Source organism: Methylotuvimicrobium sp. (genome assembly GCF_050611805.1).
Taxonomy (GTDB): domain Bacteria; phylum Pseudomonadota; class Gammaproteobacteria; order Methylococcales; family Methylomonadaceae; genus Methylotuvimicrobium.
Map to the genome: position 1 here is coordinate 1 of NZ_JBNGHF010000032.1, position 52912 is coordinate 52912.

Below are 52912 nucleotides of genomic sequence, written 5' to 3' on the forward strand. Positions count from 1 at the left end.
TACGATGACCTCTGTTTAGCAAGTTTACCGATACTTGTGTATAACGGCGAGAGCTGGAGCTTGGGAAAGAGCGGGATGCAGGTTGGTTGTTTTTAACTTGACGCGTATGGGTTACAAACCTCGTCCTGCGAGGCTTGGGGTATAACAGAATTCTTAGAGCGCTGCCTTGGCAGAATGCGAAGTTGTTTTGGGCGCCGGTTTTTTATAAATCATAACGGGGCGACCGTTTTTTTCTTCGAGCGCTTTTCTAAGCGCGGCGCCTTCGATGACAGGAAGTTGGTTGTTATTCGCGCGAATAATCAATTCCAGCGCCTGCTCCAGCCGGTCTTCATAGCTGATTTCGGTTTTTTCCAAATTCGGATAGACCTGGATATAGAGCGAGTCATCGAGCCAGCCGACTTTTGTCGGTTGGTTGACGATGTGGACATCGGTGCCGACCGGGACGTTTGGAAATAATTGCTCGATATTTTCCGGCAACATCCGAATACAGCCATGGGTTACGCTCATACCGACTCCAAAAGGTTTGTTGGTGCTATGAATTAGATAACCCGGTATGGCGAGTCGCATTGCATAGAGACCTAGCGGATTGTCAGGGCCGGCCGGGACGACATTCGGTAAAATATCGCCTCGCGCGGCGTGCTCTCTTTTGATGGATTCCGGCGGAGTCCAGGTCGGATTTCTTGTTTTGGCGGAAATTCTGGTTTTACCGAGCGGCGTTTTCCAGTCAATTCTGCCGATGCTGATCGGATACGTGACGACGCGGCTCTTGTTTGGCGGGTAGTAATACATTCGGTATTCAGGCAAGTTAATCACGATTCCTTTTCGAGGCGCATTGGGTAACAGGCGACTATTAGGTATCTTAACTTGGGTCCCCTCCTTGGGTAGCCAGCGGTCGACGGCGGGGTTGGCCAATAAAATTTCATTTTGACCGATGTAGAAGCGCCTGGCTATGTCTAACAGCGTGTCTTCCTCGGCAGCGACGGTATAAAAGTGCGGTTGGGGATGTTTATCGGTCCCTTCCAGGCGATCGCCGATTAGGCTGTCGCCAGGAGTTATTGGTAGGTCGAATTCGGCGGCGTGTATACCGCTACTTGAAGCGAAGATTAGCGCAATAACCGCAAGTTTTGCTTTTTGAATAATCATGATTTATGCTCGCCGCCAAATAATTCTATAAGACGCGGTAGGAAGGTCGAGAGTTCCAGCGACATAATCGAAAAATCGGCATCGAATTGTTCGGCTTCGTCTTGGATTTCGATATCGGCTACCTGGTCTTGAACCAAATCTAAAAACTTCAAGCGTTTTATACTCAAGTTTTCGTCCACGATGCAAGCAATTCTATCCGCCCAGTTGATGGCTAGTTTAATGACTTGCTTGCCGGTATCGAGATGGTTTTTGATCTCGGGCAGACTTAAATCGTGGCGTTTGCAACGTACAATGCCGCCTTCATCGCCGGGCGAGCGTAATTCGCATTCGTCTTCGATCGTAATATCGCCCGGCGTGTCTTGCGTCATCAGCCAGCGCGTCATGACTGCGACAGGTTTCTCCTGAGTTATCGGCGGCACAACCGGTAGCGAGCCCAGGCATTTTCGTAGATTGCTGATTAAATCTTCGGCTTTTTTAGCCGATGGCGAGTCGACGATCAGCCAGCCGTTTTTGGGGTCGATATAAGCATACGTCTTACGCGAAAACGTAAAGGCTCGCGGTAGCAGTTCGAAACAGATTTCTTCCTTGATCGCGGTGCGTTCTTTTTTACTAAGCTTTCGGTTTTCGCGGTCCTCGGCTTCTTGAATCTTTTCCAGGACCATTTCATTAATCACGGCGGCGGGCAACACTTTTTCTTCAACTTTTGCGCATATCATCATGAAGCCGTTGGTGGAGTGAACCCGTTGCTCAGAGTTTCTGCCGAGCGGAGCAGTCCAGCCGAAGCTCATTTCTTGTTGAGCCGCGCAAGGGCGAAATGGCATTTGTTCGAGTTTTTCTTCGAATTCGGCCGGCGTTAAAGTAAAGTCTTCTGTAAAACGGTAAACGGATAGATTTTTAAACCACATGGGCGCTGGATCTCGTATAAAATCGATCATTATCGCAGATTAGCGGGAATCCCGAAAATGACGGTTTGTTTTTTACGACTGACAAGGTTTGCATGATAGTTGACGGTTTTCCACCGATAGCCGAGAAATCGGCGGAAGTGTTGATTTTAGGGTCAATGCCTAGTGTCGCATCGTTGTCGAAAGGCGAATATTACGGACATCCTCGGAATGCGTTTTGGCCAATCATGAGACAATTGTTCGGCGCCGGGCCGGAATTGGATTATCGAAAGCGCAGCCGCATTTTAATCGAACATCATCTTGCAGTGTGGGATGTCTTGCAGACCTGTTATCGGCCCGGCAGTGCGGATGCAAACATCGATGTCGGTTCGATAAAAATAAACGACTTTAATCGTTTTTTTGAGCAACATCGGGATATAAAGCGAGTATTGTTTAACGGTGGCGCGGCGGAGAGCTTATATCGTAAGCATGTGTTGCCGATATTGAATAGCCGTTTCAATTATCTTGAATATCAGCGCGTACCTTCAACAAGTCCAGCCTATGCGGCGATGTCGTTGGAGCGGAAAACCATGATTTGGAAGACGGCACTTGGAATTGTAGTTAACGGTCGGCAATGATTAGTAAATAGTGAATAGTGAGCAGTAACAATAAATGAGATCTACTTACCGCTGACTGTTAACTGCTATCAAAAAATAAAAAGAGGTCAATATGGAAAACTTGTCGACGACAGAAAGCTTGATACTGGGAGCATTAGTGCTGCTGGTGCTATTTTGGATGGGGCCAGGTGTCAAAGCATCCCTAGAACGCAGTAAAAATGCCGAAACGGATTGGAAAGCGGTATTGTTACCGCTGGGATTCGTTGTACTATTTGTATTATTTTTAATAGCCATGGTTTGAAATGATTGAAGAATATCAGGAATACGAAGAGTTCGACGATGAAGTCGAATACTATGCGGTGAGGCCTAACAAATCCCAGATCAAACGCGATATTGCCGTGTTGTTTGACCTGGGGGAAGAATTAGTCGGGTTATCGACGGCGCAATTGAGCGCTTTGGAATTGCCGGAGGAATTGCACAAGGCCGTTATCGGCACGGTTGGGATGCCGCCGAAAGGTGCCAGAAAAAGGCAGTTGAAATTTATTTGCGGGTTGCTTAGAAAGCTGGATGTCGAGCCGATTTTAGAAAAATTAGCTCGGATTAAAAACCAGAGTGCACATGCGGCGAGGGAGCATCATAAAGTCGAGCGTTGGCGCGATCGATTGATTTCAGAAGGTCAAGATGCCTTGACCGAATTGATCGACGAATATCCGCAAACCGACCGGCAATTGTTAAGGCAATTAATGCGCAGTGCTCAGAAAGAAGCGGCAGAAGCGCGGCCGCCAAAATCCTCGCGGGAGCTGTACCGTTATTTGAAAGAGTTGTTCGAAGCCGAATCCGAATGAACGGCTTAATGAGCCGAGTAGGTCGGGTTAGGCGGAGCCGTAACCCGACAAAACGATGGACAAAATGTCGGGTTACGCTAGAGCTAACCCGACCTACGCTACTAAAATAGGGGAGTTATTTACGACCAAATCCTTAATGAGCTGTGGGGTGCGTATCGTTAAAATTTTAAATTAGTGAAATTGTTCGAACAAATCGATTTGTCGGTTGCAGTTGGGCGAGGCGAGCGATGACAAGGCGACACCCAGTAGGCGGACCTTACGTCGGTCGGTTGGTGTTGTTTTCAATAAGTCCTCCAACAGCGGTAGAGCATTTAAGTTTTCGGTGATCGCTTTCGAAAGCGTTCGGCTACGCGTGATTTGCACAAAATCGCTATATTTTATTTTTATCGTTAGGGTATACGCCGCCAGTTTTTTCTCTTTCGCCTTGCCGAGCGCTTTGTTCAGCAGACTTTGCAACTGTATCAATAGAGTCTCCCGGTTATCGAGATCTTCTTGAAAAGTGACTTCAACACCGATCGATTTAGTGATTCGTTGGTGATTGACCGGGCGATTATCGATGCCTCGGCAAATATGGTAATAATGCAAGCCGGCTTTACCGAAATAATCTTGCAAAGAGGTGAGGGGTATCGTTTTTAAATCGGCGCCGGTAAAAATGCCTAGCTCATGCATTTTTTTCTCGGTGGCCTTGCCGATGCCGTGAAATTTTCCAATAGGCAGGGTTTCGATAAACCCTGGGCCGTTGTCGGGCGTGATTAAATACAAGCCGTCCGGTTTATCGAGATCGGAGGCTATTTTTGCCAGAAATTTGTTATAGGAAACGCCGGCGGAAGCGGTCAGTCCGGTCTGTTGTTTGATTTTTGCCTTGATGTCTTTCGCAATGAGTGTCGCAGAGCCTTTGCAGCGATTGCATTGGCTAACGTCAAGATAGGCTTCGTCGAGCGATAAGGGTTCGAACAAGTCGGTATAGTCGGCAAAGATTTTGCGGATGCTGTTTGACGCTTCTCGGTATGCTTCGAAACGGGGTTTGACGAAGATTGCATGAGGACAGAGACGATGTGCCGTTGACGATGGCATCGCCGAATGGATGCCGAATTGACGGGCTTCATAACTGCAGGTTGAAACCACTCCTCGAGACCCCGGCGGACCGCCGACGATCAAAGGTTTATTGCGGTATTGCGGAAAATCGCGTTGCTCGACCGCGGCAAAAAATGCATCCATATCGATGTGGATGATTTTACGAGCGGCTTCCATGGTCGTTGATGCGAGTCAGTCTTGGTCTTCTCGGTGAGACGGTAAATCCAAGGTTTCGGTCTCATTCCAGTCGGCGAAAGGGAAGGGCATTCGATCGGTGTTGAAGGTCAAGAACAGTACGATATGATACAGATAGGCTGCCAGCTTTTTCCCAAGATCGAGAATGTTCTTATTGGCCAAGCCGGTCAGCAGCGTGGATGCGATTTGCAGCAATATCACCGCCCACAACAATACCCTGACTAATCCCGCAATGACTGCGAATACCAACATAAAGGCGATTCTTTTCCAGGTGTTCGGTTTTTTGAGGTTTTCGTTGAGTTGTTCCTTCATGTTTTTTACCCGCGGTTCATGATGTCTCGTAAATCCAATGCGGCGGCATTGGCCCGAGCGATATAATTAGCCATCGTCAATGAATAATTCGCAAACAGACCGAAACCACTGCCGTTGAGAATCATCGGGCTCATAATTGGTTGTAGTGAGTTTTCCAATGCTCGGATCATAATGTCAACGGTATTCATTGCTCGTTTGTCGATCAGAATGGCTCTAAAATCGTGTTCGATCGCTTTAAGAATATGCAAAAGAGCCCAGGACGCACCGCGTGCTTCCCAAAAGATATCGTCGACCTCTAGCCAACTTGTTCGGGTTAATGGTTCGGTTGTGGCATGTTCCCTTTTGAGTCTTGATACTTTCGAATCTTCGGTGATCTGTACGGTCATTTCGCGAATATAAGTATGCTCACTGCTGGCGGATAGGCGTGTCGATAGACCTCCTAGACGCTTAATTACGATCTCGACATACTGCCAAAGATTGTCGGCTCGGGAATAAAATCTTGCTCGCTTTTCGCCGGTCGGTTTTTGAAGACGGATCATATAGTTGTGCAAAGCATCGATGCCTTTTTGATATTCCGCTTCGGTCGAAGGAAGCGCCCAGGAATTACGCTCGTAGTAAAAATAGGGCTCAGCAATCGCGAGGTCGGGGTCTTCGGCTGATTGCGACTGATCACGCGCGAAATGATTGCGTAATGCGGTCGTGGCGTCGCGCAAGATGACCAAGGCCCCCAATTCCCAGCTAGGCATGTTATCCATGAATATGCCCGGAGGCGCAGCGTCGTTAGTGATATAGCCACCGGGTTTATGTAGCAAAACTTCGGCGATATGCGCCAAGGTGTTGGCGTAAACATAGCCGACGGGAATATCGGACGTGTCATCTACCTTGGAGCGTTCTATCGCTTCGTCATAAACATTGAACGGATCGGGTTCCTGACTCCACCAGGTTGAGAGAATTAGCATTAAAACTAAAATCGCGGATCCGATGACACCAAGCGTCCAGAGGATCCCTTTATATGGTGTGTTCTGTGGTAAATCGTTTTCAGACATTTCCGGTATCCTTAGTGATCAGCATTTTTTAAAAATTGCTCTAATAATAACAGGTTTTATAGCCGTTGGCTCGCTAACAAAATCCGGATCAAGGCGTTCTTTTTTTAGCGCGAGGATGTGCCTGATCGTAAACTTCGGCAAGATGTTGGAAATTAAGATGGGTATAAATTTGCGTTGTGCCGATCGTGCTGTGGCCGAGTAATTCCTGAACGGCTCTAAGGTCGCCGCTGGATTCGAGTAAATGACTGGCAAAGGAGTGTCTCAGCATATGCGGATGAATATGTTCGGCGATCCCTTTCTTTCGACACCAGTTTTCGAATCTTTGTTGTACGCTACGTTGTGCGAGTCGGCTGCCTCTGGCCGATAAAAACAGCGCAGGCTCATCGCCGCGATTAAAATCGGTGCGTAATGGCAACCAGTTTTTCAATGCCTCGACGGCTTTACTGCCAATCGGTAATAGTCTGGATTTTCCGCCTTTTCCCGATTGCACGATTAAACTGCAATCGGCTAAATCGATATCGACTAGATTGAGCGAGGTTAATTCGCTAAGACGCAGGCCGCAGGAATAAAATAATTCGAAAATCGCTTGATCTCTGATTTCCAGCCAAGAATCGGTATCGGCTTCAAGGAAACCTGTGACTTGATCGACATCGAGTACGCTGGGGAGTTTTCTATCCTGCTTGGGCGCTTTGACCGCCTGGGCCGGGTTTAGCGTGGCAAGGTTTTTTTTTAGCAAATATCTGAACAAACTGCGTATCGCGGATAATTCGCGTTGTAGGCTTTTGCTACCGAGTCCTCGCCGGTGCCTCGAGGCGATATGGGTGCGAATATCGCTAGTGTGAATTGCCGACCATTCTTCAATGTCGTGTTCGACACAAAAATCGCGCAGTCTTTCCAAGTCGTGTCGGTAGCCTTCGACGGTATGGTCGGACAAGCGTTTCTCCGCTTGCAAGTAGCTTAAAAAGCTAGTTAACTGAGTCAGCGCGTCTTCAGTCATGTTCCGATTGGTGAAGCAACGAAATCAACCGTGTGGCAATAATTTCGCTCATTTGGGTCAAAAATAAATTACCCATGCTGTAATGGAAGCGGTTGTCTTCGCGGCTGCCGATCGCAACAATGCCTTCGAGTTGGGTGAACGACATGGGAATGATCGCGCAGGACTTAACCTCCGATGCCTCATCGCCGAACAAGACTCTGGCTTGTGCGAGAGTGGGGCGTCCGCATTTCGGCTGGCTGCTGCTCAGAATAGGTGCGAAGTGCTGAAGGTTGGGGTCGTTAGGCGCGATAAATAAATTGGCAATCGGCGTTTGCTCATATTCGGAAATAATACGCACGGCCACGAAATCGGTCATGAAAAAGTCGACGAACACATGTTCGAGATTCGCGACGGCTTCGTCGAGCGTCGCGGCGTCGAGCAATGCCAAGGTCAGTTTATGCATGCGATTAAACGACGTGTCATTGTCGCGGGCGATTTCAATCAGCGCGGTTAATTGACTTTCCAATTCCTGATGCTTGACTCTGAAAATTTCCAGTTGTTTGGATATCAACGAAATCGCATCGCCGCTCGGATGCGGTATCGTCATGCTTTCCAGAAGATTAAGGTGATCGTTGAAGAACTCGGGGTTAGCCTGCAAATAGGCTTCAACTTGTTTGTCTGTCAGTGTGTTGAATGCTTGTTTTTTCATCATAAGATACGTCCCTCGAAAACCGAAACGGCGGGTCCCGTCATCAATACCGGTTGTCCTCTCCCCGGCCAATTTATTGTTAATGATCCGCCGGGCAATTCGACGATGACTTTATGGTCGAGTAAATTTTGTTCGATGCCGATGATCGCGGCGGCGCAAGCGCCGCTGCCGCAGGCGAGTGTTTCCGCAGCTCCTCGCTCATAAACGCGAAGCTTAATATGGCCGCGGTCGATGACTTGCATAAAACCGATATTGGCGCGTTCGGGAAAATCGGGATGGCTTTCCAGTAAAGGTCCTAACTCATTGACCGGCGCATGCTTGATGTCGTGAACCTGAAGCACGGCATGCGGGTTGCCTAGCGAAACCGCGCCAAAACCTCTTTCGATATTATTGGCGATGACGCTGTAAAACTTCGCTTCATGCTGTGTCTTTAGCGGGATTTCTTCAGGCTTGTGTTTAGGGATGCCCATGTTGACCGTGATCATGCCGTCCGCGTTAAGCTTCAGCAATAATTGTCCGGCATTGGTATCGACACGGATTTCGTCTTTATGGGTCAATTGTTTTTCGAGGACGAATTTCGCAAAGCAGCGCGCCCCGTTGCCGCATTGTGCAACCTCGCTGCCGTCAGCGTTGAAGATACGGTATTTGAAATCAGCATCCGGACTAACCGGGTTTTCGACCAATAATAATTGATCGAAGCCGATGCCGAAATGCCGGTCCGACCAGGTGCGGATTTGTTCGGCCTGTAATGAAATGCTTTGATTGATGGCATCGATCACGACAAAGTCGTTACCGAGTCCATGCATTTTGGTGAATTCGATCATGGGTGTTATTTTCCGGTTAAGGCAGTAATTGTTCGCCAGTCCATAAATGCGTAAGGGGTTCCCGCTCGCGAATCAGGTGGCAATCGCCGCCATCGACCATGACTTCGGCGGCGCGCGGTCTTGAATTATAGTTGGAACTCATCGTAAAGCCATAGGCGCCGGAAGATCGCACCGCCAGCAAGTCGCCGGGCGAGAGTCTCAATTTGCGGTCTTTGCCGAGAAAATCCCCGGTTTCGCAGACCGGGCCGACGATATCCCAATGATTTTCATCCGCCGAACTTTGGCTTTGAATCGGAATGATTTCCTGCCAAGCGCTGTAGAGCGAAGGGCGGATTAAATCGTTCATCGCCGCGTCGACAATGGCAAAATTTTTGTCGACCGTGGTTTTAAGATATTCGACTTGCGTGACTAGAATGCCAGCATTACCGGCGATGGCCCGGCCAGGTTCAAGCAGGATTTCAATATCATTAGTCAGCTCAGATTGATTTAAGCGATCGAGTAAGGCTTCAACATAATCGGCCGGTTCCGGCGGTTGTTCGTCGCGATAACGGATGCCGAGACCGCCGCCGAGATCCAGATGGTGCAGGGTAATTCCCATTTTTTTTAGGTCGACGACAAGATCAAGTATCCGGCTCAATGCGTCCAGAAAGGGCGTCGTGTCGGTCAATTGCGAACCGATATGGCAGTCGATGCCGATGACATCGATATTCGGCATAGCCGCAGCCCGTTGATACTCAAGCAAGGCTTGTTCAATCGCAATGCCGAATTTGTTTTCTTTCAAGCCGGTTGAGATGTAAGGATGGGTTTTCGCATCGACGTCCGGGTTGACACGGAACGAAACCGGGGCTTTAACGCCGAGTCGGCCTGCCAGTTCATTGATTCTATCCAGCTCTCCGCCGACCTCGATATTGAAACAACGGATACCGGTCTTCAGCGCACTTAGGATTTCATCGCTGCGTTTACCAACGCCTGAAAACACAGTTTTTTTCGGATCGCCCCCTGCGGCTAAGACGCGTTCGAGTTCGCCGGCCGAAACGATATCGAAACCCGATCCTAATCGAGCCAAAATATTCAGCACCGCCAGATTGGAATTGGCCTTGACGGCATAACAGATCAAATGCGGCTTGTCGCCGAAGGGACGGTCGAAAGCATGCCAATGTCGTTCCAACGTGGCGCGTGAATAAATGTAGCACGGGGTTCCATGAGTAGCGGCGATTTCCCGTACCGGACAGTCTTCAGCGAACAATTCGCCGCTTTTATAATTAAAAAAATCCATGTTGTCAGTCTTCTTCAGTTTCAATATCGGTCGGTTGCTCTTTCGGGACATGGATAGGCGCCGGCCCGTCCGGCAAATAAAGCGGTCCGGTTTGTCCGCAGGCAGTGATCAATAATGCGATAAAGGGAGCGATTAAAAGTTTGGAATAATTCATAGTGCATTGTTGTAAATCTGAGTAGGAAGCCAAGTGGCCAGCTGCGGCCAATAAGCCAAAACGGCCAACATGATAAGCTGAATTGCGATAAAAGGCATCACGCCTTTATAGATTTGACCGGTCGAAACCTCGGACGGAGCCACTCCGCGCAGATAAAATAACGCGAAACCGAATGGCGGCGTCAAAAACGACGTTTGCAGATTTAGCGCGATCATGATGCCGAGCCACACCGGGTCGATATCCATCGCCAACAGTATCGGGCCGACGATCGGCACCACGACGAAGGTGATTTCGATAAAATCCAATACGAAGCCAAGAAAAAACATCACCAGCATCACGCTGAATACGGCGCCGAATTGGCCGCCCGGTAAGTCCGAGAGCAGGTTAACGATCAGTTCATCGCCTTCAAACCCTCGAAATACCAACGAAAACAAGGCCGCGCCGATCAGGATTAGAAATACCATGCTCGTGGTTTGCGTAGTGCTGCGCATGACTTCCTGCAATGTGGCTAAATTCAATTCGCTTTTTGCGATAGCCAGAATAATGGCCCCGAAAGCGCCGACCGATGCCGCTTCGGTTGGCGTAGCCAAACCGCCTATGATTGAACCGAGTACCGAGAGAATCAATACTAACGGCGGCGCCAGGCTAAACAACAGGCTCCGATAAAAGCCCGACTCGAGCCGGGCGTTTTGTTCCGCGGCCGGCATCAAATTCGGACGCAGCCAGGCCAGCAAGGCAATATAGATTAAATATAGTGCGACTAGGCCGAGTCCCGGCAGTAACGCGCCGGCAAATAAGTCGCCGACCGAAATCGATTCCGGAGCAAATACCCCCATGTCGAGTTGAGCTTGCTGATAGGCGGTGGAAATGATATCGCCGAGCAAAACCAGTACGATAGACGGCGGAATAATTTGACCCAATGTGCCGGAAGCGCAAATCGTGCCGCAGGCCACGGCCGGATCGTAATTCTTGCGCAGCATGGTCGGTAGCGACAACAGGCCCATCGTGACTACAGTAGCGCCCACGATGCCGGTGCTTGCCGCCATCAACATGCCGACCAAAGTTACCGCGATGCCAAGGCCGCCGCGCAGGGTGCCGAACAAATTAGTCATTGCTTCTAAAAGGCTTTCGGCAATGCGCGACCGTTCGAGCATGACGCCCATGAACACGAAAAGCGGTACCGCGATCAGCGTTTCATTACCGATGATGCCGTACAGACGGTTCGGCAATGCGTTTAAAAATGCCATGTCGAAATTGCCCAGCAACAAACCCAGTCCCGCGAATGCCAGCGCGGTGCCGCTCAATGCAAAGGCGACCGGAAAACCGCTTAATAGCACGACAAAAACCGCGGCAAACATCCATAGAGCCATCATATTATCCATTTTCATGGGCCTCTATTGAGCCGGGCTCATTCGAGAGATCGAGACCCAAGACAATCATTAAGTTAGCGAGGAACATGGAAATACCTTGCAGGATTAATAGGCAAGCGGTCAATGGAATAGTGCTTTTGATCAAGAATACGCCGGGAAGGCCGCCGGAATTACTCGAGCTTTCGAAGATTTTCCAAGATTCGGCGACATAATCCCAGCTACTGTAAAGAATAAATCCTGAAACCGGCAGTAATAACAATACAACGCCGCAGCAATCGATCCAGGCACGGGCCGATTTGCCAAGGCGTTGATAAAAAATATCGACCCGGACATGGGCGCCGGTTTTCAAGGTGTAGGCCGCACCCAACATAAACACCAGCGCATGCATATAGGAAACCGACTCCTGCATGGCGATCGAATTGTAATTAAACGCATAACGAAGCATGACGATCGTAAACGTTACCACGACCATGAACAACGTTAGCCAGGATACAGTCGTTCCGATCCATTCGTTAAGCAGGTCGATTTTATCGGCAAGGCGGCGGCAGAATTGCACAATCGAAGACATAGATGCTGAGGCTCGGGTGTAAAAAATGAGAAAGCAGGTTATTATACCGAATACTTCGTTCGGGGTGAGTGATTCAACCCGTCCAAGGCGATTCGAGAGCTTCGACATACCCTTTATTGTCATTTAACACTCTCGAGTCTCCCTCACCTAACGCTAGGTGATCCGCGTAGGGTACGCTGTGCGTACCATGGTAGCCCCGCGATGTTCATGTGCTAACCGAACCGCCAGGGCACGGCTTTGGTACGCGCAGCGTACCGTACAATTTATGTGTAACGATGAGGGCGTGAGTATTCAGTCCGACGGCCATTCTCGTTCCCATGCTGGAGCGCTCATCGTTATACATAAGTCAAAAATTACTGTTTTGCAATCTTAGCTAATGAGGCTTCGATACCATTTTTTGTCGCCCAACGTTCCCGACTTCGAAATCGCGATCTGGCGATCGCTCCCACAGAGCATCCGCCCCCCTTGTGGGAGCGACGCCTTCGTCGTCCCTCACCTAACGCTAGGTTTGGGAAAGCCACTGATGTTCAATATCCGCAGATTTATCAAACAGCACCGTTTCCAGGTATACGACGAACTCTGTTTAGCAAGTTTACCGATACTTGTGTATAACGGCGAGCGCTGGAGCGTGGGAACGATAGGGAGTGTGAATAATTACATGAGCGCAGGGCGAGGAAACCATTTGGGGAGATTATTTTGTGCGTATTTTTGGGTTCGAAGTTCGGCAATTATTGCCGGCATGATTATTGATTCGGTAAGGATATAAGGATTTCCTACGATACCGCTGCGACATTCTGTGTTGAGGCGTAAGTAATTGAAATAAATATATAAAGTGTCGTGGCGAAAGAGCGGGCTAGCATCGCTATATTTTGATTCCGATTCTCGAAAAAATAAATAGCTAAGATTGCCATTAAAAGAGTAGAAATTTAAATTTCCGCCTACTATCCTTAAATAAAGCTTAACGCTTTTGTTACGGTTCCTTGAATGATTCCTGAAGAATCTTTGTAACTATTCAGTCCCCCGGCAATTATCATTCCCACGCTCTGCGTGAGAAGGATAGGGGGATTTGAATAATTACGAATCTTTTGTCTTTTAAAAAATAGTTTTTGGTGATTGGTTATGCAACGACAAACTCTTGTCATTTCATTATTATCCGCGGCAATGGTATTGCTGCCGGCTTGCAGCAGTTCTCCTTCACGGCATGTTGAAATTAAACCGGCGACTACGCCAAGAGTTTCTATCGGCTCTCAGTGGACCTATAAACCGGCTATAGCCGCAAAGTTCGCGCAAAAGGAACAGGGCGTATTTCCTAGACCGCCATCATTGGAGCCAGCGGTCGATTTTTGGCGTAAGACTTATGGCGTATGGCATCGTTCGGAAGTCGCGTTTCATGATGATCGTTTTATGGGCGTTATATATGAAGTGATGAGGTTACCGGGCAATGTCGGCGAAGGCTTGACTAACCAACAAAAAACGATGATCGAACAGCGCAAAGCATTTTGGAAAAATCGCTTGAGTGATTTAGACAAGAAATTGCGAGCTAAAGCTCCGCTAAACCAAGTCGATAAACAAATCGTCGCCAGAATCCAAAGCCAAGGCAATTTGCATGAGATTTTGCCTGAGGCCAGTCAAAGATTACGTTCGCAACGCGGCATTAAAGAACGCTTTAAACGCGGCATGGAGATCAGCGGTCGTTATGATGCGCAATTTAGAAGAATTTTCCGCGAATATAATTTGCCGGAGGATTTCGCCTATTTGCCGCATGTCGAGTCGTCATTTCAAGCTTCCGCAAAATCTCACGCCGGCGCGGTCGGCATGTGGCAGTTTACGAAAGGAGCCGCCGAAACATTTATGCCGGGTAAAAACAGACCCGATCGGCGGCACGATCCGATCGCCTCGGCTCATGGCGCGGCTCGTTATCTAAAGTATGCTTACAACAAACTCAACGATTGGCCGACTGCGGTGACTTCTTATAATCACGGAATCGGCGGAATGTCGCGTGCACAAAATCAAGTTGGCCACGATTTCGAACAAATCGTCGAACGATACAACAGTCCGATTTTCGGATTCGCGTCGCGTAATTATTATGCACAGTTTTTGGCTGCGAGAGACATCGCAGCGAACCCTTTGGCTTTTTTTCGCGAAGGTATAAACTATGAAGGCCCGATGGGGTCGGCTCATTACCTCGCCTCGGAGTAACGGCTTTTCATCAGACGATGTAGCCTCTCCAGTCTCCCTATAAAGTTACAAGGGGGGGCTGGAGCTGAGGTATCCCCACGAAATAGCCAAATAAAACAATTTACTATGGCTGAAAATTGATAGATATATTGATTTTTTTCATCGTTCCTACGCTCTGCGTGGGAATGCATCCCGGGACGCTCTGCGTCCCCAGAGGTCGATAATCCCGACAAGAGCAACGATACATTCTCTAAGTTTCTTAATCCGATTGCCCGCTGCAGTCGACGCAGAGCGTCTAAAGCGGCATTCCCACGCAGAGCACTCGCCGTTATACACAAGTATCGGTAAACTTGCTAAACAGAGTTCGTCGTATACCTGGAAACGGTGCTGTTTGATAAATCTGCGGATATTGAACATCAGTGGCTTTCCCTCACCTAACGCTAGGTGAGGGAAAGTCGGGAACGTTGGGCGACAAAAAATGGTATCGAAGCCTCATTAGCTAAGATTGCAAAACAGTAATTTTTGACTTATGTATAACGATGAGCGCAGAGCATGGGAACGAGCGTTTTGTGGGGATACATCAGGGACTGGAGACTTTTTCGAATCGATATTCCCTCAAGCATCATTATCGTCAGTCTGTTAAAATCCTTCCATTTACGGGCGGCGATTCATGCGTAAATGGATATTTTACGCGTTTTGCCGATATTTTTCGGATACGGCAACCAAGCGATTGCATTTAGGTTTTAATAATAAACTTCGTGTTGCCGATTAAATGGCGGACTGATCATGTGTTTTAGTGCGAATATGTCTTTGGGTCTGGGCGTGTTAGGCCTGGCTGCTTCTAGCGTGACTTTTTTAGATAAGAGCGAAACTCTGCCGGTGAGATTGGCCAGAGCCTACGCAATATTGCATTTTTCACTGATGGAATTCATTCAATATTTTGCCTACCCGGTTGCCGATCAATGCGGTTACGGCACAAATCTTTTCCTCAGCGAATTATCGACTTATCACATCAGCCTGCAGGCATTTGCGATTATGCCGGCATTGGCAAGTTATTCCTCCGATAAAGAAGCACTCAAAAAAGCGTTCTACTTTAGCGCGACCTTGAGTTCGTTATTCCTCATCTTTAATTTCCTGCCTAAGGAGTGGCAATTATTCGGAATCGAGCCGAACTTTATCGGTAACAAAGTGGCTTGTCTTTATAGCGGGATTTATCACATAGGTTATGCAATACCGAGTGCTTTCGGTTTGCTCGTAACCCATGGATCATTGTTCGCCTTGGCGTTGAGCGGGTATATTTGGCCCGACAATTGGAAGATGGCTTCCTACCACTGCGTCATGGCCTTGATGACCTTGCTGATGCCGCAATGGCTATTCGGCGTGTCGACTGGCGAGGCGGCGGCGATTTATTGCTTGTTCTCGATACCGATAACAATCAGCTTCATGCCGCATTTCAAACAATTTTTTACGGTGATTCCGGAGCGTTTGCAACGGGCTTAAGGATATGCGCAAAATAACTTCTACAAGTAGTAGGCTTTGCGGCTGTCCTCGATAGACATTTCCAGGGAGTGATTATAAAAATTGCTTGGAGAAATTGGCAATCGCAAGGGCGATGAGTGCAATCATCATCCATTTGAGAAGATTCAGATCGACTTTGATGGGCGCAAGCTTAACCTGTTAATCTTTTTAGTTACCAGTTCGGATTCGTCAATTGCCGCGCGTATTGCTTCGGTCAATCCCTCTGCTTGCTTTTGATCAAAGCCCGCCTCTTGCAATTTGCGAACAAACTTATGCTTATCAAATATAATCATTGCCATTAGCAAGCCCCTATGCAAATTAAAGCTGTAGGCAATATACCAATTTATTAAAAAAGCAAAGCTTAGGATAGGGCTAAAACTAAGAAGACAGACAAGAAACCTGTCCGCTCTGACAGTTCCGCCTTGATAGGCACGATAAAGCGATGCGGCAACGCCGGATTGCTCAAAGTATTCTCGTGCTCGACAAAAGCGACTTCCACTTGTACCAGGTCGCCGTAATCATTACGGATGACGTAGGTCGGGCGCCTTGTCGGTATAGTGCCAAATGCCTTTTTCGTCTTTGTCAATGGCCAACAGAATTGAGCCAGTTTTGGCCATTAAAATTGAGCCACTTTTCCAGGGTTACGATGCTTGATTTAGCTTTGATTTGAGTCGATAACTTTCCCCTCCGAGCATAAAAATATGTGAATGGTGGATGATGCGGTCGACGATGGGCACGGCGACGTTGTCATCGATAAAAAACTCGCCCTAGTGGTAAATTCCTTGTTGGTGGTCAGGATCACCGAGCGGTATTCGTATAGCGCGTTGATGAACTGAAACAGGTTGTGCATGCCTTGTTTGTTCATCGGCAGGTAGCCCAACTCGTCGATGATGAGCACATCGAATTTGAGCAGTTGGTTGATTTTCTTTTTTAACTCGCCTTTGAGTTCGACCAGTTCCAAGGTCTCCATAAAGCCCAGTGCAGTATACTGCGTGAACATGTTCAAACTGGAAATTTCAGTCATTCACCCAAGAAGTTGTTTTACCAAAGCGTTATGGCTAGTATATCCGCTATTACTTACTGTTTTTTATGGAGCCATTAAGATGGCACTCGCCCAAGAAGATTTAATACAAATACAAAAACTCATCGATCAAAGTATTGCGGCGCGTCCGGAAGTGGTTAATGCGAATGTACGTTATGAGCTTGAGCTTCGTGAGCGTATCGTTCGTGTCGAGGAGGAGCTTAAACATCAGCGAGAGTTGATGATGCAAGGCTTTGAGATGACTCAAAAGCGTTTCGAGCAAGTCGATAAACGTTTTGAAGAAATGCGTTCCGATATGAATAATCGTTTTGAACAAGTCGATAAGCGTTTTGAGCAAATTGATAAACGTTTTGAGCAAGTCGATAAGCGTTTTGAGGAAGTCGATAAGCGTTTTGAACAAATGGACAAGCATTTAACCGCTATTACCCGACGCATGGATCGGTTTATGTTTTGGTCGTTAGGTTTAACCGTGTCCGCCGTTATTGCTATCGTAAAATTGACTTAGGATTTCGTGATAAATAACGTCCTGGAGCTATGGGCTTTGTTGAGGGTTCGGTAACTCGCTTGGCAGGATGTCGTGAACCCAGCACCTAAATTATCAAAGGTAGTTAACCATAGCCAATGAGCTATGGAATTTAGGTGCTGGGTGAATACATCCTTGTAGGCTTGACGGCGGAATCTGATTGCCATGGATGGCATGAATGCAGATTTTGCATTACGCCATGGATGGCGTGTATTAGGGCAATGCAGGAGCAATTGCCGAGGAGCAAAAATCTGCCCTGCCGCCGACACCTGCCAATCGAGCAACCGACCCTTCCCTAAAATAGGGAAGTTATTTGCGACCAAATCCTAAAGATAGATAATGTAGCAAGCCACAGAAGTAAATCCGTGAGATATTCGCTTGGAGTCTATGCGGCTGATGAATCGGATGGCTCTGTGCGAGGGGCTTTCTGCAGTTTTCTCATTTGGCTAGGCGTCTCTCCGTTAATAATAATTAGTACCGGAACGAATAAAAGCCTTTGTTTATCATTCCCGCTAGCCAAAAACAGCCGAGGCTTCCCCAGACCATGCGCATTGGTCCGGGTAGTTTGATTTCGGGCATGCTACCCTCCGAGTTTATATCATCAATTCAACCAGTATGTTGTGATAGATATCGGTCAGAGTGTCCAAATCTTTAAGGTCGACGTTTTCGTTGATTTTGTGAATCGTGGCGTTGATCGGTCCGAGTTCGACGACTTGTGCGCCGGTGGGGGCGACGAAACGTCCGTCCGAGGTTCCACCGCCGGTATCGTCGACCGGTTCGAAACCGGTGACCGAATAGATCCCGGCGTGTACCGCATTGATCAATTCGCCTTTGTCGGTCAAAAAAGGTTTTCCCGACAATCGCCATTCCAAATCATATTTTAAATCGTATTTATCCAGAATGGCTTGCGTGCGCCTTTTGATACTAACTTCGTTTGATTCGGTGCTGAATCTCAGGTTGAACTGAACCTCGATACTGCCTGGAATGATGTTTTCGGCGCCGGTGCCGGCGTTGAAGTTCGAGACTTGTAAGCTGGTCGGTGGAAAGAATGCATTGCCTCTATCCCAGATTTCCTCGGTTAGTTCTTTGAGTGCCGGGGCGAAACGATGAATCGGGTTCTCGGCGATTTCTGGGTAGGCGACATGGCCTTGTATGCCGTGTACGGTCAGTTTCGCGCACAGCGAGCCGCGCCGACCGACTCGAATGAGGTCGCCAAGCTTTTTGTCGCTCGATGGTTCGCCGACCAGGCACCAGTCGATTTTCTCGTTGCGTTGTTCCAGGGTTTCAATGACCTTGACGACGCCGTTTGTCGCGGGGCCTTCTTCGTCGCTGGTTAGCATGATCGCGATTGAGCCTCGGTGATCCGGGTGTTTTTCGATGAAGCGTTCGACTGCAGTGACGAAACAGGCGATGCCGCTTTTCATGTCTGCCGCGCCCCTTCCGTAGAGTTTGCCGTCCTTTATCGTCGGCTCGAACGGCGGCGAATGCCAGCGTTCGATCGGGCCGGTTGGCACGACGTCGGTGTGACCAAGAAAAATGAACAGCGGTTTGTCTTCGCCGCGTTTCAGAAAAATATTCCGGGTATCTTCGAAATCGAGATATTCGGCGCGGAAGCCCGTTTTCTCGAGGCGTTCGGCAAGCAGTTCCATGCATCCGGCGTCGTCGGGCGTGACCGATGGGCGGCTGATCAAGTTTTTAAGTAATTCCAATGGATCGTTCATGATTTATGTACGGCAGGTTTTGTAGCGTATTTCGTTGTTATTGAGCGGGGCGTTTTCTTTCCAAGTTCTTTGCTTTGGGAATGCAATGCGAGTAGCTCAAGGTTATCGAAGTTGGCAAGCTTGTGCTTGCGAATTTGATTCCTATGTAGGACCTATGCAGGAAGGGGTTAACAAGCCATAAGCATCAAGCTAAAAATGGTCAACCCGCATCACGCTCTTACCCAAGATCGCTTTCAACCTAACGTTCATGAAGGCCTAGCCATCACCCCGGTAAATGAAAGTCCTTTGGTGGGGAAGGTGCGGTCACTCGCCCGACAGGACGTCGTGAATACGTCCGTGTAGGCTCGACGGCGGCTTTCCCTGCCGCCGACGCCTGCCGGTCGAGCAGCCGCACCCTCTCCGGAACCGGTATTGTGTTGAATATTAGATAAAGAACCCAAATCTACAAACTTTCACAGTAAAAATTCAGCTTGGTACTGTTCAGCCTTGAAACCGACAAGCAGCTTTTCGTCTTTTTCGAGCACCGGGCGTTTGATCAGTGTCGGCGTTTCGAGCATCAATTTTAAAGCCTTGTCTTCGTCCAGGTCGGATTTTTGTGCCGCATCAAGTTGCCGCCAACTGGTGCTGCGCTGGTTGAGCAATGTTTGCCAGTCGCTTCGAGCCAAAAAGTTTTTCAGCAATTCGGTCGTCAGGCCGTCTTCCCGGTAATCGTGAAAGCGGTAGTTGATACCGTTTTTGTCGAGCCACTTTCGGGCTTTCTTGATCGTATCGCAGTTTTTGATTCCGTAAAGTGTAGGCATAGGTCGGGTTTATAATTCGCTATATAACAGCTCATCTAGGCTAGGCAGGGTTTTATCCGCTTTAAGGCGGTTTTTATACAGCTCGATGAACTCCATCAAGGCTTGCTCGAGATCGGCGAGCGTTTCTTCTTCGTATTCTTTTTCGTCTACCGGCAGTTCCGGCGAATCGAGATAATCTTTTTGTATGGCAATTTCGCTGTTGATCGAAAGCATTGCGTAGATAACGGCATCGTTGGATAAATTTTCTGTCATGGTCGAGGTGTGGTTGGTTAAGAGTTAAAATTTTGTAGGGTACGCATCGCGTACCTTGTTCAAGGTGCGGTAAGAATCAACGATCAGCAAAATGTTTGATTATGTCGGCATTGTCGACTTGGTAATATACTCATCGGAGATCAAAATTCGGCCGAACACCCCGGCGCCTCTTTAGGCACTTCCGAAATTTGAAGTGCTAAAGGTATATACGCTTCTTAGCGGGACGGGGTTTGTAACCCCGTCCTAAACGTTACCTGCATGGATGTAGGTAAGGGGCGTGAGCAGGAGCGGAAGCTTTTCGAATTTGACCGAAGTCAGTCGAAATGTTTAGGGCAAACCGAAACGTTTGGGACGGGTTAAATAACCCGTCCCGCAGAAGATGTATTCAAAAAAATCTCCTTTAGCCCCTCGGCAACTGCTTCTGCGTTGCCCTACCTCCTGCACCCATGCGGTCGTCTTTTTCGAAGAGGGGGCTGAATATTGCCCCTTCATGTCCTTCATGGTGTCTTGCATCCGCCAATACTTTCGCAGCCTTTGGGGCGTGGGAACGGGGTAATGCGTATCAGGCAAAATGCGAATCAATCGCGCAGCAATTCGTTGATACCGGTTTTGCTACGAGTTTTTTCGTCGACTTGCTTGATGATCACCGCGCAGTATAGGCTGTATTTGCCGTCCGAGGAAGGTAAGTTGCCTGGTACGACGACCGATCCTGCAGGTACGCGGCCGTAGGTGATTTCGCCGGTAATACGGTTGTAGATCTTGGTGCTTTGGCCGATGTAAACGCCCATCGAAATGACCGAGCCTTCTTCGACGACGACGCCTTCAACGATTTCCGATCGTGCGCCGATGAAACAGTTGTCTTCGATGATGGTCGGTCCCGCTTGCAAAGGTTCAAGCACGCCGCCGATGCCGACGCCGCCTGATAAATGTACGTTTTTACCGATTTGCGCGCACGATCCGACCGTGACCCAGGTATCGACCATCGTGCCGCTGTCGACATAAGCGCCGATGTTGACGTAAGAGGGCATTAATACCGCTCCGGGCGCGATGTAGGAGCCGTGGCGAGCATTCGCGTTCGGTACGACGCGTACGCCGGCTTTGGCGAAATCGTCCGGCGTATAAGACGCGAATTTGGTTTCGACCTTGTCGTAATAACGGTTGACGCCGCCGTCCATGACGCGGTTCTCATTGACGCGAAACGACAATAACACCGCCTTTTTGAGCCATTGGTTAACGACCCATTCGCCGTCGATTTTTTCAGCGACGCGGGCTTCGCCGCTGTCGAGTAGATTGATCGCTTCTTTTATCGTCTCGCGCAATTCGGGATAAACGTTGACCGGTGTGATGTCGGCACGGTTTTCAAAGGCGGTATTAATAATATTTTCTAGTTCTGACATGATTTTCCGTTGTTTATAGCGTGTGAATGAAATTTTTAATGCGCTCTGCGGCATTGATGCATTCTTCGATCGGCGCCACTAGGGCTATCCTGACGTGATTCCGTCCGGGATCGGATTCGTTGAACGGTCTGGATAAATAACTGCCCGGTAAGACTGTTACATTTTCGGATGCAAACAGCTGTTGTGCAAATTGAATTTCCGATACCGGAGTTTTTAGCCATATATAGAAACTTGCCGGAGGGATGGTAACGGCAGTAGCTTCGGATAATATGTCTTTGAATGCACTAAATTTTTCCCGGTATAACTGACGGTTGTCGACGACATGCGCTTCATCGCGCCAGGCTGCTATGCTGGCATGTTGCGTCGGTACCGGCATCGCACAGCCATGGTAGGTGCGGTATTGAAAATAACGCTGCAGAATTTCCGCGTCTCCGGCAACGAAGCCTGATCGCAAACCCGGCGCATTCGAGCGCTTCGATAGACTATGAAAGATCACGCAACGCTTAAACTTTGTGTTGCCGGTCGCAACAGCCGCCTCCAAAAGTCCGGTTGGCGGGTTATTTTCGTCGGCATAAATTTCGCTGTAGCATTCATCCGACGCAATCACGAAATCGTAGCGCTCGGCCAATTCGATCAAATGTTCCAGCTGTGTTTGAGGGATGACCGCACCGGTCGGATTGCCCGGCGAGCAAATATACAACAACTGGCAACGATGCCAAACCGATTCGGGAACAGTGTTGAAGTCGGGTAGGTAAGCGTTTTCCTCGGTCGTATTCAGGAAATAGGGCTGTGCTCCGGCTAGTAAAGCCGCGCCTTCGTAAATTTGGTAAAACGGATTCGGCATCAAGATCAACGGTTTTTCGCTCGGTTTGACGAGGCATTGCGCGAACGAAAACAAGGCTTCGCGGGTTCCGTTGACCGGTAGTACTTGTGTTTCGGGATCGAGTAAATCGACCGGTATTTTAAAACGCATCGCGATCCATTCGGCCATCGCTTGCCGGAGTTCCGGCAATCCGCGCGTCGATGGATAAGCCGATAGACCATGCATGTGCGTGATGAGCGCTTCTTGAATGATGTGCGGCGTAATGTGTTTGGGTTCGCCTATCGACAGCGCGATGTGGGCTTTATCGGCAGGCGGAACGATGCCTTGCTTGAGCCGAGCTAGCTTTTCGAACGGGTAAGGCTGTAGATGCTTTAAATTTGGATTCATTATTTACTGCAGCGAGGTTGTTTGCCTTGAGCGACTGCTTGTTTTTGAATTTCCAATGCTCTTGGCATGGCATTTTGCAATTCTTGAATTCGAGTGGCATGTGCGGGGTGTGTAGACATAAATTCCGGCGGTTGTTGACCGTCGCCGGCTCGCGCCATCTTTTGCCACAGTATAACGCTTTGGCGGGGGTCGAAACCGGCCTTGGCCATCAAGTCGAGGCCGATTTTATCGGCTTCGTTTTCATGCAGTCGGCTGTAGGGCAATAGCACGCCGTACTGGGCGCCGACACCGAGCAGTCCGAGAGCCGTTTGACCCATTGCGGTTTGCGGTGCGCTGACGGCTTGGATCAAGGCCATACCGGAGCTGACCGCCATTTGCTGCGAGACGCGTTCATTGCTGTGCCTTGCCAAAACATGACCGATTTCATGACCGATGATAGATGCCAATTGGTCTTGATTGTCGACGAAGTTGACCATGCCTGAATGCACACCAATTTTATTACCGGGCAAGGCGAAGGCGTTCAAGCTGTTGTCTTCGAATACGACGACTTCCCAATTGCCTCCGACTTCCCGGATGACCGCATTGGATACGCATGTAACAAATTGAGTGTGCCTCTGATTGCTGCTAATCGGGGTTTCTTTTTTTAAGCTGTCGAAAGCCTGAAGCCCCATTTGATTGAGTTGGGTATCGGGCATGAATGCGAATTGCGTTCTGCCTGTCGGGCTGGTGGCGCAAGCGTTCAATAATAGGGTGACGCTAAGTGCCAGTGAGATTTTATTAAACATAATGCGGTACCCTTTGCCGAATTGAAGACGTTAGGTTGATCAGGAATACTTATGCGATGATCTACCCATCGCAGATCAAAATTCGGCACCGGGGGCCCGTCAAAGGACGCCGTGAATACGTCCATGTAGGCTCTGTGCCAGCAACCATGCTGGCAAAGCCTTTGCCAGGCACCCCTGTGCCTCCTTAGACACTGCCGAAAATTGAAGGACGGTGGGTTTATACTGTGAGACCGCCGTAATCTGCAATGAGTATTCGTAATTTCGATCGATATTTTAACGTAACTCGATAATGAAGGTTCGAAAAAGTATTCAAGAAGATTTTAACCAGATAATGGTGAGGTTATGTCGTGCTTTCTAAAGTTGATTGATTTGTCGGGCTCTGGATCTAATGGCTGTCTATACAGGATGAATGAAAAATTCTAAGCGGGAAATGCCGGGTGAAACGGGACAGTGCGGTTATTTCGGGTTAAAATGCTTGCTATTACTGTAGTGTCGTATCGCGTTAATCGTTTAATCGGCATGGCTAAATCTAAATCAATTAAAGATATAAAGAGGAAAAGCGCGTGACTGAAATTACCGAAGTGCCCAGTCCTTTTTGCGGTATTGGAACCGATGATCTGACAATTAGTGTCGACGGTTTGTCGTTGAAGGTTCTAAGCAACGGCTGCGCGGTCAATACCCCTGCATTTGAACAAGTCATTACCGACTTTAAGCCCAGAGTCGCCGGGAAGCAAGTCGCTCTTGAGCATGCTGTGGCTAAAGCCGTTGAAATATTACAAGATTCCAGTCAGCCGATCATCGGAGGTTGTGCGACCGATGTCAACGGTATGCGCGCGTTGCTGGCGTTGGCCGACCGCTGCGGCGCCGTGGTCGATCAGATGAACTTCAATGCGGCAAGACGTAATTATCTGGCAATGCAAGATTCCGGCTGGATGACGACAACGCTGGCCGAGGTTAAGAATCGGTGCGATTTACTGTTGGTGTTCGGTAAGGATTTGGAAAGTTTCGTGCCGCGTTTTTTCGAGCGTTATCTTTGGAATCAGGAGTCGATGTTTCTGGAGGATACCGCTAACCGAGAGGTGATTTATTTGGGCAAGGCGCCCTCCGGCACTGCTCAGGTTTCGCCAAATGGTAAGCAAGCGCAAGTATTGACTTGTGCCGATGCCGATTTACCCGACGTCGTAGCGGTATTGAGGGCCCTAGTCAAGGGACATAAGATCGATGCCGATTCGGTAGGAGGTATTAAAGTTTCCGATTTGCAGACCGTGGCCGAGCGTTTGCAAGCTGCGAAATACGGCGTCGTGACTTGGGCAGCGTCAGCGTTGGCTTTCGATCAAGCAGAACTTACTGTCCAATCGGTTTGCGAGCTGATCAAGGATATCAACGATCAGGGAAGCCGTTGTTCCGGATTGCCGTTGAGCGGCAAGGAAGGCGATCTGACAGCCAGTCAGGTTGCGGGATGGATTTCCGGTTATCCGGCACGGATTAACTATGCTAAAGGCTACCCCGAATACGATCCTTATTTGTACGATAGTAGAGCAATGCTCGAGAACGGTGAGGGCGATGCTTTGCTGTGGGTGCAAGCATTCAATAGCAAAGCAATACCGCCTGTTACCGATGTGCCGACCATTGTCTTAGGCCGTTCGGGCATGGTATTCGATAAAGAACCGGATGTTTACATTCCATTGGGTACGCCGGGTATCGATCATGCCGGCCACGCTTATCGTGCCGATAGTGTTGTGGCGATACGTCTGAAAAAATTGCGCGATTCGGGCTTACCTGCTGCCGCTGACGTATTATCGGCGATCGAGCGGGCGCTATAGATTTAATTATCTCGCGCAGAGGCGCGGAGAAAGTAAGAATACGAGATGTTGGTAGGGTTGCGTCAGACATTTTGTTTTACGGTCTTCATCTCATATGGAACGATCTTTTTGTTTTTAACCATCAACTCTCTGCGCCTCAGCGCATCTGCGCGATAATGATACAATTCAACAAATAATCCGATGTCTATGTGCTTCGATGTACTGCTCATCTCTAATCATTTGGAAAAGCTATGCTGATTAAATTAACAGGTGGAACGGTTTATGACCCCGCCGGCGGAATCGACGGCCAAAAACGGGATATTTATATTCAAGACGGTCGCATCGTCGATAGACCTACGGCCGATCTCAAAATCGATCAAGAATATGATTTAACCGGTAAAGTCGTGATGTCCGGTGCGATCGACATGCATACGCATATCGGCGGCGGTAAGGGGAATATCGCGAGAATCTTGTTACCGGAAGACCACCGCTCAGATCCGGTTATCCGCACCGATTTGACGCGTTCCGGAAGCGGTCATGCGATACCGAGCACTTATGTTACCGGCTATCGTTATGCCGAGATGGGCTATACAGCGGCGTTCGAGCCGGCAGTGTTGCCGGTTAACGCCCGACAGGCGCATATGGAAATGGGCGATATTCCGATTTTGGATAAAGGGGGCTACGCGATGCTTGGCAGCGATGACTACTTGCTGCGCATGTTGACTGCAAAAAAAGATCAGAAAGCGGTTAACGATTATGTCGCATGGACGCTTCAAGCGTCCAAATGTATAGGCATTAAAGTCGTTAATGCCGGCGGCATCAGCGCGTTCAAGTTTAATCAACGCAAGCTCGATCTTGACGAAAAAAATGCGTATTACGACGTGACGCCCAGGCAAATTCTGCAAACCTTGGCGACTGCGGTCAAAGAATTAGGCGTTCCGCATCCTTTGCATGTGCATGGTTGTAATCTGGGCGTGCCGGGCAATGTCGACACGACGCTCGATACGATTCAAGGCGTGGGCGGCTTACCGATGCATTTGACGCACATTCAGTTTCATAGCTATGGCACCGAAGGCGACTTCAAATTCTCATCGGGCGCCGCGCAAATCGCTGAAGCGGTCAACAAGCATAAGAACATTACGATTGATGTCGGACAAATTTTGTTCGGCCAGACCGTCACGGCATCCGGCGATACGATGCGCCAACATGCGAACCACAAACACGGGCATCCGAACAAGTGGGTATGCATGGACATCGAATGCGATGCCGGCTGCGGCGTTGTGCCGTTCAAATACAGGGACCAGAATTTCGTCAATGCTCTGCAATGGGCGATCGGACTCGAAATCTTCCTGCTGGTCGACGACCCGTGGCGCGTGTTTTTGACCACCGACCATCCGAACGGCGCGCCGTTCACGACCTATCCGCATCTGATTCGTTTGCTGATGGATAAAAGCTTCCGCAACGATATGCTCGCGACGATTCATCCGGAAGCGCAAAAAATGACGACGCTGGCATCGATCGACCGCGAATACACGCTGAACGAAATCGCGATCATGACGCGCGCGGGCGCGGCCAAATTGATCGGCCTGAAAGATCGCGGCGGCCTGACCGCTGGGAATTGGGGCGACATCACCGTGTACACCGAAAACGCCGACCGGCAAAAAATGTTCGAAAAACCGGATTACGTGTTCAAAGACGGCGAGATGGTCGTAAAAGATGGCCAGATCGTCCATGTAAAATGGGGAACGACACATATTGTCAAGCCTGATTATGACGCGGCCGTCGAAAAAGACCTCAAGTCTTATTTCGACCGCTATCTGACGATGAAAATGGGTAACTTTAAAATCAGCGACGACGAGTTTACCGAGGACGGGCGGGGAAGTTTGACGGTGCATTCTCTAAAAGAGGTGGTTTAGTGAAAACACTGGATGAGTTGGAAAAACTTAGATTCCGGTCAGAAAGAGTATATTTAATTTCATGGATAATAATATAGATTCTGCTTGGGCAGCAATCACATCAATATTAAAGGAATTTGATTTCTACGAAATCAAAGAGATTATTCGAATCAGTGGTGGAATTGATTTACCGTAATTATTCACATCCCTCCTATCGTTCCCACGCTCCAGCGTGGGAATGCAGCCCGAGACGCTCTAGCGTCTCGTACCGCTGGAGCGGTACTCAGGCGTTCCTACGCAGAGCGTGGGAACGAGAATGGCCGGGGGACTGAATACTTACACTTTTTAAGTATGAATAACCTTGAAAAGCATAAGTTCTTAAATTATGTAATTGAGGGAATATTCGAACGTATCAATAATCTTCGGTATCTCGATTATGATCCGGAAGAGAGGCTAAAGAATTATTTGAGTCGGTTTGGATGGCAGTGTATAGATAACAAAATCATACCCATTGAGATTTTAGACTCAGTTGATTTGACTGAACTTGATCCACTAGCGCGAGAAGATCTGGTCAAGGCATCAACTAAATTCCGTGACGGCGATTTGAGCGGAGCTATATCGTCGGCATGTGCTGCGATTGATAGCGTAACAGCAAATGTGTATCAAAAAAAAGAAGGTCTCGGGTCTGTAAGTGATTCATCTTTTCAGGAAAGGTGCAATAAATCACTTGAGGCTGTAGGTATTTTTGAAGCCATTCAAAATCAACTCGAAGAAATTCAATGGAAAAATTCAAACGTTAATTTTTTAAAGAAAAACTTGAAACAATCAATTAATCAAGCTGCTTTTGTGATGCAGACGCTCTGAAGTGAAATGTCAGATGTGCATGGAACGAAACCCGTAATAAAACCTCTGGTCTTTGACAGTATCAAGTGGGCGCAAATAATCGTTAGATTATTAAGCGAAAAGTATGATGATTAACTCGAATGGAAACAAAATATACCTAAGGTCTTAAATTAAACGATGCCCGTTATTTCCTATTTTTTCGGCATTTACATCAGGATGTATCACGATGATCACAATCCGCCGCATTTTCACGCCGAGTACCAAGGTCATCAGGCATTAATTGCGATCGAAAGTGGAGAAGTACTGGAAGGCCGTTTGCCGAGTAAAGCATTGAAACTGGTCAGGGACTGGGCGAAAGAGCATCAGGAAGAATTAATGGCGGATTGGCAGTTAGCCATTCAACTAAAACCGTTGCAGCGTATAGCCGGAGCCGATAATGATTAAAATCATCAAAGCTGAATATATCGAACATAAAATCATACGCTTGTGGTTTTCCGATCAAACCGTCGGCGACTACGATTTACAGCCTTTGCTGGAGAAACAGACCGAGTTGGTCGCCCCGCTACAAGATGAAGATTATTTTAAACGATTCTTTCTAGAGCTCGGGGCATTATGCTGGAAAAATGGCCTGGAGCTTAGTCCTGGAAATATTCATAACAAACTTGAGCAACAAGGTTTGTTGCAGTGTGATTTGAAGGCTGCTTGAGGTTATTAATTAAACAATCTGTAAATCGGGAAATCAGCGATTTCTCGGCATTAACAACCAAAATACATAGATAACAGATGAAGAAACAATAAACTAAAAAAAATCCGGAGATACCTATGGCTATAGATTATCGCAGCATCATTACCATCGAACCCGGAAAGCGAGGTGGTAAGCCTTGTATTCGCGGGTTGCGGATTACGGTTTACGATGTTTTGGGATGGCTTGCGGAGGGTATGAGCGAAGTGGAAATTTTGGACGATTATCCTGAACTGGAGTCAAACGATATAAGGGCTTGTTTGGCTTTTGCAGCCGAACGTGAGCATAGCTTAGCGGCAATTATTTAATGAAGCTGCTTTGGATGAAAACTTGTCGCGCCGTGCAGTGGCCTTTTTAGTTGAAGCATATCCTGAATCCACACAAGTTGCGATATTAGGTTTGGAACGCGCCAGTGACTGGGAAATTTGGGAATATGCCAAAACCAACGACTTTGTTATCGTCACGAAGGACGCTGATTTTTTTGAAATGTCGAATCTTTACGGTCAACCGCCTAAAATTGTTTGGCTGAAAATAGGCAATCAGTCCAAAGCGGCGATTATCAATTCTTTGTTGACTAAAAAGGACGCGATAGAAATGGCATTGATCGACGAAAACAAGGCCTGCATCGAGATATACCGATAACGTCAACACTTTACTTACTTTCAAATATTTAACCATGTGTACCCATGATGATTATTAACGGCGTAACGATAGACAAAACCTTTGCCGAGGCATTTCCGATGAAGGCGACGCGCGCGATTATCACCGCGCAAAACGAAAAATGGGCGATGATCTCGGCGCAAGCGATGACCGGTTTCGCGACTTCGGTGATCGCTTGCGGCTGCGAGGCCGGCATCGAGCGCGTGCTCGATCCTTCCGAAACACCCGACGGACGCCCTGGCGTTTCTGTGATGATCTTCGCGATGGGCGGCAAAGGCCTTGCGAAACAATTGGAAACGCGCGCTGGGCAATGTGTGCTGACTTCGCCGACTTCGGCGTTGTTCGCCGGCATTGAGAGCGACAAACCGATTCCATTGGGCAAGAATTTGCGCTATTTCGGCGACGGTTTCCAGATTTCCAAAGTGATCGGTGGCAAACGTTATTGGCGCGTGCCGGTCATGGACGGCGAGTTTCTGACCGAGGCGACGACAGGGCAGGTCGAAGCGGTCGGTGGAGGTAATTTCTTGGTATTGGCCGAATCGCAGCCGCAAGCGCTGGCGGCCTGCGAGGCCGCGATCGAGGAAATGCGCAAGATTCCGAATGTGATCATGCCGTTTCCGGGCGGCGTCGTTCGCTCCGGTTCGAAAGTCGGTTCGAAATATAAGGCGCTTGGCGCATCGACCAACGATGCTTTTTGCCCAACACTGAAAGGCATCACCAAAACCGATTTGTCGCCTGAAATCGAATCGGTGATGGAAATCGTGATCGACGGCCTGACCAAGGAAGATATCGACAAAGCGATGCGAGTCGGTATTCAAGCGGTCTGCGATTTGGGTGCCGAAAACGGCGTCAAACGCATCAGTGCCGGCAATTACGGCGGTAAACTCGGCCCCTTCCATTTTCATTTACAGGAGATCATGGCATGACTGCGTTAACCTTCACGCTGAAACAGCGACCGGCTCAGCGCGTCGATTTGTCGCCTCTGGTTTGTCAAAAACTGGCGGGGTTATCGCCGACCGATATTGCAGCGCTCGAACTCGATAGCGGCAAGCGCAAAATTCGCGTCGACGAACTATTCACGATTGCCGGTTACGATACACAACAGATTGTCATCAAGAATAGTTACTCCAAGCTCGATTTTATCGGTAAAGAATTAACCGAAGGACAGATCCGCGTCGAAGGCGATGTTGGCGCTTATCTGGGCCTGGGCATGAAGTCCGGCACGATTACCGTCAACGGCAACGCCGGACTATTCGCGGCCTGCGAAATGAAAAAAGGTTTCGTTCAGATCAACGGCAATACCGGCGATTTTCTCGGGGCGGCCTTGCCCGGTAACAAGATGGGCATGAAAGGCGGCACCGTTTTGGTTAAAGGCAACGCCGGCGAGCGGGTCGGCGATCACATGCGCCGCGGCGTCATTTTGATCGAAGGCAATGCCGGCGATTATTGCGGGTCGAGAATGACGGCCGGCACGATCGCGGTGATGGGCAACACCGGACGCTATACCGGTTTTGCAATGCGCCGAGGCACCTTATTGCTTTGGAACAAGCCCGAATTGCCGGCGACCTTCAATGATTGCGGCTCGCATACCTTGGCGTTTTTGCCGATGTTGTTCGCGTCGTTCAAAGGATTCGATTCGAAATTCGCAGACACTGCGGCGGTCTTCAATCGTGTCCGGCGTTACGGCGGTGACATGGCTGAAATGGGGCGCGGCGAAGTGTTGGTCAGGCTATGACGATGTAAAACGATGAACTGAAGAGGCCGGCAGACATGAACGAGAACATTTCGGACAAGGAGGCGGTCAAGGATGACGACGATGCGGATTACGCAGCCCGCGTCTTGTTGATCGACCTCGAAAATTGCCCGAAACAAGTCTATCAGTTGATGGAAGATTTAGCCGCCTATACCCACGTCGTGATTTGCTATGCGCAGTGCGGCGCGCGCGTTCCGCTCGATTGGATCGTGCCGCTGACCGCAACGGTCAATCAAAATCGTCTGAAAATCATCAAAATGCCGAACGGCGGCAAGAACTCCGCCGATTTCGGCATCACCTTTTGGGCTGGCGCAATGATGGCCCAGCTCCCCGAAAATACCCATTTCGATGTCGTTTCCGACGACAACGACCTCGATCATGCGGTTAGTCTATTAATCAGCCAGAACCGGAGCGCGCAACGTATCGGTGTCAAGCTCGAAAATATGCCGGGCTTCGCACCGAAAAGCCCTGCAGTCTTGGTGCAAGAGTTTTGCGCGCATTTGATCAAGCACAGTCGAAGCCGGCCGGTCAAAAAAGAAACCCTGCTCAACAGTATTCGCAGTAAATTTAAGAATAATGTGGTTAATGAGGAGGATTTATTCGATGAGTTGATTCGACAGCAGGCTATAGAGATTAAGGATAATAAAGTCACTTACAATCAAACTAAAATCGAAGTGTTAGCGACTGAATAGTCGCTCTTTACCTTTGCCGGAAGGGGTTTGTATACTCATCGTAGATGAAAATTCGGCCTCGGGGTGCCCGTCAAAGGACGCCGTGAACCCAGCACCTAAATCCACCAGCACCTAAATTTCATAGGTCTTTGGCAATGATTCAAAATCATGGCTTATTTAGGTGCTGGATGAATTATCCAAGACAAATAACCATGGCCAATGGGCTATGGAATTTAGGTGCTGGGTAAATACGTCCATGTAGGCTCTATGCCAGCTCCATGCTGGCAAAGCCTTTACCGAGCACCCCGAGGCCTCCTCCGGCACTGCCGAAATTTGAAGTGCGAAAGGTATAACCCCGTCCGGAACGTTTCGACTATGCTCAAAGCAAACAAAAAACGTTTGGGGCGGGTTGAATAACCCGTCCCGCGCCAGCATTAGTGCGCGGTGCGTACTCAACCTGGTTTTTTAGTGGGATTGAGACAGGCGCTTTAAATCTTTGTCGATCGCTTTAGCCAGGGTTTTGACAGTCTTATTGGTTTGGAATTGATTAGGGCCTTTTGCTTCGAAAGTGTAATCGGCAATCAGTTTGCCGTCGTCGACTCGAATTAAATGCCCCATGATATAAGCAAACAAGAAGCTCGGTTTATGCAGTCTACCGACCAGGATGTAATCGGCGTCGAACTGCTTGCCGAGTTTCGCGGCCACATCATGGTGATCGAATAGATAACCGGTCCCGGCATTGGCCTTTTGTTGAGATGCGAAGTCGGTTTCGACAATGTCATTCCCTAATGTGGTTAATTCGGCTTCGAGTTGAGGCTTAATCGAAGCGGTGCGCTCCAGTTCTTGAGGAATGCCTGGAGCCAATGTGAGATCTTTTAACTCGAAAACCAAAACGGCAATTCGAGATTCCGCTAAGACGCTCGTTCCGAATATCATCAGGAAAAAAGCGGCAATGAGGCGAGCATCAACAGGGTTTTTCATCGGCTTTCTCGTTCGTGATTGATAAGAGAAAGACAGTCTACCCGTAAATCGAAACGATAGAAAGCGTGATCGTTACTTCAATAAATCCGCCATAGAAATGACGTTTTTAGCCATTTCGCCGATCGAAATATTCCGGTCCATCGCCAGTTTTCGCAGCGCATGATAAGCCTGAGCTTCGTCGAAGCCTTGCGATTTCATTAGAATCCCTTTTGCTCGGTCGACCGATTTTCTTTCTTCAAGTTGCGATTTGGTTTTTTTCAATTCTTCCTTGATGGCGTTTTGCTCTTTGAATCGAGCCACCGCGATATCGATGATGGTTTTGATGCGTTTGGGGTCGAGTCCGTCGACGATATAAGCGCTGACGCCGGCCTTGATGACTTTATCGATCGTGTCGCTATCGTGATCTTCGGCAAACAGGATCACCGGCGCCGAATGGCTTTGATTGATCGTCAATATGGCATCAAGTATCTTCGGTGTCGGGGTATAAACATTCAACACCACGATATCCGGCAATAAATTTAAAACCAACGAATTTAAATCGATAGTATCGAACGGGAGGCAAGCGGTTTCGAAACCATGCTTTTTTAGGGTTTTCTCGAGCAGTTTTTCACCTTGAATTTCATCGGCGATTAAGACTTTCAGCGCTTGCATGTCAATCCAGTTCGATTTTCACTACAGTGCCGTCAGGCATGATTTCGGTAATGAACTCTTTAGGCTCTTCGAGGTAGCGCGCCAAGATTGCCGATGCTAATGCGCAAACTGCCAGAATGATGAAAAACGTAGACGGTGCGACATGACCCATCAGCGCTAAAAAAAAGATTGCGCCGGCATTGCCGTAAGCGCCGACGATGCCGGCTATCTGGCCGGTTATGGGTCTTTTGATCAATGGTGCGATGGCAAATACCGCACCTTCAGCGGCCTGAAGAAATATCGAACACAACACCGTCATTGAAATAGTCATCAAAATGGGCCAATCGCCGGCAATAAAGGACATCAAGTAATAACCGAGCGAAGTGCCGGCTAGGAAAATCGTCAGCGAAAACTTGCGGCCGATTTTGTCGCTGAGCCAGCCGCCGGCCGGGCGGGCGATCAGGTTCATGACAATGAAGCCCGAGGCCATTAGGCCAGCATCGATCATCGAGATTGATTGGTTTTCGCGGTAAATCGTAAAGAAAAACATCGGCAGCATCGATACCACGGCTAATTTGGAGCCGAACGTCATCAGATAGGCGACGCTAAGGATGCTAATTTGTTTGAATGGATAATGGTGAATGTTATCGATCGGACGACTGAGCCGTTCCGCATTGATGTCGACGATTTGATAAGCTTGAGAAAAGAAAAGAGCCCAGATAATGATGTTAATCGCAATGACCCAGGGTGTGCTAAGTAAATCGGCTTCCGGTGTCGATAGTTGCCAAGTGAGCAGAGACATTGCGGCATAAAGCGGTACGGTCGTGCAGATGTAAAGGAATAGGTCTTTTATCGAAGTAACCTCCATTGCGCCCGAACGTCTAGGTTTCAAATAGGGCACGTCGGGTGGCGTATCCTCGACATTCCGGTAGTAGATGAACGCATATGCTAGCGACAAAATACCGGTTGCGGCAATCGCATAACGCCAGCCGTTTTCGGCGCCGAAATATAATGCCAGTCCCGGTAGCAGGATAGTTGCGGCAGCCGAACCGAAATTGCCCCAGCCCCCGTAGATGCCTTCGGCAACACCGACTTGCCGAGCCGGAAACCAATCGCCGATGATGCGAATGCCGATCACAAAGCCCGCGCCGATAAATCCCAAACAGAAGCGCGCCCAGGCTAATTGTTCAAACGATTCGGCCATCGCAAAGGCGAAGCAAGGTAGGCTACTCAGTGCCAGTAGCGTGCTGTAACTGATTCTTGCGCCGAAGCGGTCTACGACCATGCCGATGATGATGCGAGCCGGAATGGGTAGCGCAAAGTTTAATAACAGCAGGATGTTGACTTCGGATTCGGTGAGATTCACAGAATCCATGATCATCAGCATCAGAGGGGCGTGATTGAACCAGACGACAAAGCTGATGAAAAAAGCCGTCCAGGTCAAATGCAGAATTTTGATTTTACCGGAAAAGCCGAGTAACTTGAGTTGTAGTATGGACATTAGCTGGTTTTACTGTGAAAGTTCGCAGATTTGGACTCTTTACTAAATACGGCGTTCGACAAAGCAAATGCCGCATCCTCCGTCGCCGCGAGCTTTCATTTGCCGGGGCGATGGACGGGCCTTCATGAGCGTTACGGTGACCGAGAAGTGAATAGTGCTCAATTTAATAAATAAAGCAAATAATATGCCGGTCTGTGTTTGGGGGGCGCGCGCTTGTTCATTCGGTTGCGGATAAATGTATTGCTTTATATTGGTGCGGAAAGTTAACGCTATTCACCGAATGTGTGCGGTGAAAGCGGTAATTTAATGATTATTGAATTCGAATTGACTAATTAATGGTTTGTTAAAACCAGTTAGATCAAGGCTTCGCTAAAGTTTCTCTTAAATTGGCATCCATATTGCTGTATCACTAACAAGACTCCTAACGGAGTACCGATTTTGTTGGGGCATTGGCGTCCTGTTCGAGTGATTCGTCACATCGACTGGACGCCTTTTTTTTGCCTAAAATTTAGATACAGAAAACCGAGGTTGCCGATGAGCAAGAAACAAACATTAGTCGTGATTGGTAACGGTATGGTCGGCCAAAACTTTTTGGCCGGACTGGTGAGCAGTGGCGCGAAGGAACATTTTGAGATCGTCGTGTTTTGCGAGGAGCCCAGACCGGCCTACGACCGGGTCCATTTGTCGGCGTTTTTTTCCGGCAAGAGCGCGCAGGATCTATCAATGGTCGAGGTCGGTTTTTTCGAACAACACGGCATCACCGTACATCTGGGAGACAGAGCAAAATCGATAGACCGTAGCGCTAAAACAGTGCTGTCGGAAAAAGGCGTCCACATCGCTTACGACAAAATCGTGCTGGCGACCGGGTCTTATCCGTTCGTGCCGCCGGTACCGGGGCATGAACGCGATCGTTGCTTGGTTTACCGAACCATCGAAGATTTGGAGGCGATTCAAACAGCGGCCGAACAATCCCAGGTCGGCGTCGTGGTCGGCGGCGGTCTGCTCGGCCTGGAAGCTGCCAATGCCTTGAAAGACTTAGGCTTGACCACGCATGTAGTCGAATTCGCGCCGCGCCTGATGGCGGTGCAATTGGACGACGGCGGCGGCGCGTTGTTGAAGCGCAAGATCGAAGCGATCGGCGTGACCGTGCATTTAAATAAGAACACCACCCTGATCGACGACGGCGAAAGTTGCTTGCATAAAATGAATTTCGCCGGCGGCGATGCGCTCGAAACCGACTTGATCTTGTTTTCGGCCGGTATTCGTCCGCGCGACGATATCGCCAGGGCCTGCGAATTGGAGGTCGGCCCGCGCGGCGGCATCGTGATCGACAATCAATGCCGGACCTCCGATCCCGATATTTTCGCGATCGGCGAATGCGCTTTGTGGAATAACCGGATATTCGGCCTGGTCGCGCCGGGATACGCGATGGCGCGCACCGTCGTCTCGGTGCTCGAAGGCGGCGACAATTATTTTACCGGCGCCGACATGAGCACCAAGCTGAAGCTGATGGGCGTTGATGTCGCGAGTATCGGCGACGCGCATGCGCAGACGCCGGGCGCATTGGTTTACACTTATCAAAACGGCGATAGCGAAGTCTACAAGCGACTCGTGGTCAGTGCCGATAAAAAAAGGCTGTTGGGCGCAGTGCTCGTCGGCGATGCTTCGGGTTACGGAACCTTGCTGCAATATTGCCTGAACGGCATCGAACTGCCGGAAAATCCCGATTCGCTGATTTTGCCGCACCGTTCCGACGAGTCGGTCGGCCTTGGGCCGGATGCACTGCCGATGTCGGCACAAATTTGTTCCTGTCATGATGTCAACAAGGCAACGTTGTGTTCGGCGATCGAAGCCGGTTGCAATACGGTGTCCGCGCTCAAGTCGGAAACCAAGGCAGGAACCGGTTGCGGCGGTTGCGTGCCGCTGATGAAATCGGTCATGGAATGCGAATTGGCCAAACTCGGCATCGAAGTCAGTACCGATATTTGCGAGCATTTTCCGCATACCCGGCAGGAGTTGTATCATTTGATCATGGTCGAGGAAATCAAGACCTTCGACGAATTGATCGAAAAACATGGGCGCGGCCGCGGCTGTGAAGTTTGTAAACAAGCGGTCGGCTCGATTCTGGCCTCATACTGGAATGACTATATTCTCAAAAAAGAGCATATCGGTTTGCAGGATACCAACGATATTTTTCTCGCGAACATGCAAAAAGACGGCACCTATTCGGTTGTCCCGCGCGTGACCGGCGGCGAAATACAGCCCGAGAAATTGATCGTGCTGGGGCAGGTCGCCAAAAAATATGGTTTGTATACGAAAATTACCGGAGGTCAGCGGGTCGATCTGTTCGGCGCCCGAGTCGAACAATTGCCGTCGATCTGGCGGGAATTGATCGACGCCGGCTTCGAAAGCGGACATGCCTACGGCAAGTCGCTCAGGACCGTCAAATCCTGTGTCGGCAGTACTTGGTGCCGTTTCGGTGTCGATGATAGCGTCGGTCTCGCGATCGAGCTGGAAAACCGTTATAAAGGACTTCGGGCGCCGCACAAGATCAAATTCGCCGTGTCCGGCTGCACACGCGAATGCGCCGAGGCGCAGAGCAAAGATATCGGCGTGATCGCGACCGAAGGCGGATGGAATCTTTATGTCTGCGGCAATGGCGGGATGAAGCCCCGGCACGGCGATTTGTTCGCGACCCAACTCGACAAGGAAACGCTGATCAAATATATCGATCGCGTGCTGATTTTTTATGTGCGTACGGCCGACCGGATGCAGCGAACGTCGGTGTGGATGGAAAACATGGAAGGCGGCTTGGATTATTTGCGTTCGGTCGTGATCGAGGATAGTCTCGGCATAGGCGAGGCACTGGAACAACAAATGCGCCATGTGATCGATACCTATCAATGCGAATGGAAAACCACGATCGAGGACGAGAGTAAATTGAAACGTTTCCGGCATTTCGTCAACAGCGACCGGCCCGACGATAATATCGTGTTCGTCGAGGAGCGCGGCCAAATTCGCCCTGCCGATGAACGAGAACGGGAGGAATTGAAGGCCCGTAAGCACTTCAAGATATTGGAGGAGGCATGAGCATGAGCGAATGGATCGATGTCTGCTCGGTCGACGATCTGCAGCCGGATTCCGGTGTTTGCGTCTGGGCGGATGGCAGGCAAATTGCTTTGTTTTATATGCCGAAGGAACAGGCGGTTTACGCGGTCGATAATTTCGACCCGTTCGGCAAAGTCAATGTATTATCGCGCGGCATGATCGGCGATATCGGCGGTCAACCGATGGTCGCCTCGCCGCTTTATAAACAGCATTTCAATTTGGAGACGGGCGTTTGCTTCGAGGACGAGACTGTGAAAATCGAAACCTATGGTGTTCGTATCGAAAACCGGCGGGTTGCCGTTAACGTTTAGGGAGATTTATGAAATATCACTATTATATTGCCGACGTTTTCACGAATCGGGTTTTCAATGGCGCGCAAATTGCCGTTTTTCCGAAAGCGGACGGACTCAATGCCGAAAAAATGGCCTTGATAGCCAAGGAACTGAATTTGTCCGAAACCGTCTTCATTTTTCATAAGCTCAATGACGGCAATGTGCGAAGAATGCGCATATTTTCGCCGCTGGCGGAGATTCATTTAGGCGGTCATCCGGTCATTGCCGCGGCTTTTGTCTTGGCCAGTTGCGGCGATATTGAATTAAACGAGCCGATTACCCGGGTCGTGTTCGAACAAAATGCGGGGCCTGTCGAGGCGAACATTACGAGTGTCGGCGGTAAGCCCGGTTTTGTGCAATTTACCCGAAAAGTCAGCGCCATTGTCGACCGGTTTGCACCGGGCGATGAAGAATTAGCCGCTTTTCTAGGGTTGGAGCAATCGGAACTCGATCACAAAAAGTATTCGCCAAGATTGGTTTCCTGTGGTTATCCCTATTTGATCGTGCCGGTTTGGAAATACGAGTCGGTAAGAAAAGCGCTTTTCAATTACCCCGCCTGGAGCCAATCCGCCGCGCCGCAAACCGCGGCGCAAGAGATTTTGTTGTTTGCGCCGAAAACGCCGTTCCCCGATGCCGATTTCAATTTGCGCCTTCTTGGGCCTCGCCTTGCTTTAACCGATGATCCGCCGGTCGGCAATGCGGTACCGGCTTTTTGTTCGTATTTGTGTTCGTTCGAGCAAACACGCAAGGGCACGCACAGTTTCGCCGTGGAACGTGGCGATGAACGTTCGCGACGCAGTGTCATTCGCATTGAAATGGATAACAAAGGCGAGGAGTTATTGCCCCTGCGCGTCGGCGGCGAGGCGGTGATGTTCGCCGAGGGGGTAATCGATTTGCCGAAATGAAGGGTTACCTTTAGCTGTGTAGCCCGGATGGAGCGTAGCCCAATCCGGGACGTTCGAAGCCATGTCATTCCCGTATTCCACTATGCTGCATACGGGTTATACTCATCGGAGATCAAAATTCGGCGCCGGGATGCCCGTCAAAGGACGTTGTGAACCCAGCACCTAAATCCACCAGCACCTAAATTTCATAGGTCTTTGGCAATGATTCAAAATCATGGCTTATTTAGGTGCTGGATGAATTATCCAAGACAATTAACCATGGCCAATGGGCTATGGAATTTAGGTGCTGGGTAAATACGTCCATGTAAGCTCTATGCCAGCTCCATGCTGGTCCCTCACCTAGCAGGGGCCGAGCACCCCGGCGCCTCCTAAGGCACTGCCGAAATTTGAAGTGCGAAAGGTATACATGTTGCAACATTACGGTTTGAATAGAGTTGGGTTATAGAGCAAATCTACCCTGGCTTACCAGGACTTATAAGGCAAAAACTTGCCGTTCATCGTGATAATAACGCGATCGCCCGCCGGGTTTTCTTCCTTGCCTACTGTCATGCTGAAATCGATCGCGCTCATGATGCCGTCGCCGAATTTTTCGTGAATGATTTCTTTCAAGGTTTCGCCGTAAACGCCGACGACTTCATAAAGCCGGTAAATGAGCGGATCTTGAGGTACGTCGAAAGCCCATTGTTTGTAAGGGAACATTGCCAAGGCGACTTGCACTTCGTTGGGTAGCTCCAGAACGGTGCATAGCTTTTCGGCCAGTTCCGGTTTCATGCTGTTCATGCCAAGGCAAGCCGAGGTCAGCCAAACTTCATCGACGCCGATTTGTTCGGCAATGGCCGTCCAGGTGAGTTGCTTTTGTACTTTTGCCGTGATGATCCGATCGGTCATTTGCTCTTTGGTGAGCAAGGAATCGGCTTTGCAAGATGATGGAGTCGTTTTCATATTAAATACCTCTTTTGCTTAGTTGGATTAATAACGTGACGACGATAATCGTCAAGATGAGAGAAATGCTTTTCCAGAAGGTTACTGGGTCGCGCTCTATGAGCGGCGGATGCGTTTTATTCAAAAAAGTTTGGTTCGGATAACGCAGGTCGTGAACAAATTCGGATAATGCTTCATATCGCTTGTAGGGATTCGGGTGGACGGCTTTCTTGATGGCATCATCGATCCAGACCGGAATCGCTCGCTCATTATTCAGGATGGAGTGATAGTTCAATCGATTTTGAGCCGCTTTCGTCTTGCATTTGGCGACTTGAGTGCCATAAGGCAGATTGTCGGTCAGCATTTGATAGGTTATGACGCCTAACGAAAATAAGTCGGAGCGAGCCGTTCCGTTTTCGCCTAAAAAATATTCGGGGGCGCTATACGGAGCGGTGCCGAGTAATGGGTGTCGTTCGATCGGGTTGTTCATTTCCGTAAGCCCTGCAACTCGAGTCGAGCCGAAGTCGATGATCTTTACCGTACCGGAGTTATCGATCATGATATTTTCCGGTCTCAAGTCCTGGTGAACCATTTCCAGCCGGTGAAACGCGCGTAGGCCTTTGGCAATTTGGTCAATGATGCCGCGAACGGTTTCCAGATCCGGGTTCGGGTTATCGATCATCCATTGTTTCAATGTTCGGCCATCGATAAACTCGGTGACAATATAGAGATAATTGCGTTTTCGGGTTTGTTCGCAGGGTTTTAAGACATGAGGGCTATCGATGCGGCGCGCTATCCAGTCTTCCATGAGAAAACTTTCAAGGTAAGCGGGATCGTTTCGAAGATCGATTGAAGGTGTTTTAATGACGACCGATTTATTGGTTTCGGTATCCATTGCCAAATAGACATGACTCCGGCTGCTATTATGCAGCTCTCTCATGATTTGATAACCGTCGAAAATCATCCTGGCGGTCAATGTCGGCGGAAATGGAAGCTCTGTTATTTGCCGATAAATCTCATTCGCATTTTGATTCGGTAAGTCCTCGACATCGACAATCTGCATCGTCAAGTTATCCGAACTCCCTTGCCGGTAGGCTTCGTTGACGATCATTGTTGCGGCAGTCGCTAAATCGTCGCCATGCTTTTTGATCGCATTAATGATGAAAACATTATTAACAAATTCATAAACGCCATCGGTCATCAATAAGAAGCGATCGCCTTTTTCAATCGGTAGAGCTTGATAATCGATTTCTAGGTGATGATCGATACCCAATGCACGACTCAGATAGCTTTTGTCTTGCGAAACCCAAAGCCGATGATCGTTGGTTAATTGCTCCAGATGATTGTTATGTAATCGATAGATCCGTGTATCGCCGACATGAAAAATATGCACGGTATTAGACTTGAAAATCAGGGCGCTAAAGGTACAAACATAGCCTCTGTCTTTATCGTAACGATATTGACTCTGTTGGGTTTGGGCATGCAGCCAGGAGTTGGTTGCAATCAAGACCCGTTGCGCCGATTTTTTTACCGACCAAGCTTCCGAGGTACAAAAATAATCTTGTAGGAATCCGGTGACCGCGGCTTCGCTGGCAATATGGCTGACAGCACTGCTGCTGATTCCGTCGGCCATCGCAATGGCAACACCTTTTGAACTCAATTGCGGTTCTTTCGGCATATAGACGCCATGAAAATCCTGGTTGATTTCCTTTCGGCCTTTATCGGAATAGTGCCCTACGGATATTTTAAGAGTGCCAGACATGGGGTATCGTTTCATGAAGAGCCTCGACCCTAAACTTGGCTCGAGACTCTATTAAAAGGGGCGAGTTACAGAGCGCGTTTCGGTGCGGTTTTTACATGAGTGCTATATAGCGTCAAGCCGGTAAACGAAAGCCCGCCGACTAGGTTGCCGAGTACCGTGGGTATTTCGTTCCAGATGAAATAATCCATGATCGAAAAATTGCCGCCCATGATCAAGCCTGCCGGAAACAGAAACATGTTGACCACGGAATGTTCGAAGGCCATGGCGAAGAACAGTGTGATCGGCATCCACATCGCGATCACTTTGCCGCTGACCGTAGTCGATATCATTGCTCCGACCACGCCGGTAGACACCATCCAATTGCATAGCATGCCTCTGATAAAAATCGTAAACCAGCCCGCGACGCCGTATTGGGCATATCCCAGTGTACGTGCTTCGCCGACGCCGGCGAGTTTTTTACCAACGGCATTCGGCTCGACCGAAAATCCGTAGGTGAAAACCAACGACATCATCACCGCCACGGTTAAAGCACCGAGGAAATTGCCGACAAAGACCAATCCCCAGTTTCTGAAAATACCGCCTACTGTCACTCCCGGGCGTTTATCGATCCATGCCAACGGCACCAGAACAAAAACACCGGTCAATAGATCGAAACCCAGTAAGTACAACATGCAAAAACCGACGGGAAACAGAATCGCGCCGAAGATCGGAGAACCGGTTTCGACAGTGATACTGACTGCAAATACGGCAGCTAACGCAAGAATCGCACCGGCCATATAGGCTCTGATCAACGTATCTCGTGTTGACATATAGACTTTAGATTCACCGGCATCGACCATTTTGGTGACAAATTCCGAAGGGACTAAATAAGACATGGCATTCCTCTGATCAATTAAAAAAACACAAGGCAAAAAAAAGGCGCTTTAATCCCTAGTGGGGTTAAAGCGCCTTTGCTTTAAGAAACTCAATTGAAGATAAGCGGAAATCGTGCCAAGTGCTGTTAAAAGTATAAGTAATTGAAATTATTAATAATGAATATCAGATCTTGTTAGATAAGGATTGTTTTGTGCCTTTGTGAACCGGTCTGGTGCATTGCGGAGTAGATTTTAGTGCGGCGTCGTTTCTGGCGAGGATATATGCGCGATTTATCCTAAATCCGGCAGTTCAACCATGAAGTACATGAAGTTAATGAGGTATTTCAAGAGATTATCTAAACATTCCAGCTAACCTTTCGGGTGAGCGAAAGTTGCATACAAACGAATGGCAAGTTATTGAATTAACTTCTTATTCTTCATGATGAAATGCTTTTTTAGGTTTATTGCTCTTTTTCATTGGCGGCAAATGTTTCCCTAACAAAATGCAAAGCAAAATTGAAGCGGGCAGGCCTACCGAGTTCCGTATGTAAATCATCCTCGAGCCGAGTAAACACCGATTCGTCCGGCATGGTATTGGTGAGCAGATCGGCGTTTAGATTGAGCGGTCGTAGCGTATTGACCTTGATATTCCGAAGTTCAAGCCGGTGTCCATTGATTTGATAGGTTCTACCGGCCAATTGAGTTTTGATATCGGCGATTTGCTCCATGGTTTGGAAAGAATAGAACAAAGGCACGGAAATCAATGCCAACAATAGGCTCGATAGCAAAATGCCTTTTCTGGCCCGAGTAAAAGGCGCGAACCCGATGACCATGAACGAAATGAGGGCGGCCATCGTAATTCCGATCAAGTTAGTCAAGAATAAGAGCATGGCGCCCAAAAAAATATCGGATTCAAGCCAACCGATGCCGATACCGGCAACGCAGAGGGGAGGCACCAAGGCGACTGCGATGGCAACGCCCGGCAAACTTTTGGCGATATTTTCGCGGGCTTGGGCCATGGCTCCGGCGATGCCGGAAAAAACCGCGACCAACAAATCCAGCGTCGATGGATGCAAACGGGCTTCGATTTCCGAAGTAACATCCTTGAAAGGCAATAATGCTGCCATTGCCGATGAAATAGCAAGCGCGATGCCGATACCGGACAGCAGCGAAACGATTGATTCGCGAGTCAAGAATTTTTCGGAGCGAAGCAAGCCCATCGACAAAGAAATAATCGGTGCCATCAAGGGTGCTAAAACCATCGCGCCGATAACGACGGACGGACTACTCAAAAATAAACCCAACGTGGCTAGCATGGTACTGAGTACCATTAATAAGACATAAGTGCTCGTCGTCCTGGCGTTTTCCTTGAGTGCTAGGAACAAGTCCTTAAAATCGGATTCGAGCGCATGGGGGAAAAAAGGCAAGGTTTTACTGAAATATTTCAGCCGCGCTTCCCCTTGCGGTAGGTTCTCCACATTGAAATTTTCTTTGTCGCCGGATTGCGAGTTGAGCGATCGAAAACTTTCGCCGACGGTGATTTTAAGGGCGGCAGGAACCGTTTCCAAAAATAGCTCGCGTGTCGAGACCGGTTTGTGCTCTATCCAAAAGCCAATATCCTGTTTTGCGGTTATGCGCAAAGAAACGCTTCGAACGAATCCTAGTTGTCTCGGTAGCTGTACCGAAGACGGTGGAATAGTCATCGATGTCGATTGGATGTAGCTTAAAATTGATTGCGGTGCAAAGAACACGAACGACAATCGGCCATCTTTTAGCGATGCCGATTCGCCGAAAAGTTTGGCAAATGGATTTCGTTTTGCAAGATCCAATAGATACAAGCCGGTGATTGCCGTTTTGACTGATCTGCCTTTCGCGGTTTCTATTTCGATGGCAATAGGTTGCAAGCTAAAGGCATGAATCAAGCGCTGACAATAAAACTTTGTTTTCTTATAGAGATTTCGCGTATTGCCGGCCTCGATCAATTCGGCTAGTGCTGTTTGATTCAACAGGCCGATGCCGCGGCTAATGAATTCTCCGTTGCAGCGGATCAAATCGATCGCCACCGTTTCTGTTTGTAATGCCAACGCTAAGCAGTCGTCAAGCTTATTGGGCAGTCCAAGATGATCGAAAAATACGGGTCGTAATTCGTTGGGATACGGCAGAAAGCTCAATGCGATGCTTTTATTGAATGCAGCAGTGAGTACGGCCTGAAAATCGGTGTGTTTAACCCAAACCAAGGCATGATTTAAATTGCCGTTGACATATAGACCGCTAAGGTTCGATACCTTAATCGGGCGAATTGAAATGTCGTTCTCAACAATTAGCGGATGTTGCTTGGCTAGAACTAAATTCGTTTTATCCAACTCATCGGAGTGAATCAGGTAAATCGGTTTAGATTCTGTCATTCGATATATACCTTTCGCAGGTTAAACAGGGCTAAGGATTTCGTGAAAAATAACTTCCATGTGCTGTGAGTTTTGTAGCGGGTTCGGCAGCAATTCCCAATTTGGGGATCAAACAGGGTGTGGGGTATGCTTGCCAAGGATGGCATGAATGCAGATTTTGCATTACGCCAGGGATGGCGTGTATTAGGGCAATGCAGGAGCAATTGCCGAGGAGCAAAAATCTGCCCTGCCGCCGACACCTGCCAATCGAGCAACCAAACCTGCTTACCTTGAATTAAAATAGGGAAGTTATTTATGATCGAATCCTAAGCGATTTCAATCTACGTTTATCCTAAAAAGAGCAGTTGGTGTGTGTTGTAGACCATTCGTGCTGAGCCAAGTCGAAGGGCTCAGGGCGAACGGTAGTTAGAGGCTCTCAACTGCTTTAGGTTTATTTCAACGGTCTGCCTTTGGCGTCTATATCGAAATTTTTGCTGAGTAACAGGGCAAACTCAATAAAGCCCCATACCACGCCAAAACCAATGGTCAAAACAGTCACCGCGATCTGAGCAAGACCGATCCAATAATAGCCGAGATAAAAACGATGTGCGCCGACGCCGCCCAAAAGCAACGCGAGTATCGTTGCCAGCAGTCGAGATTTTACCGGTTTGTGCGGATTGAGATAGGAGCCGATTAACACAACCGATTTGGCTTCGCCTTCTTCCAATTCGAAATTGATATCGTCGCCAGGCTCAGGTAAGTCGGGTGATTGCCAACTGTCGAGATGAAACTCGTAAAAAGAGTCTCCGCTTTTTATTACGCCGGTTTGTCTGCCGAGGTCAAAACTTTCTATATGTCCGATCATGTTTGTTAAATGAGGTTCAAGGTTCAAGGTTCAAGGTCGAGGCGGGTTTATTCGTCTGTAATGCGTACCGCAAGGACATCGCATTTGGCGTGATGTAATACGCCGTTGGCCGTGGATCCTAGCAGCAATGCGAGTCCATGTCGGCCGTGCGAGCCGACGACGATCAAATCGACCGCGTTTTCCTCGGCGATTCTGACGATCTCGATTTTCGGGCTGCCCAATTCGAGAAAGCGATTGTTTTCGGGGATGTTGAATCGTTCCGCTAGTTTTTCTAGTCGCAATTTGGCCGATTCCATTAATTGTTCGGTTAGGTCAATTTCATAGGGAATAATCGGCCCGTTCACTGTGTCTACAATCGGAAGATTATCGACGACATGCAGCAGGCTTATTTTAGCTTGGTATTTATCGGCCAAGTCGCGTGCACGTTCGGCAATGGCATCTGTATGATCGGAAAAGTCAACCGCGAGTAAGATATGGGTATAATTTTTCATAAAATTTCCATTAGAAGCGCAAGGTTAGGGAAACAGCTGAGCCATGAGCCAATAAGATGCCATGATATACAAGAATGCGACACCCAGTCCAAAGCTAAAGGATGCGGACAGGGCATGACGGACTATGTGTCCGGTAATTAGCCAATGCCAGATCATTAACGCGACCAGTGCCGCGAAGGCCAAAAGCGAGACTCGCCCGGTTGTCATGCCGGCAATAATCGGGAGTGCGAAGAAACTTATCAAGGCATCGGTTCCAAGCAGCGCGCTCGATGTTTGCACAAAACGGCCGGGTTTTCGTGAAATGAGCAATATGATTTTGGCAAAAGCCAGCAATAATAAGGCGCCGACCGATACCTGCATAATTGCGTTAAACCAGCCGCTATCGATATACAGCATCAAAAAGCCCAGAATGGCATAGGCCATAATAGAACTCAGCAGCAAAGCCTGCGAAAAGGGAAGGTCTTGCGGGCCTTTCCGAAATCGGCAAAGATCGAAAAATAGCATGACCCATTCGTACATAAGCTAGCTGGCTTCTTCGAGTTTGGTTTCGGCTTCGAGCCATTCCGCTTCGGCTTCTTCAAGATCCTTATCGATACGGGCTTTGCGCGTCAGTAGCTGCTTTAAGCGCTCTTTTTCCTGGTCTTGATAAACAGTCGGATCGGCTAGTTGCTGCTCTAGTTCGTATTGTTCCCGGTGCAGTTTTTCGACTGCTTGTTCGGACTTTTTCAATGCATCGAGTAGCGGTTTGTTTTTTTGCCGGCGTTCGGCTTCAAGCTTGCGCTGATCTTTTCGAGAAAGCGATTGGCTGGCGGCTTCTTCGGGCGGTTGTTCGCTTTTGGTTTGTTCGGTCAGCCAGGAACGGTAATCGTCCAGGTCGCCGTCGAAAGGTTGGACTTTACCGTCAGCAACCAGCAGCAATTGATCGGTGACCGAGCGCAGTAGATGCCGGTCGTGCGAGACGATCAGCATGGCGCCTTCATAATCCTGTAGCGCGACGCTCAAAGCGTGGCGCATTTCCAAATCAAGATGGTTGGTCGGCTCGTCCAGCAGCAATAGGTTCGGGTTTTGATACACTAAAATCGCTAAAACCAAGCGTGCTTTTTCGCCTCCGGAAAAAGGGCCGACAGGTTCCAGTACTTTGTCGCCCCTAAAATCGAAACCGCCGAGATAATTTCGTAAATCCTTTTCGGTCGCTTGTTTATCGAGTCTTTGCAGGTGCTGCAGAGGACTTTCATCGATTCGCAATTGCTCGAGTTGATGCTGGGCGAAATAGCCGATGTTTAGTGCGTCGGCGGTCAGTATTTTGCCGGCCAAAGGCTGCATTTCTCCGGCTAGTACTTTGATTAAACTGGATTTTCCTGCGCCGTTGGGGCCTAATAAGCCGATTCGATCGCCTGGGGCGAGGGTCAATTCCGCACCGTCGATCACTATTGTCGTTCCGTAACCGATACAGGCCTCTTGCAATTTGAGCAGCGGGTTAGGCATTTTTTGCGGTTTACGGAAACTGAAATTAAAGGGCGAATCGACGTGCGCTTGAGCGATGAGTTCCATGCGTTCAAGCGACTTAATTCGGCTTTGCGCTTGTTTGGCTTTGGTGGCCTTGGCTTTGAAACGGTCTACAAAACTTTGAATATGAGCGATTTCGCGTTGTTGTTTTTCGAACGCGGATTGTTGCTGTGCGAGTTTTTCAGCACGCATTTTTTCGAAAGCCGAATAATTGCCGGTATAAAGTTCGATTTTTTGTTGTTCGATATGCGCGATATGGCTGGCGATGGCATCGAGGAAGTCGCGATCGTGCGAAATCAAAAGCAAGGTGCCGGGATATTTGCAAAGCCAATCTTGCAACCAAATGACCGCATCCAGATCTAGATGATTGGTCGGTTCGTCGAGCAGTAAAAGATCCGAACGGCACATTAGGGCTTGCGCCAGATTCAAGCGCATGCGCCAGCCGCCGGAAAACGAGCCGACCGGATTTTGTTCTTGATCGGAGCGAAACCCTAGTCCGTTCATCAGACGGGCTGCGCGGGCTTCGGCGGTATAACCGCCGATGATATCCAAGGCTGCATGTAATTCTGCCAGCTTTAACCCATCGCCGGTTTGTTCGGCCGCGCTTAATTGTTTTTGCAGTCGTCTTAACTCTTGATCCCCATCAATCACGTAATCGATCGCCGAACTGGCGACCGCCGGCGTTTCTTGTGCGACATGCGCGACTTCGAGGCCCGGCGGCATCGAAAAGTCGCCTTCATCGGTGTGCAACTCGCCCCTCAGTAGTGCGAAAAGGCTGGATTTTCCCGCGCCGTTCGCACCGGTCAGACCGACTTTTTGGCCTTGATGAATTGTAAAGGACGCTTGACTAAATAGTAGGTTTGGGCCGCGTCTCAAGGATACGTTTTTAAAATTCAGCATGTTTGGCGTTTAGCTTTTTCTATCGATCATACTCTGCACTTGCTCGGCGAATTCCTTCAGTTTGCCCTTTTTGACGGTTTTTGCCGGAATGACCAAAGCGGTATTGAGACTAATGAAAATATAGACATAATGCTCGTCTTCTTGTTCGACTCGGATTAATTCGTTCCAAGGCATCTTGTGTTTGCCGCTCGGCGATATTTCGAGCAAATGATCGGGTTCTATCTTGAGCGTATATCGACCGAACATATCGGCTTTTTCTTTTTCGGTATAATTTTTCATGATTTGGCGACGCATGTCGAGCATCATGATTTTCGGCGAGAGCAGCGCCCAAAGAATGGCAATGCTGGAAATATAAGCCGCCGTCATCATATCGCCATAGTAAAAATAATAAAAAATACCGATAATCACTAGCGCGCCGGGAAAAACCAGCCGGTTTTTGCGGATATTATTCAATACTTCGTCGTTTTGCTGCAGTTGGACTTCGTTGAAATGGATTAAATCCTCTTCACGAAAAATGTATTCAATTTCAAACATGATAGTTATTAAAGGTATGTGGTTTGTAAAAAAGGGGCTGATTGAATATGATTTTTAGTAACTATTCAGCGCATGCGGTAGGTTGGTGTCAGGCATTGATTTCTAAGGACGCGTGAATACATCCCTGTAAGCTCTGACTGCAACGTCCTGTTGCAGATAGCCTTATAAATCAATGCCCGACACCTTCTCATACATGAATTATGCTAAATAATTACGATTTTTAGTGCATTTTTATTTTGGCATGGGCACTGCGTCGAAATAAATTGGAAAGTGTCAACATTGCGGTTCTAAAATAACCGTGGATCGCGACCTGATGCATTTTATAAAGCGACAGATAAACGATGCGGGCGATAAAGCCGCCGATCGTGACTGAACCCATCAGGTTGCCCATCAAATTGCCGACGGTAGAATATTTGCCCAACGAAACTAGCGAACCGTAGTCGTGATATACAAATTTGACTGGGTCTTTGCCTTGCAAGTGATTGACGATGGATTTCGCTACCGTCGAGGCTTGTTGATGAGCGGCCTGAGCGCGCGGAGGAACGTTTTGTTCATGCCCCGGCCAAGAAGAGGCTGCGCAATCGCCGATCGCGAAAATACTGGGGTCGACCGTTTGCAGAACGTCATTGACGACCAATTGATTGATTCGGTTTGTTTCCAAGCCGTCGATTTGTTGTAGCCAGTCCGGTGCCTTGATACCGGCCGCCCAGACTTTGAGGTCGGCTGGAATGAATTCCCCGTCGTGAGTCGTGATGCCGTCTTTCGAGACTTCGGTGACCCGCCGTCCAAGCTTTAGGTCGATATTGAGCTTGACCAATTGTTGTTGCGTCGCGTGTGCCAGCTTAGTCGGTAGGGCAGGTAATAATTGCGTGGCCGCTTCGATAATCGTAATTTTTACATCGCCGGCTTGGTCGAGTCCATAGACATTCAATAGATGCGTCACTTCGTGCAGTTCTGCTGATAATTCTACGCCGGTTGCGCCGGCGCCAACAATCGCGATCGATAACGGTTTGTCCTTGCTGCCGCCTTTACTGACATGGCGTTTGATATAAGTTTCGACCAGTTGCTTTTGAAATTTGAAGGCCTGCGAGGTTGTGTCGAGAAACATGCAGTGTTCGGCCACCCCTTTGATATTGAAAGTATTGCTGATGCTCCCGACAGCCATGACTAGGGTGTCGTATTTGAATGTGCGTTCGGGTATCAGTTCTTCGCCGCTATCGCTGTATGTCGGGCTCAAATAGACTTCTTTTTTTTCGCGGCTCAAACCGGCCATTTTGCCGAGGCGGAAACGGAAATGACTGCGATAGGCTTGCGCCAGATAATCGACTTGCTCGGTTTCATCCAGGGTGCCGGCCGCGACCTCATGCAATAAAGGTTTCCAAATATGAGTCGAGGAGGCATCGATGAGGTTGATTTCAGCCAAACCCGCTTTGCCTAATTTATTACCTAGTGTCGTTGCCAGCTCCAGTCCGGCCGCGCCGCCGCCGACAATCAGAATTTTATGCTTTTCGTTGTTGCTCTCGCTCATGCATCCCCCAGCTTATTTTCCGCTTACTGCGGTTATTGTTTTTTTGTGCAACGTATTATAACGAATCAACTCGAAAGTGGACGATTTATAAAAAAAATCCCTACCTCATTATGTTGGGGTATTAATAAAACCGATGAGATGCTGATGACGAATTCCCATGTTTATTTTAAGGAATGCTAGTATTAAGCCCTGATCGGCTAATTCTTGGATGTGTAAAGAGACGTTATTTTGGATTTGAAGCCGCAAGAACATTTATTCTGGATATCGGATCAGCGATATTTTAAGGCTATGTATGCGGTAATTAGTTGGAAACACCTACCAATACCGGAAGTACTTATAAATCCAAAGTGAATTGTAGGGTACGCTGCGCGTACCTACAGTCTTCAAGTTTCGAAATTGGTGTAGTATTAATTTCAACTATTAACGCGAACATAGTCCCTTTTAAAGGGCGTTTTTTCGGGAAATTAGTATTGGAAATCGGGTTTATAGTAAAGAAATTCTTATGAAAATATTGGTAATAGACGATAGTAAAGCCATTCGAATGCTGGTTGCGGAGTGTGTCAAGGAGCTTGGACATCATGTGATTCATGCCGAAAACGGAGCGGAGGGGCTTGAATTTATTCGATCGAACGATGTCGATTTGGTCATGATGGATATTGAAATGCCCGGTTTGAACGGATTCGAGACGACACAAGCGATCCGGTCTTTGAAAGGCGACGATTGGTTTCCGATTATTTTTTTAACGATCAAAACCGATGACGACTCCTATGCCGCATGTATCAGGGCCGGTGGCGATGCGTATCTGGCCAAGCCGATTAGCCCGAAACGTCTAGAAATGCAAATCGTTGCTATGGAACGCATTTATGAAATGCGGCGAAAACTGCATGGCGTACAACGGGATTTGATGCATGCCAATGAGGCGCTCAGTTTTGCATCGCTACACGATCAACTGACCGGTATCGCGAATCGACGCAATTTCGATACTACACTGTTAAGAGAATTTAATCATGCCAGACGTGACAAGCACCCGCTATCGTTGCTGATGTGCGATATCGATTATTTTAAAGTTTATAACGATCGGTATGGGCATATGGCGGGCGATGACTGCTTGAAAAAAATCGCAGAGGCCATCGCTTCGGTGCCTCAGCGAGCGACCGATTTGGCTTGCCGTTACGGCGGCGAGGAATTTGCTGTGATCATGCCGAATACGGACTGGCAAGGAAGCAGGGATTTAGCCGAAAAAATTAGGTTGGCCGTGTCCGCTCGGAAAATTCCTCACGAAGGGTCTAAAGTCGATAGTTATGTTTCGCTGAGTTTGGGTCTTGCAACCTACAACGGTCAGTTCAAGACTATCGATGAATTGATGAAGGCCTCCGACGATGCGCTCTATCGAGCGAAGGAAAAAGGCCGAAACCGGCTCGAGTGTGCCTGAGCATTCATTACTCCCTTTTGATCGAAAAACCGTCTACGAATAAAAGGTATGGGATGTGTCTATCGAGGACCGCCGTTCACCCAGCACCTAAATTCCATAGGTCTTTGGCAATGATTCAAAATCATGGCTTATTTAGGTGCTGGATTTAGGTGCTGGGTGAACCCATCCATGGGGGGCTTGACGGCAGCAATCGAACGCCAAGGATGGCGTGAATGCAGATTTTGCATGGAGCAAAAATCTGCCCTGCTGCCGACATCCTCGCTATCCATACCCCATACCTTCATAAAGTTAGGAATATGCACAAAATAACTGCTACAAGTAGTAGGCTTTGTGGCGATTCGGTGACTCGCTTGACAGGAAGCCGTGAACCCAGCACCTAAATTATCCACGGTAGTTAACCATAGCCAATGGACTATGGAATTTAGGTGCTGGGTGAATACTTCCATGTAGATACTCTGTTTAAAATCAAGTTAAAAATAGGCATTTTTCTGCTATT

The 52912-nt window shown here is 48.6% G+C and carries 52 protein-coding genes and 1 pseudogene; 20 read left to right on the plus strand and 33 right to left on the minus strand.

The genetic code is table 11. The features are described 5' to 3' along the window. Positions 1-153: 153 nt before the first annotated feature. Both ACRJJO_RS14945 and rdgC read right to left on the minus strand, forming a co-directional pair. The gene (locus tag ACRJJO_RS14945) at positions 154-1143 is read right to left on the minus strand and encodes a L,D-transpeptidase family protein (RefSeq protein WP_431066481.1); all 990 of its coding nucleotides are present in this window, start codon (positions 1141-1143) and stop codon (positions 154-156) included. Then, a complete protein-coding gene (rdgC, locus tag ACRJJO_RS14950) occupies positions 1140-2048 on the minus strand; it encodes a recombination-associated protein RdgC (protein WP_431066482.1) in 909 nt (302 codons plus the stop codon). The genes ACRJJO_RS14945 and rdgC overlap by 4 nt, the downstream gene beginning before the upstream one ends. A 92-nt stretch (positions 2049-2140) precedes the next feature. Here rdgC and ACRJJO_RS14955 point away from each other — a divergent pair, with 92 nt between their 5' ends. The 3 genes from ACRJJO_RS14955 to yjgA all read left to right on the plus strand — a co-directional run bounded on the left by ACRJJO_RS14955 (position 2141) and on the right by yjgA (position 3486). Continuing rightward, positions 2141-2662, plus strand: coding sequence for a DNA-deoxyinosine glycosylase (locus ACRJJO_RS14955; protein WP_431066483.1), 522 nt, complete (start codon positions 2141-2143; stop codon positions 2660-2662). 91 nt (positions 2663-2753) lie between these two features. Further along, positions 2754-2942 carry a hypothetical protein gene (locus tag ACRJJO_RS14960; protein WP_141900164.1) on the plus strand — a complete coding sequence of 63 codons (189 nt, stop codon included), beginning with the start codon at positions 2754-2756 and terminating at the stop codon, positions 2940-2942. A 1-nt stretch (position 2943) separates the two neighbouring features. Next, positions 2944-3486: a ribosome biogenesis factor YjgA gene (gene yjgA / locus ACRJJO_RS14965; RefSeq protein WP_431066484.1), complete on the plus strand. Its 543-nt coding sequence runs from the start codon at positions 2944-2946 to the stop codon at positions 3484-3486. 171 nt (positions 3487-3657) lie between these two features. Here the strand turns inward: yjgA and dinB are convergent, their stop codons facing one another. The 10 genes from dinB to ACRJJO_RS15015 form a co-directional block, all read right to left on the minus strand. After that, the gene (dinB, locus tag ACRJJO_RS14970) at positions 3658-4737 is read right to left on the minus strand and encodes a DNA polymerase IV (protein WP_431066485.1); all 1080 of its coding nucleotides are present in this window, start codon (positions 4735-4737) and stop codon (positions 3658-3660) included. Between the two features lie 15 nt (positions 4738-4752). After that, positions 4753-5067 carry a DUF4389 domain-containing protein gene (locus ACRJJO_RS14975; protein ID WP_431066486.1) on the minus strand — a complete coding sequence of 105 codons (315 nt, stop codon included), beginning with the start codon at positions 5065-5067 and terminating at the stop codon, positions 4753-4755. A 5-nt stretch (positions 5068-5072) separates the two neighbouring features. Beyond that, complete coding sequence (locus ACRJJO_RS14980; protein WP_431066487.1) at positions 5073-6113, minus strand: DUF2333 family protein; 1041 nt, start codon at positions 6111-6113, stop codon at positions 5073-5075. An 88-nt stretch (positions 6114-6201) separates the two neighbouring features. Further along, the gene (gene xerC / locus ACRJJO_RS14985) at positions 6202-7110 is read right to left on the minus strand and encodes a tyrosine recombinase XerC (RefSeq protein ID WP_431066488.1); all 909 of its coding nucleotides are present in this window, start codon (positions 7108-7110) and stop codon (positions 6202-6204) included. After that, positions 7103-7798 carry a DUF484 family protein gene (locus ACRJJO_RS14990; protein ID WP_431066524.1) on the minus strand — a complete coding sequence of 232 codons (696 nt, stop codon included), beginning with the start codon at positions 7796-7798 and terminating at the stop codon, positions 7103-7105. Before ACRJJO_RS14990 ends, xerC begins: the two co-directional genes overlap by 8 nt. Continuing rightward, positions 7798-8622, minus strand: coding sequence for a diaminopimelate epimerase (gene dapF / locus ACRJJO_RS14995; RefSeq protein ID WP_431066489.1), 825 nt, complete (start codon positions 8620-8622; stop codon positions 7798-7800). The genes ACRJJO_RS14990 and dapF overlap by 1 nt, the downstream gene beginning before the upstream one ends. Positions 8623-8638: 16 nt before the next feature. Continuing rightward, positions 8639-9898 (minus strand): diaminopimelate decarboxylase, encoded by a 1260-nt coding sequence (lysA, locus tag ACRJJO_RS15000; RefSeq protein ID WP_431066490.1) that lies wholly within the window; start codon positions 9896-9898, stop codon positions 8639-8641. A gap of 4 nt (positions 9899-9902) precedes the next feature. Continuing rightward, on the minus strand, positions 9903-10052 hold the full coding sequence (gene lptM, locus ACRJJO_RS15005; RefSeq protein WP_431066491.1) for an LPS translocon maturation chaperone LptM: 150 nt from the start codon (positions 10050-10052) through the stop codon (positions 9903-9905). Next, the gene (locus tag ACRJJO_RS15010) at positions 10049-11440 is read right to left on the minus strand and encodes a TRAP transporter large permease (RefSeq protein WP_431066492.1); all 1392 of its coding nucleotides are present in this window, start codon (positions 11438-11440) and stop codon (positions 10049-10051) included. The genes lptM and ACRJJO_RS15010 overlap by 4 nt, the downstream gene beginning before the upstream one ends. After that, positions 11427-11990, minus strand: coding sequence for a TRAP transporter small permease subunit (locus tag ACRJJO_RS15015; RefSeq protein WP_431066493.1), 564 nt, complete (start codon positions 11988-11990; stop codon positions 11427-11429). The genes ACRJJO_RS15010 and ACRJJO_RS15015 overlap by 14 nt, the downstream gene beginning before the upstream one ends. 1119 nt (positions 11991-13109) lie before the next feature. On the opposite strand from ACRJJO_RS15015, the gene ACRJJO_RS15020 reads away from it, so the two are divergent. Together ACRJJO_RS15020 and ACRJJO_RS15025 are read left to right on the plus strand one after the other, a co-directional pair. Continuing rightward, a complete protein-coding gene (locus ACRJJO_RS15020; RefSeq protein ID WP_431066494.1) occupies positions 13110-14189 on the plus strand; it encodes a lytic transglycosylase domain-containing protein in 1080 nt (359 codons plus the stop codon). Between the two features lie 765 nt (positions 14190-14954). Beyond that, positions 14955-15668 carry a DUF5765 domain-containing protein gene (locus ACRJJO_RS15025; RefSeq protein WP_431066495.1) on the plus strand — a complete coding sequence of 238 codons (714 nt, stop codon included), beginning with the start codon at positions 14955-14957 and terminating at the stop codon, positions 15666-15668. Between the two features lie 143 nt (positions 15669-15811). Here the strand turns inward: ACRJJO_RS15025 and ACRJJO_RS15030 are convergent, their stop codons facing one another. Both ACRJJO_RS15030 and ACRJJO_RS15035 read right to left on the minus strand, forming a co-directional pair. Then, positions 15812-15985 (minus strand): hypothetical protein, encoded by a 174-nt coding sequence (locus ACRJJO_RS15030; protein WP_431066496.1) that lies wholly within the window; start codon positions 15983-15985, stop codon positions 15812-15814. Positions 15986-16327: 342 nt separating this feature from the next. After that, a pseudogene (locus tag ACRJJO_RS15035) lies at positions 16328-16674 on the minus strand (ATP-binding protein); the annotation flags it as partial. A 115-nt stretch (positions 16675-16789) separates the two neighbouring features. Between ACRJJO_RS15035 and ACRJJO_RS15040 the strand changes: the two are divergent. Beyond that, on the plus strand, positions 16790-17233 hold the full coding sequence (locus tag ACRJJO_RS15040) for a hypothetical protein (RefSeq protein ID WP_431066497.1): 444 nt from the start codon (positions 16790-16792) through the stop codon (positions 17231-17233). A gap of 611 nt (positions 17234-17844) precedes the next feature. On the opposite strand, the gene dapE is transcribed toward ACRJJO_RS15040, so the two are convergent. The 6 genes from dapE to ACRJJO_RS15070 all read right to left on the minus strand — a co-directional run bounded on the left by dapE (position 17845) and on the right by ACRJJO_RS15070 (position 23416). Then, positions 17845-18972 carry a succinyl-diaminopimelate desuccinylase gene (gene dapE / locus ACRJJO_RS15045; RefSeq protein WP_431066498.1) on the minus strand — a complete coding sequence of 376 codons (1128 nt, stop codon included), beginning with the start codon at positions 18970-18972 and terminating at the stop codon, positions 17845-17847. Positions 18973-19424: 452 nt separating this feature from the next. Then, positions 19425-19772, minus strand: a complete 348-nt coding sequence (locus ACRJJO_RS15050) for an ArsC family reductase (RefSeq protein ID WP_431066499.1) — start codon at positions 19770-19772, stop codon at positions 19425-19427. A 9-nt stretch (positions 19773-19781) separates the two neighbouring features. After that, complete coding sequence (locus ACRJJO_RS15055) at positions 19782-20024, minus strand: hypothetical protein (RefSeq protein ID WP_014147745.1); 243 nt, start codon at positions 20022-20024, stop codon at positions 19782-19784. Positions 20025-20602: 578 nt separating this feature from the next. Beyond that, positions 20603-21421: a 2,3,4,5-tetrahydropyridine-2,6-dicarboxylate N-succinyltransferase gene (gene dapD, locus ACRJJO_RS15060; protein WP_431066500.1), complete on the minus strand. Its 819-nt coding sequence runs from the start codon at positions 21419-21421 to the stop codon at positions 20603-20605. Positions 21422-21434: 13 nt separating this feature from the next. Further along, a complete protein-coding gene (dapC, locus tag ACRJJO_RS15065) occupies positions 21435-22631 on the minus strand; it encodes a succinyldiaminopimelate transaminase (protein WP_431066501.1) in 1197 nt (398 codons plus the stop codon). Then, on the minus strand, positions 22631-23416 hold the full coding sequence (locus tag ACRJJO_RS15070; RefSeq protein WP_431066502.1) for a M48 family metallopeptidase: 786 nt from the start codon (positions 23414-23416) through the stop codon (positions 22631-22633). The genes dapC and ACRJJO_RS15070 overlap by 1 nt, the downstream gene beginning before the upstream one ends. A gap of 563 nt (positions 23417-23979) precedes the next feature. Between ACRJJO_RS15070 and ACRJJO_RS15075 the strand changes: the two genes are divergently transcribed. The 10 genes from ACRJJO_RS15075 (at position 23980) to ACRJJO_RS15120 (ending at position 31803) form a co-directional block, all read left to right on the plus strand. After that, positions 23980-25239, plus strand: coding sequence for a formylmethanofuran dehydrogenase subunit B (locus ACRJJO_RS15075; RefSeq protein WP_431066503.1), 1260 nt, complete (start codon positions 23980-23982; stop codon positions 25237-25239). A 230-nt stretch (positions 25240-25469) separates the two neighbouring features. After that, a complete protein-coding gene (locus tag ACRJJO_RS15080; protein ID WP_431066504.1) occupies positions 25470-27134 on the plus strand; it encodes a formylmethanofuran dehydrogenase subunit A in 1665 nt (554 codons plus the stop codon). 330 nt (positions 27135-27464) lie between these two features. Beyond that, positions 27465-27977 (plus strand): hypothetical protein, encoded by a 513-nt coding sequence (locus ACRJJO_RS15085; protein WP_431066505.1) that lies wholly within the window; start codon positions 27465-27467, stop codon positions 27975-27977. A gap of 156 nt (positions 27978-28133) precedes the next feature. Beyond that, positions 28134-28400: a DUF4160 domain-containing protein gene (locus ACRJJO_RS15090; protein WP_431066506.1), complete on the plus strand. Its 267-nt coding sequence runs from the start codon at positions 28134-28136 to the stop codon at positions 28398-28400. Continuing rightward, on the plus strand, positions 28393-28662 hold the full coding sequence (locus ACRJJO_RS15095) for a DUF2442 domain-containing protein (protein WP_431066507.1): 270 nt from the start codon (positions 28393-28395) through the stop codon (positions 28660-28662). Before ACRJJO_RS15090 ends, ACRJJO_RS15095 begins: the two co-directional genes overlap by 8 nt. 116 nt (positions 28663-28778) lie before the next feature. Beyond that, the gene (locus ACRJJO_RS15100; RefSeq protein ID WP_014147754.1) at positions 28779-29006 is read left to right on the plus strand and encodes a DUF433 domain-containing protein; all 228 of its coding nucleotides are present in this window, start codon (positions 28779-28781) and stop codon (positions 29004-29006) included. A 10-nt stretch (positions 29007-29016) separates the two neighbouring features. Next, the gene (locus tag ACRJJO_RS15105) at positions 29017-29340 is read left to right on the plus strand and encodes a DUF5615 family PIN-like protein (protein WP_431066508.1); all 324 of its coding nucleotides are present in this window, start codon (positions 29017-29019) and stop codon (positions 29338-29340) included. 47 nt (positions 29341-29387) lie between these two features. Further along, positions 29388-30284: a formylmethanofuran--tetrahydromethanopterin N-formyltransferase gene (gene fhcD, locus ACRJJO_RS15110; RefSeq protein ID WP_431066525.1), complete on the plus strand. Its 897-nt coding sequence runs from the start codon at positions 29388-29390 to the stop codon at positions 30282-30284. Beyond that, complete coding sequence (locus tag ACRJJO_RS15115) at positions 30281-31093, plus strand: formylmethanofuran dehydrogenase subunit C (protein ID WP_431066509.1); 813 nt, start codon at positions 30281-30283, stop codon at positions 31091-31093. Before fhcD ends, ACRJJO_RS15115 begins: the two co-directional genes overlap by 4 nt. A gap of 35 nt (positions 31094-31128) precedes the next feature. Then, the gene (locus tag ACRJJO_RS15120) at positions 31129-31803 is read left to right on the plus strand and encodes a PIN domain-containing protein (protein WP_431066510.1); all 675 of its coding nucleotides are present in this window, start codon (positions 31129-31131) and stop codon (positions 31801-31803) included. A gap of 444 nt (positions 31804-32247) precedes the next feature. Here the strand turns inward: ACRJJO_RS15120 and ACRJJO_RS15125 are convergent, their stop codons facing one another. The 3 genes from ACRJJO_RS15125 to ACRJJO_RS15135 form a co-directional block, all read right to left on the minus strand. Next, complete coding sequence (locus ACRJJO_RS15125) at positions 32248-32763, minus strand: DUF2380 domain-containing protein (RefSeq protein ID WP_431066511.1); 516 nt, start codon at positions 32761-32763, stop codon at positions 32248-32250. 72 nt (positions 32764-32835) lie between these two features. Beyond that, positions 32836-33414: an ANTAR domain-containing response regulator gene (locus ACRJJO_RS15130; protein ID WP_431066512.1), complete on the minus strand. Its 579-nt coding sequence runs from the start codon at positions 33412-33414 to the stop codon at positions 32836-32838. A gap of 1 nt (position 33415) precedes the next feature. Continuing rightward, positions 33416-34894: an MFS transporter gene (locus tag ACRJJO_RS15135; protein ID WP_431066513.1), complete on the minus strand. Its 1479-nt coding sequence runs from the start codon at positions 34892-34894 to the stop codon at positions 33416-33418. 534 nt (positions 34895-35428) lie between these two features. On the opposite strand from ACRJJO_RS15135, the gene nirB reads away from it, so the two are divergent. From nirB to ACRJJO_RS15150, 3 genes are read left to right on the plus strand one after another with little or no spacing between them, the layout of a single operon-like run. Next, entirely contained in the window at positions 35429-37984 is a 2556-nt protein-coding gene (gene nirB / locus ACRJJO_RS15140; RefSeq protein WP_431066514.1) for a nitrite reductase large subunit NirB, read from the plus strand. A gap of 2 nt (positions 37985-37986) precedes the next feature. Beyond that, entirely contained in the window at positions 37987-38313 is a 327-nt protein-coding gene (nirD, locus tag ACRJJO_RS15145; RefSeq protein WP_026130071.1) for a nitrite reductase small subunit NirD, read from the plus strand. A gap of 8 nt (positions 38314-38321) precedes the next feature. Beyond that, on the plus strand, positions 38322-39239 hold the full coding sequence (locus tag ACRJJO_RS15150) for a PhzF family phenazine biosynthesis protein (protein WP_431066515.1): 918 nt from the start codon (positions 38322-38324) through the stop codon (positions 39237-39239). 462 nt (positions 39240-39701) lie between these two features. Here the strand turns inward: ACRJJO_RS15150 and cynS are convergent, their stop codons facing one another. The 10 genes from cynS to ACRJJO_RS15200 form a co-directional block, all read right to left on the minus strand. Then, positions 39702-40181 (minus strand): cyanase, encoded by a 480-nt coding sequence (gene cynS, locus ACRJJO_RS15155; RefSeq protein ID WP_014147765.1) that lies wholly within the window; start codon positions 40179-40181, stop codon positions 39702-39704. A gap of 1 nt (position 40182) precedes the next feature. Further along, on the minus strand, positions 40183-41922 hold the full coding sequence (locus ACRJJO_RS15160; protein WP_431066516.1) for a protein kinase domain-containing protein: 1740 nt from the start codon (positions 41920-41922) through the stop codon (positions 40183-40185). A gap of 65 nt (positions 41923-41987) precedes the next feature. Continuing rightward, positions 41988-42797 (minus strand): formate/nitrite transporter family protein, encoded by an 810-nt coding sequence (locus tag ACRJJO_RS15165; RefSeq protein ID WP_125220142.1) that lies wholly within the window; start codon positions 42795-42797, stop codon positions 41988-41990. A gap of 440 nt (positions 42798-43237) precedes the next feature. Continuing rightward, a complete protein-coding gene (locus tag ACRJJO_RS15170) occupies positions 43238-45181 on the minus strand; it encodes a DUF389 domain-containing protein (RefSeq protein WP_431066517.1) in 1944 nt (647 codons plus the stop codon). A gap of 430 nt (positions 45182-45611) precedes the next feature. Then, entirely contained in the window at positions 45612-46025 is a 414-nt protein-coding gene (locus ACRJJO_RS15175) for a TM2 domain-containing protein (protein ID WP_014147769.1), read from the minus strand. Between the two features lie 47 nt (positions 46026-46072). Then, entirely contained in the window at positions 46073-46516 is a 444-nt protein-coding gene (locus tag ACRJJO_RS15180; RefSeq protein WP_431066518.1) for a universal stress protein, read from the minus strand. Between the two features lie 24 nt (positions 46517-46540). Then, on the minus strand, positions 46541-47020 hold the full coding sequence (locus ACRJJO_RS15185; protein WP_431066519.1) for a hypothetical protein: 480 nt from the start codon (positions 47018-47020) through the stop codon (positions 46541-46543). 18 nt (positions 47021-47038) lie between these two features. Then, the gene (locus ACRJJO_RS15190; protein WP_431066520.1) at positions 47039-48922 is read right to left on the minus strand and encodes an ATP-binding cassette domain-containing protein; all 1884 of its coding nucleotides are present in this window, start codon (positions 48920-48922) and stop codon (positions 47039-47041) included. A gap of 9 nt (positions 48923-48931) precedes the next feature. Next, positions 48932-49456, minus strand: coding sequence for a YcxB family protein (locus ACRJJO_RS15195; protein ID WP_431066521.1), 525 nt, complete (start codon positions 49454-49456; stop codon positions 48932-48934). Positions 49457-49676: 220 nt separating this feature from the next. Further along, entirely contained in the window at positions 49677-50984 is a 1308-nt protein-coding gene (locus ACRJJO_RS15200; RefSeq protein WP_431066522.1) for an NAD(P)/FAD-dependent oxidoreductase, read from the minus strand. Between the two features lie 502 nt (positions 50985-51486). Here ACRJJO_RS15200 and ACRJJO_RS15205 point away from each other — a divergent pair. Continuing rightward, complete coding sequence (locus ACRJJO_RS15205; protein WP_431066523.1) at positions 51487-52416, plus strand: diguanylate cyclase; 930 nt, start codon at positions 51487-51489, stop codon at positions 52414-52416. Positions 52417-52912: the final 496 nt, after the last annotated feature.

Bases quoted from the DNA above. Each gene is read 5' to 3' on its own strand.
- ACRJJO_RS14945 (WP_431066481.1), bottom strand. From the start codon at position 1,143: ATGATTATTCAAAAAGCAAAACTTGCGGTTATTGCGCTAATCTTCGCT.
- rdgC (WP_431066482.1), bottom strand. From the start codon at position 2,048: ATGTGGTTTAAAAATCTATCCGTTTACCGTTTTACAGAAGACTTTACT.
- ACRJJO_RS14955 (WP_431066483.1), top strand. From the start codon at position 2,141: ATGATAGTTGACGGTTTTCCACCGATAGCCGAGAAATCGGCGGAAGTG.
- ACRJJO_RS14960 (WP_141900164.1), top strand. From the start codon at position 2,754: ATGGAAAACTTGTCGACGACAGAAAGCTTGATACTGGGAGCATTAGTG.
- yjgA (WP_431066484.1), top strand. From the start codon at position 2,944: ATGATTGAAGAATATCAGGAATACGAAGAGTTCGACGATGAAGTCGAA.
- dinB (WP_431066485.1), bottom strand. From the start codon at position 4,737: ATGGAAGCCGCTCGTAAAATCATCCACATCGATATGGATGCATTTTTT.
- ACRJJO_RS14975 (WP_431066486.1), bottom strand. From the start codon at position 5,067: ATGAAGGAACAACTCAACGAAAACCTCAAAAAACCGAACACCTGGAAA.
- ACRJJO_RS14980 (WP_431066487.1), bottom strand. From the start codon at position 6,113: ATGTCTGAAAACGATTTACCACAGAACACACCATATAAAGGGATCCTC.
- xerC (WP_431066488.1), bottom strand. From the start codon at position 7,110: ATGACTGAAGACGCGCTGACTCAGTTAACTAGCTTTTTAAGCTACTTG.
- ACRJJO_RS14990 (WP_431066524.1), bottom strand. From the start codon at position 7,798: ATGAAAAAACAAGCATTCAACACACTGACAGACAAACAAGTTGAAGCC.
- dapF (WP_431066489.1), bottom strand. From the start codon at position 8,622: ATGATCGAATTCACCAAAATGCATGGACTCGGTAACGACTTTGTCGTG.
- lysA (WP_431066490.1), bottom strand. From the start codon at position 9,898: ATGGATTTTTTTAATTATAAAAGCGGCGAATTGTTCGCTGAAGACTGT.
- lptM (WP_431066491.1), bottom strand. From the start codon at position 10,052: ATGAATTATTCCAAACTTTTAATCGCTCCCTTTATCGCATTATTGATC.
- ACRJJO_RS15010 (WP_431066492.1), bottom strand. From the start codon at position 11,440: ATGAAAATGGATAATATGATGGCTCTATGGATGTTTGCCGCGGTTTTT.
- ACRJJO_RS15015 (WP_431066493.1), bottom strand. From the start codon at position 11,990: ATGTCTTCGATTGTGCAATTCTGCCGCCGCCTTGCCGATAAAATCGAC.
- ACRJJO_RS15020 (WP_431066494.1), top strand. From the start codon at position 13,110: ATGCAACGACAAACTCTTGTCATTTCATTATTATCCGCGGCAATGGTA.
- ACRJJO_RS15025 (WP_431066495.1), top strand. From the start codon at position 14,955: ATGTGTTTTAGTGCGAATATGTCTTTGGGTCTGGGCGTGTTAGGCCTG.
- ACRJJO_RS15030 (WP_431066496.1), bottom strand. From the start codon at position 15,985: ATGGCAATGATTATATTTGATAAGCATAAGTTTGTTCGCAAATTGCAA.
- ACRJJO_RS15040 (WP_431066497.1), top strand. From the start codon at position 16,790: ATGGCACTCGCCCAAGAAGATTTAATACAAATACAAAAACTCATCGAT.
- dapE (WP_431066498.1), bottom strand. From the start codon at position 18,972: ATGAACGATCCATTGGAATTACTTAAAAACTTGATCAGCCGCCCATCG.
- ACRJJO_RS15050 (WP_431066499.1), bottom strand. From the start codon at position 19,772: ATGCCTACACTTTACGGAATCAAAAACTGCGATACGATCAAGAAAGCC.
- ACRJJO_RS15055 (WP_014147745.1), bottom strand. From the start codon at position 20,024: ATGACAGAAAATTTATCCAACGATGCCGTTATCTACGCAATGCTTTCG.
- dapD (WP_431066500.1), bottom strand. From the start codon at position 21,421: ATGTCAGAACTAGAAAATATTATTAATACCGCCTTTGAAAACCGTGCC.
- dapC (WP_431066501.1), bottom strand. From the start codon at position 22,631: ATGAATCCAAATTTAAAGCATCTACAGCCTTACCCGTTCGAAAAGCTA.
- ACRJJO_RS15070 (WP_431066502.1), bottom strand. From the start codon at position 23,416: ATGTTTAATAAAATCTCACTGGCACTTAGCGTCACCCTATTATTGAAC.
- ACRJJO_RS15080 (WP_431066504.1), top strand. From the start codon at position 25,470: ATGCTGATTAAATTAACAGGTGGAACGGTTTATGACCCCGCCGGCGGA.
- ACRJJO_RS15085 (WP_431066505.1), top strand. From the start codon at position 27,465: ATGAATAACCTTGAAAAGCATAAGTTCTTAAATTATGTAATTGAGGGA.
- ACRJJO_RS15090 (WP_431066506.1), top strand. From the start codon at position 28,134: ATGCCCGTTATTTCCTATTTTTTCGGCATTTACATCAGGATGTATCAC.
- ACRJJO_RS15095 (WP_431066507.1), top strand. From the start codon at position 28,393: ATGATTAAAATCATCAAAGCTGAATATATCGAACATAAAATCATACGC.
- ACRJJO_RS15100 (WP_014147754.1), top strand. From the start codon at position 28,779: ATGGCTATAGATTATCGCAGCATCATTACCATCGAACCCGGAAAGCGA.
- fhcD (WP_431066525.1), top strand. From the start codon at position 29,388: ATGATTATTAACGGCGTAACGATAGACAAAACCTTTGCCGAGGCATTT.
- ACRJJO_RS15115 (WP_431066509.1), top strand. From the start codon at position 30,281: ATGACTGCGTTAACCTTCACGCTGAAACAGCGACCGGCTCAGCGCGTC.
- ACRJJO_RS15120 (WP_431066510.1), top strand. From the start codon at position 31,129: ATGAACGAGAACATTTCGGACAAGGAGGCGGTCAAGGATGACGACGAT.
- ACRJJO_RS15125 (WP_431066511.1), bottom strand. From the start codon at position 32,763: ATGAAAAACCCTGTTGATGCTCGCCTCATTGCCGCTTTTTTCCTGATG.
- ACRJJO_RS15130 (WP_431066512.1), bottom strand. From the start codon at position 33,414: ATGCAAGCGCTGAAAGTCTTAATCGCCGATGAAATTCAAGGTGAAAAA.
- ACRJJO_RS15135 (WP_431066513.1), bottom strand. From the start codon at position 34,894: ATGTCCATACTACAACTCAAGTTACTCGGCTTTTCCGGTAAAATCAAA.
- nirB (WP_431066514.1), top strand. From the start codon at position 35,429: ATGAGCAAGAAACAAACATTAGTCGTGATTGGTAACGGTATGGTCGGC.
- nirD (WP_026130071.1), top strand. From the start codon at position 37,987: ATGAGCGAATGGATCGATGTCTGCTCGGTCGACGATCTGCAGCCGGAT.
- ACRJJO_RS15150 (WP_431066515.1), top strand. From the start codon at position 38,322: ATGAAATATCACTATTATATTGCCGACGTTTTCACGAATCGGGTTTTC.
- cynS (WP_014147765.1), bottom strand. From the start codon at position 40,181: ATGAAAACGACTCCATCATCTTGCAAAGCCGATTCCTTGCTCACCAAA.
- ACRJJO_RS15160 (WP_431066516.1), bottom strand. From the start codon at position 41,922: ATGTCTGGCACTCTTAAAATATCCGTAGGGCACTATTCCGATAAAGGC.
- ACRJJO_RS15165 (WP_125220142.1), bottom strand. From the start codon at position 42,797: ATGTCTTATTTAGTCCCTTCGGAATTTGTCACCAAAATGGTCGATGCC.
- ACRJJO_RS15170 (WP_431066517.1), bottom strand. From the start codon at position 45,181: ATGACAGAATCTAAACCGATTTACCTGATTCACTCCGATGAGTTGGAT.
- ACRJJO_RS15175 (WP_014147769.1), bottom strand. From the start codon at position 46,025: ATGATCGGACATATAGAAAGTTTTGACCTCGGCAGACAAACCGGCGTA.
- ACRJJO_RS15180 (WP_431066518.1), bottom strand. From the start codon at position 46,516: ATGAAAAATTATACCCATATCTTACTCGCGGTTGACTTTTCCGATCAT.
- ACRJJO_RS15185 (WP_431066519.1), bottom strand. From the start codon at position 47,020: ATGCTATTTTTCGATCTTTGCCGATTTCGGAAAGGCCCGCAAGACCTT.
- ACRJJO_RS15190 (WP_431066520.1), bottom strand. From the start codon at position 48,922: ATGCTGAATTTTAAAAACGTATCCTTGAGACGCGGCCCAAACCTACTA.
- ACRJJO_RS15195 (WP_431066521.1), bottom strand. From the start codon at position 49,456: ATGTTTGAAATTGAATACATTTTTCGTGAAGAGGATTTAATCCATTTC.
- ACRJJO_RS15200 (WP_431066522.1), bottom strand. From the start codon at position 50,984: ATGAGCGAGAGCAACAACGAAAAGCATAAAATTCTGATTGTCGGCGGC.
- ACRJJO_RS15205 (WP_431066523.1), top strand. From the start codon at position 51,487: ATGAAAATATTGGTAATAGACGATAGTAAAGCCATTCGAATGCTGGTT.